At 67.1% G+C, this 56,534-nt stretch carries 53 protein-coding genes and 1 riboswitch (2 of these 54 running past the window's edge); of the genes, 10 read left to right on the top strand and 43 right to left on the bottom strand.

Annotated elements, in window-relative coordinates:
- The 12 genes from WT53_RS17330 to WT53_RS17385 all read right to left on the bottom strand — a co-directional run.
- On the bottom strand, positions 1 to 716 hold the 5' portion of the coding sequence (locus WT53_RS17330) for an ABC transporter permease (protein WP_230624984.1). It extends 106 nt beyond the left edge of the window; only the first 716 of its 822 coding nucleotides appear in the window; its start codon is at positions 714 to 716; its stop codon lies beyond the left edge, outside the window.
- Complete coding sequence (locus WT53_RS17335; RefSeq protein ID WP_034209771.1) at positions 713 to 1,639, bottom strand: ABC transporter ATP-binding protein; 927 nt, start codon at positions 1,637 to 1,639, stop codon at positions 713 to 715. The genes WT53_RS17330 and WT53_RS17335 overlap by 4 nt, the downstream gene beginning before the upstream one ends.
- A 192-nt stretch (positions 1,640 to 1,831) precedes the next feature.
- Positions 1,832 to 2,107 carry a lipid asymmetry maintenance protein MlaB gene (locus tag WT53_RS17340; RefSeq protein ID WP_034209770.1) on the bottom strand — a complete coding sequence of 92 codons (276 nt, stop codon included), beginning with the start codon at positions 2,105 to 2,107 and terminating at the stop codon, positions 1,832 to 1,834.
- Entirely contained in the window at positions 2,104 to 2,733 is a 630-nt protein-coding gene (locus tag WT53_RS17345; protein ID WP_034209874.1) for a phospholipid-binding protein MlaC, read from the bottom strand. Before WT53_RS17345 ends, WT53_RS17340 begins: the two co-directional genes overlap by 4 nt.
- 111 nt (positions 2,734 to 2,844) lie before the next feature.
- Positions 2,845 to 3,807 (bottom strand): VacJ family lipoprotein, encoded by a 963-nt coding sequence (locus tag WT53_RS17350; RefSeq protein ID WP_034209769.1) that lies wholly within the window; start codon positions 3,805 to 3,807, stop codon positions 2,845 to 2,847.
- A 30-nt stretch (positions 3,808 to 3,837) separates the two neighbouring features.
- Complete coding sequence (gene mlaD, locus WT53_RS17355) at positions 3,838 to 4,407, bottom strand: outer membrane lipid asymmetry maintenance protein MlaD (RefSeq protein WP_060260818.1); 570 nt, start codon at positions 4,405 to 4,407, stop codon at positions 3,838 to 3,840.
- Positions 4,408 to 4,431: 24 nt separating this feature from the next.
- A complete protein-coding gene (gene mlaE, locus WT53_RS17360; RefSeq protein WP_034209767.1) occupies positions 4,432 to 5,199 on the bottom strand; it encodes a lipid asymmetry maintenance ABC transporter permease subunit MlaE in 768 nt (255 codons plus the stop codon).
- The gene (locus WT53_RS17365) at positions 5,196 to 6,017 is read right to left on the bottom strand and encodes an ABC transporter ATP-binding protein (RefSeq protein ID WP_006477138.1); all 822 of its coding nucleotides are present in this window, start codon (positions 6,015 to 6,017) and stop codon (positions 5,196 to 5,198) included. The genes mlaE and WT53_RS17365 overlap by 4 nt, the downstream gene beginning before the upstream one ends.
- Before the next feature lie 84 nt (positions 6,018 to 6,101).
- Positions 6,102 to 7,226, bottom strand: coding sequence for a thiamine phosphate synthase (gene thiE / locus WT53_RS32530; protein WP_082727506.1), 1,125 nt, complete (start codon positions 7,224 to 7,226; stop codon positions 6,102 to 6,104).
- Positions 7,223 to 8,038, bottom strand: a complete 816-nt coding sequence (locus tag WT53_RS17375; RefSeq protein WP_060260819.1) for a thiazole synthase — start codon at positions 8,036 to 8,038, stop codon at positions 7,223 to 7,225. The genes thiE and WT53_RS17375 overlap by 4 nt, the downstream gene beginning before the upstream one ends.
- Positions 8,039 to 8,075: 37 nt before the next feature.
- Positions 8,076 to 8,273: a sulfur carrier protein ThiS gene (thiS, locus tag WT53_RS17380; RefSeq protein WP_006488534.1), complete on the bottom strand. Its 198-nt coding sequence runs from the start codon at positions 8,271 to 8,273 to the stop codon at positions 8,076 to 8,078.
- 32 nt (positions 8,274 to 8,305) lie between these two features.
- Positions 8,306 to 9,442 (bottom strand): FAD-dependent oxidoreductase, encoded by a 1,137-nt coding sequence (locus tag WT53_RS17385; RefSeq protein WP_060260904.1) that lies wholly within the window; start codon positions 9,440 to 9,442, stop codon positions 8,306 to 8,308.
- 218 nt (positions 9,443 to 9,660) lie between these two features.
- Positions 9,661 to 9,784, bottom strand: a riboswitch (TPP riboswitch).
- Positions 9,785 to 10,054: 270 nt separating this feature from the next.
- Between WT53_RS17385 and WT53_RS17390 the strand changes: the two genes are divergently transcribed.
- The 4 genes from WT53_RS17390 to WT53_RS17405 all read left to right on the top strand — a co-directional run bounded on the left by WT53_RS17390 (position 10,055) and on the right by WT53_RS17405 (position 15,487).
- On the top strand, positions 10,055 to 11,824 hold the full coding sequence (locus WT53_RS17390) for an ABC transporter ATP-binding protein/permease (RefSeq protein WP_060260823.1): 1,770 nt from the start codon (positions 10,055 to 10,057) through the stop codon (positions 11,822 to 11,824).
- The gene (locus WT53_RS17395; RefSeq protein ID WP_060260826.1) at positions 11,821 to 12,597 is read left to right on the top strand and encodes an SDR family NAD(P)-dependent oxidoreductase; all 777 of its coding nucleotides are present in this window, start codon (positions 11,821 to 11,823) and stop codon (positions 12,595 to 12,597) included. Before WT53_RS17390 ends, WT53_RS17395 begins: the two co-directional genes overlap by 4 nt.
- A 213-nt stretch (positions 12,598 to 12,810) precedes the next feature.
- Positions 12,811 to 14,073 carry an MFS transporter gene (locus WT53_RS17400; RefSeq protein ID WP_060260830.1) on the top strand — a complete coding sequence of 421 codons (1,263 nt, stop codon included), beginning with the start codon at positions 12,811 to 12,813 and terminating at the stop codon, positions 14,071 to 14,073.
- A gap of 25 nt (positions 14,074 to 14,098) precedes the next feature.
- Positions 14,099 to 15,487, top strand: coding sequence for a D-amino acid dehydrogenase (locus tag WT53_RS17405; RefSeq protein ID WP_060260833.1), 1,389 nt, complete (start codon positions 14,099 to 14,101; stop codon positions 15,485 to 15,487).
- 105 nt (positions 15,488 to 15,592) lie between these two features.
- Here the strand turns inward: WT53_RS17405 and thpR are convergent, their stop codons facing one another.
- Together thpR and WT53_RS17415 are read right to left on the bottom strand one after the other, a co-directional pair.
- Positions 15,593 to 16,159, bottom strand: coding sequence for an RNA 2',3'-cyclic phosphodiesterase (gene thpR, locus WT53_RS17410; RefSeq protein ID WP_060260837.1), 567 nt, complete (start codon positions 16,157 to 16,159; stop codon positions 15,593 to 15,595).
- Positions 16,156 to 17,646 (bottom strand): sodium:alanine symporter family protein, encoded by a 1,491-nt coding sequence (locus WT53_RS17415; protein WP_060260840.1) that lies wholly within the window; start codon positions 17,644 to 17,646, stop codon positions 16,156 to 16,158. The genes thpR and WT53_RS17415 overlap by 4 nt, the downstream gene beginning before the upstream one ends.
- Positions 17,647 to 17,993: 347 nt before the next feature.
- On the opposite strand from WT53_RS17415, the gene WT53_RS17420 reads away from it, so the two are divergent.
- On the top strand, positions 17,994 to 18,359 hold the full coding sequence (locus tag WT53_RS17420; protein ID WP_257127844.1) for a hypothetical protein: 366 nt from the start codon (positions 17,994 to 17,996) through the stop codon (positions 18,357 to 18,359).
- 123 nt (positions 18,360 to 18,482) lie between these two features.
- On the opposite strand, the gene WT53_RS17425 is transcribed toward WT53_RS17420, so the two are convergent.
- The 3 genes from WT53_RS17425 to WT53_RS17435 form a co-directional block, all read right to left on the bottom strand.
- Complete coding sequence (locus WT53_RS17425; RefSeq protein ID WP_034209758.1) at positions 18,483 to 19,949, bottom strand: glutamate synthase subunit beta; 1,467 nt, start codon at positions 19,947 to 19,949, stop codon at positions 18,483 to 18,485.
- An 85-nt stretch (positions 19,950 to 20,034) separates the two neighbouring features.
- Positions 20,035 to 24,738: a glutamate synthase-related protein gene (locus tag WT53_RS17430; RefSeq protein ID WP_060260844.1), complete on the bottom strand. Its 4,704-nt coding sequence runs from the start codon at positions 24,736 to 24,738 to the stop codon at positions 20,035 to 20,037.
- Positions 24,739 to 25,026: 288 nt separating this feature from the next.
- Positions 25,027 to 25,740, bottom strand: a complete 714-nt coding sequence (locus WT53_RS17435) for a transposase (protein WP_027783329.1) — start codon at positions 25,738 to 25,740, stop codon at positions 25,027 to 25,029.
- Between the two features lie 193 nt (positions 25,741 to 25,933).
- Between WT53_RS17435 and WT53_RS17440 the strand changes: the two genes are divergently transcribed.
- On the top strand, positions 25,934 to 26,665 hold the full coding sequence (locus WT53_RS17440; RefSeq protein ID WP_034209756.1) for an OmpW family protein: 732 nt from the start codon (positions 25,934 to 25,936) through the stop codon (positions 26,663 to 26,665).
- A 188-nt stretch (positions 26,666 to 26,853) separates the two neighbouring features.
- Here WT53_RS17440 and ugpQ read toward each other — a convergent pair whose 3' ends face one another.
- From ugpQ to WT53_RS17500, 12 genes are all read right to left on the bottom strand, one after another.
- Positions 26,854 to 27,624, bottom strand: coding sequence for a glycerophosphodiester phosphodiesterase (gene ugpQ, locus WT53_RS17445; protein WP_059827568.1), 771 nt, complete (start codon positions 27,622 to 27,624; stop codon positions 26,854 to 26,856).
- A 27-nt stretch (positions 27,625 to 27,651) separates the two neighbouring features.
- Complete coding sequence (locus tag WT53_RS17450) at positions 27,652 to 28,737, bottom strand: sn-glycerol-3-phosphate import ATP-binding protein UgpC (RefSeq protein ID WP_034209754.1); 1,086 nt, start codon at positions 28,735 to 28,737, stop codon at positions 27,652 to 27,654.
- Positions 28,738 to 28,769: 32 nt separating this feature from the next.
- Positions 28,770 to 29,615 (bottom strand): sn-glycerol-3-phosphate ABC transporter permease UgpE, encoded by an 846-nt coding sequence (gene ugpE / locus WT53_RS17455; protein WP_034209753.1) that lies wholly within the window; start codon positions 29,613 to 29,615, stop codon positions 28,770 to 28,772.
- On the bottom strand, positions 29,612 to 30,496 hold the full coding sequence (gene ugpA / locus WT53_RS17460) for a sn-glycerol-3-phosphate ABC transporter permease UgpA (RefSeq protein WP_060260846.1): 885 nt from the start codon (positions 30,494 to 30,496) through the stop codon (positions 29,612 to 29,614). Before ugpA ends, ugpE begins: the two co-directional genes overlap by 4 nt.
- 97 nt (positions 30,497 to 30,593) lie before the next feature.
- Entirely contained in the window at positions 30,594 to 31,928 is a 1,335-nt protein-coding gene (gene ugpB, locus WT53_RS17465) for a sn-glycerol-3-phosphate ABC transporter substrate-binding protein UgpB (RefSeq protein ID WP_034209751.1), read from the bottom strand.
- A gap of 88 nt (positions 31,929 to 32,016) precedes the next feature.
- Positions 32,017 to 33,225, bottom strand: a complete 1,209-nt coding sequence (locus WT53_RS17470; protein ID WP_060260850.1) for a deoxyguanosinetriphosphate triphosphohydrolase — start codon at positions 33,223 to 33,225, stop codon at positions 32,017 to 32,019.
- 40 nt (positions 33,226 to 33,265) lie between these two features.
- Entirely contained in the window at positions 33,266 to 34,345 is a 1,080-nt protein-coding gene (gene aroB / locus WT53_RS17475; RefSeq protein ID WP_034209749.1) for a 3-dehydroquinate synthase, read from the bottom strand.
- The gene (locus WT53_RS17480) at positions 34,342 to 34,896 is read right to left on the bottom strand and encodes a shikimate kinase (protein ID WP_060260854.1); all 555 of its coding nucleotides are present in this window, start codon (positions 34,894 to 34,896) and stop codon (positions 34,342 to 34,344) included. Before WT53_RS17480 ends, aroB begins: the two co-directional genes overlap by 4 nt.
- A 40-nt stretch (positions 34,897 to 34,936) precedes the next feature.
- Positions 34,937 to 36,568, bottom strand: coding sequence for a type IV pilus secretin PilQ (locus WT53_RS17485; RefSeq protein ID WP_060260857.1), 1,632 nt, complete (start codon positions 36,566 to 36,568; stop codon positions 34,937 to 34,939).
- A complete protein-coding gene (locus WT53_RS17490) occupies positions 36,565 to 37,431 on the bottom strand; it encodes a hypothetical protein (protein ID WP_060260861.1) in 867 nt (288 codons plus the stop codon). The genes WT53_RS17485 and WT53_RS17490 overlap by 4 nt, the downstream gene beginning before the upstream one ends.
- Positions 37,428 to 38,084, bottom strand: a complete 657-nt coding sequence (locus tag WT53_RS17495) for a hypothetical protein (RefSeq protein WP_060260865.1) — start codon at positions 38,082 to 38,084, stop codon at positions 37,428 to 37,430. Before WT53_RS17495 ends, WT53_RS17490 begins: the two co-directional genes overlap by 4 nt.
- On the bottom strand, positions 38,081 to 39,004 hold the full coding sequence (locus WT53_RS17500) for a hypothetical protein (RefSeq protein ID WP_060260869.1): 924 nt from the start codon (positions 39,002 to 39,004) through the stop codon (positions 38,081 to 38,083). Before WT53_RS17500 ends, WT53_RS17495 begins: the two co-directional genes overlap by 4 nt.
- Before the next feature lie 220 nt (positions 39,005 to 39,224).
- Here WT53_RS17500 and WT53_RS17505 point away from each other — a divergent pair, with 220 nt between their 5' ends.
- Positions 39,225 to 41,618, top strand: coding sequence for a penicillin-binding protein 1A (locus WT53_RS17505; RefSeq protein ID WP_034209744.1), 2,394 nt, complete (start codon positions 39,225 to 39,227; stop codon positions 41,616 to 41,618).
- Between the two features lie 85 nt (positions 41,619 to 41,703).
- On the opposite strand, the gene cyaY is transcribed toward WT53_RS17505, so the two are convergent.
- The gene (gene cyaY / locus WT53_RS17510; protein ID WP_034209743.1) at positions 41,704 to 42,030 is read right to left on the bottom strand and encodes an iron donor protein CyaY; all 327 of its coding nucleotides are present in this window, start codon (positions 42,028 to 42,030) and stop codon (positions 41,704 to 41,706) included.
- 36 nt (positions 42,031 to 42,066) lie between these two features.
- Between cyaY and WT53_RS17515 the strand changes: the two genes are divergently transcribed.
- Entirely contained in the window at positions 42,067 to 42,345 is a 279-nt protein-coding gene (locus WT53_RS17515) for a lipoprotein (RefSeq protein ID WP_034209742.1), read from the top strand.
- Positions 42,346 to 42,427: 82 nt separating this feature from the next.
- Here WT53_RS17515 and msrQ read toward each other — a convergent pair whose 3' ends face one another.
- From msrQ to WT53_RS17540, 5 genes are all read right to left on the bottom strand, one after another.
- Positions 42,428 to 43,117 carry a protein-methionine-sulfoxide reductase heme-binding subunit MsrQ gene (gene msrQ, locus WT53_RS17520; RefSeq protein WP_034209741.1) on the bottom strand — a complete coding sequence of 230 codons (690 nt, stop codon included), beginning with the start codon at positions 43,115 to 43,117 and terminating at the stop codon, positions 42,428 to 42,430.
- Positions 43,118 to 43,137: 20 nt separating this feature from the next.
- Positions 43,138 to 44,133 carry a protein-methionine-sulfoxide reductase catalytic subunit MsrP gene (gene msrP, locus WT53_RS17525; protein WP_060260913.1) on the bottom strand — a complete coding sequence of 332 codons (996 nt, stop codon included), beginning with the start codon at positions 44,131 to 44,133 and terminating at the stop codon, positions 43,138 to 43,140.
- A 159-nt stretch (positions 44,134 to 44,292) separates the two neighbouring features.
- Entirely contained in the window at positions 44,293 to 45,483 is a 1,191-nt protein-coding gene (gene ccsB, locus WT53_RS17530; RefSeq protein WP_060260874.1) for a c-type cytochrome biogenesis protein CcsB, read from the bottom strand.
- Positions 45,484 to 45,487: 4 nt separating this feature from the next.
- Positions 45,488 to 47,701 carry a cytochrome c biogenesis protein ResB gene (locus WT53_RS17535; RefSeq protein ID WP_060260878.1) on the bottom strand — a complete coding sequence of 738 codons (2,214 nt, stop codon included), beginning with the start codon at positions 47,699 to 47,701 and terminating at the stop codon, positions 45,488 to 45,490.
- A 217-nt stretch (positions 47,702 to 47,918) separates the two neighbouring features.
- The gene (locus WT53_RS17540) at positions 47,919 to 48,572 is read right to left on the bottom strand and encodes a cytochrome c (RefSeq protein WP_011546640.1); all 654 of its coding nucleotides are present in this window, start codon (positions 48,570 to 48,572) and stop codon (positions 47,919 to 47,921) included.
- Positions 48,573 to 48,786: 214 nt separating this feature from the next.
- Between WT53_RS17540 and yihA the strand changes: the two genes are divergently transcribed.
- Positions 48,787 to 49,446 carry a ribosome biogenesis GTP-binding protein YihA/YsxC gene (gene yihA / locus WT53_RS17545; RefSeq protein ID WP_034209737.1) on the top strand — a complete coding sequence of 220 codons (660 nt, stop codon included), beginning with the start codon at positions 48,787 to 48,789 and terminating at the stop codon, positions 49,444 to 49,446.
- 253 nt (positions 49,447 to 49,699) lie between these two features.
- Complete coding sequence (hemB, locus tag WT53_RS17550; protein ID WP_060260882.1) at positions 49,700 to 50,698, top strand: porphobilinogen synthase; 999 nt, start codon at positions 49,700 to 49,702, stop codon at positions 50,696 to 50,698.
- A 131-nt stretch (positions 50,699 to 50,829) separates the two neighbouring features.
- On the opposite strand, the gene dsbD is transcribed toward hemB, so the two are convergent.
- The 8 genes from dsbD to rpmJ all read right to left on the bottom strand — a co-directional run.
- Positions 50,830 to 52,674 (bottom strand): protein-disulfide reductase DsbD, encoded by a 1,845-nt coding sequence (gene dsbD, locus WT53_RS17555; RefSeq protein ID WP_034209735.1) that lies wholly within the window; start codon positions 52,672 to 52,674, stop codon positions 50,830 to 50,832.
- Positions 52,667 to 52,993, bottom strand: a complete 327-nt coding sequence (gene cutA, locus WT53_RS17560) for a divalent-cation tolerance protein CutA (RefSeq protein ID WP_060260885.1) — start codon at positions 52,991 to 52,993, stop codon at positions 52,667 to 52,669. The genes dsbD and cutA overlap by 8 nt, the downstream gene beginning before the upstream one ends.
- A gap of 203 nt (positions 52,994 to 53,196) precedes the next feature.
- Positions 53,197 to 53,592 carry a 50S ribosomal protein L17 gene (gene rplQ, locus WT53_RS17565; protein WP_006477175.1) on the bottom strand — a complete coding sequence of 132 codons (396 nt, stop codon included), beginning with the start codon at positions 53,590 to 53,592 and terminating at the stop codon, positions 53,197 to 53,199.
- 149 nt (positions 53,593 to 53,741) lie between these two features.
- Positions 53,742 to 54,719, bottom strand: a complete 978-nt coding sequence (locus WT53_RS17570; RefSeq protein WP_006477176.1) for a DNA-directed RNA polymerase subunit alpha — start codon at positions 54,717 to 54,719, stop codon at positions 53,742 to 53,744.
- A gap of 124 nt (positions 54,720 to 54,843) precedes the next feature.
- The gene (rpsD, locus tag WT53_RS17575) at positions 54,844 to 55,467 is read right to left on the bottom strand and encodes a 30S ribosomal protein S4 (RefSeq protein ID WP_006477177.1); all 624 of its coding nucleotides are present in this window, start codon (positions 55,465 to 55,467) and stop codon (positions 54,844 to 54,846) included.
- A 154-nt stretch (positions 55,468 to 55,621) separates the two neighbouring features.
- The gene (gene rpsK / locus WT53_RS17580; RefSeq protein WP_004197937.1) at positions 55,622 to 56,023 is read right to left on the bottom strand and encodes a 30S ribosomal protein S11; all 402 of its coding nucleotides are present in this window, start codon (positions 56,021 to 56,023) and stop codon (positions 55,622 to 55,624) included.
- A 28-nt stretch (positions 56,024 to 56,051) separates the two neighbouring features.
- Positions 56,052 to 56,417, bottom strand: coding sequence for a 30S ribosomal protein S13 (gene rpsM, locus WT53_RS17585; protein WP_006400641.1), 366 nt, complete (start codon positions 56,415 to 56,417; stop codon positions 56,052 to 56,054).
- 38 nt (positions 56,418 to 56,455) lie between these two features.
- Positions 56,456 to 56,534: the 3' portion of a 50S ribosomal protein L36 gene (rpmJ, locus tag WT53_RS17590; protein ID WP_004199844.1), read on the bottom strand. The gene runs 38 nt beyond the window's last position; 79 of the gene's 117 nt are visible here — the last part of the coding sequence; the start codon falls outside the window, past its right edge — the gene reads right to left on this strand; the stop codon is at positions 56,456 to 56,458.

The following is a 56,534-nucleotide window of genomic DNA, read 5'->3' on the forward strand; positions in this document are numbered from 1 at the left end:
GACGCGCCGAAGAACCCGAAACGGAAGCCGTCGATCATGTAGAAAAACGGGTTGAGACGCGACACTTCACGCCACACGGGCGGCAGCGAGTGCGTCGAATAGAACACGCCGGACAGAAACGTCAGCGGCATGATCAGGAAGTTCTGGAACGCGGCGAGCTGGTCGAACTTCTCGGCCCAGATCCCGGCGATCAGGCCGAGCGTGCCGAGGATCGCCGAGCCGAGCAGCGCGAACGCAATGATGAACAGCGGCGCCGCGAAGTGCATCGGGATAAACCAGATCGTCACGACGAACACGCCCGCGCCGACCGCGAGCCCGCGCACGACGGACGCGAGCACGTACGCGCCGAAGATGTCGCGATACGACAGCGGCGGCAGCAGCATGAACACGAGGTTGCCGGTGATCTTCGACTGGATCAGCGACGACGAGCTGTTCGCGAACGCGTTCTGCAGCACGCTCATCATCACGAGGCCCGGCACGAGAAAGCTCACGTATTCGACACCGGGATAGACCTCGACGCGGCCCGACAGCGCATGGCCGAAGATCGTCAGATACAGCAGCGCGGTGACGATCGGCGCGAGCACCGTCTGGAACGACACCTTCCAGAAACGCAGCAGTTCCTTGTAGAACAGCGTGCGGAACCCGCTTCCCGGCACGCGCCGGGCCGTCCCCTCGGACGACAGCGAACGCAGTTCGCGTGGGGAGTGTTGATTCATGCCAGACCCTCGATCACCTCGGCCCCGTTCATCACCTGGACGAACACGTCCTCGAGGTCGGCCTTGCGGACCTCGATCTCGTCGAACGTGCAGCCCGCCGCGCGGCATTGCGCGAGGATGCGTTCGACCTCGTCGTAACTCGCGAGGCGCAGCAGATGCTCGCCCGGCGCGCGCGCGGCCGGGTCGGTTTCCAGCCCGCGCAGCTCGGCCGGCAGCGCGCCCGTCGCGAACCGCAGGTACAGCTGCAGGCCCGCGAAGCGGCGCAGCAGCGCGTCGGTGCGGTCGAGCGCGACGACTTCGCCGCGACGCAACATCGCGATGCGGTCGCACAGCGACTCGGCTTCCTCGAGGTAATGGGTGGTCAGCACGATCGTGTGACCCTCGCGATTCAGGCGCGAGATGAATTTCCACAGCGTCTGGCGCAATTCGACGTCGACGCCGGCGGTCGGCTCGTCGAGCACGATCACGGGCGGCCGGTGCACGAGCGCCTGCGCGACGAGCACGCGGCGCTTCATCCCGCCCGACAGCGCGCGCATGTTCGCGTCGGCTTTCTCGGTGAGATCGAGATTGGCCATCACTTCATCGATCCAGTCGTCGTTGCGGCGCAGCCCGAAATAGCCGGACTGGATCCGCAGCGTCTCGCGAACGGTGAAGAACGGGTCGAAAACGAGCTCCTGCGGAACGACGCCGAGTGCGCGGCGCGCGCTGCGGAAGTCCTGGACGACGTCGTGGCCGAGCACCGAGATACTGCCTTCGTCGGCCCGGGCGAGCCCGGCGAGGATGCTGATGAGCGTGGTCTTGCCTGCGCCGTTGGGGCCGAGCAGACCGAAAAACTCGCCTTCCTCGACCGACAGGCTGACGCCCTTGAGCGCCTGAAGCGACTTGTAGCGCTTCTTGACGTGACGGATTTCTATGGCTGACATGACTGTGCGCGACGCCAGGGCCGCGACGCCTATTCTGTGCTTGCTGCGAAAGAAAATGGGGGCCGGACGCCGATTGGCTGCCCCGCAAAACGCTTGATTATAGGGCAAACCGGCTGGGGGAGCCGGCGCCGGCGGCGCGCGGCCTGAAGCGTGCGCGCGCCGGCTGGCGCGGCAGGCTTCGGTCGGACAGGGTCAATGTCGCCCGGTGCCGTCGATGAGCGCGTCGACGCCGTAGGCGCGCGCGAGGCTGGCGAGCTTCGGAGGGAGATTGAGGATGTCGAGGGTTGCGCCACGCGCTTTGGCGGCACGTTGCCATGCGAGCAGCACGGCGAGCGCGGACGAGTCGAACTGCGTCAGCGCCGCGCAATCGACGGCGGTCGCGCCGGCGCCGATGCGCGCTAGACCGTCCGCGAGCGCGGACTTCGCGCTCGCGACGGTCAGCGAGGAACCGGCTGCGAAGCCGCTCACGACGCTTGCTTGCCCGCGGCAAGTTCCTGGTTGCGCTGCGACAGGAACTTGATCAGGCCGTCCACGCCGCTTTGCTGGATCTTCTCGTTGAACTGTTGCTGGTACGTCTGGATCAGCCACGCGCCGAGCACGTTCAGGTCATACACCTTCCAGCCGTTCGCCGTCTTGTACAGGCGATAGTCGATCTGGACCGGCTGGCCGTTGTTCATCGCGACCGTCTTCACCACGACGTCGGTATCGGCCGGATCGGCGCGGAACGGCGGGTACTGGATCTGCTGGTCCGGCTTCAGTTGGGCGAGCGCACCCGAATACGTGCGGATCAGCAGCAGCTTGAACTGCTCCTGAACCTGCTGCTGCTGCTCGGCCGTCGCCGTGCGCCAGTTGCGGCCCATCGCCAGCTGCGTGGTGCGGCGGAAATCGGTGTACGGCAGGATGTCCTTGTTGACGATCGTGATGATGCGGTTGGTGTCGCCCTGCTTGATCGTCTGCTGCTTGACTTCGTCGAGCACCTGCTGCGTCGCCGTCTTGATCAGCGCCTGCGGGTTCGACTGGTCGACTTGCGCGTGAGCTGCGCTACCGAACGAGAACAGCGCCGCGAAAACGGGGATCAGGAACAGTTTTTTCATCATAGTGGCCTGCATGAATGAGTCGATGCGAAGGTTGGAGCAGGTAGCTTACGCGCAAGTTCGCATACGCTACCGACTGAATCGTTTCCGGCTGTAACGAATGTAAATCCGTCAGTGCAGCCGGATGCTCGGGAACCGGAACCCGCCCGGCGACGGCGGCGCCACCTGCATGGCCGGCACGTTCGTTTCGCTCGCCGGGTTGGGTGCTTCGGCCGCACCCGACGCCGGCGCAGCAACCGCCGCGCCCGATGCGCCCGCCGGCGCGGCGCCGCCCACCGCGGCCGCGCCCGCCGTACCGGCCGCGCCGGCTGCCGCCGGCGCCGCACCGTCGTCCGGCAGGTCGTACTTCGGCAGCGCGTCGTTGCTCGACGTCGTGGCGGCTTCGCCGCGCGCGTTGTTGATCAGCATCTGGCGACGCTGCAGGTACGCATTGCGTACGAACGAATACTTGTCGAGCGCCGCGGCATCGAGCACGTCGCCCGCGCCCAGCAGGTTCGCACGCGTGTTGACCAGGTTCACGCCGAACAGGCCCCAGCTCAGGCCGTCCGGTTTCACGTAGGTGAGCGGGTTGCCGACATAGTCGACGCCCAGGCCGGCCGTGTCGCGCAGCGTGCTCGGGCCGAGCAGCGGCAGCACGAGGTACGGCCCCGACGGCATGCCGTAGCGGCCCATCGTGATCCCGAAGTCGGCCGTGTGCTTCGGCAGCTTCGCGATCGTCGCGACGTCGAACAGGCCGCCGACGCCGAACACCGTGTTGATCACGACGCGCATGATGTCGCCGACGCCGTCCGCGATCCGCAGCTGCACGATGTTGTTCGCCGCGATGTAGACGTCGCCGATGTTCGAGAAGAAGTTCGTCACGCTGTCGCGCACCGGCTGCGGCACCACGTACTGGTAGCCCTTCGCGACCGGCTTCAGCGCGTACGTATCGACCGTGTCGTTGAACTTGTACATCGTCCGGTTGAAGCCTTCGAGCGGATCGCCCTTGGTCGGCGTCTGCACGGTCGCGCAGCCGCTCAACGCGGCGACTGCCGCTACCGCCAGCGCGGCGTGCCTGATGCGGATCGTGTGCATGTCATTACCCTCTTGTTTTCTCTCGTGTGGTTATTGGCCGGCCGAACCGGACACCGCCGACGCCGGCACCGCCACCGGCGCCGGCGCGGCGGGAGCGGCCGGCGCAGCCGATGCGCCGGCTGCCGGCTTCGCACCGCCCGCGTCGGCTGCCTTGCTGTACAGGAACTGGCCGATCAGGTTCTCGAGCACGATCGCCGACTGCGTCATCGTGATCGTATCGCCGGCCTTCAGCATCTCGGTGTCGCCGCCCGGATCGAGGCCGATGTACTGCTCGCCGAGCAGGCCCGACGTCAGGATCTTCGCGGACGAATCCTTCGGAAACTGGTACTGGCCGTCGACGTCGATCGTGACGACCGCCTGATAGGTGTTCGTATCGAAGCCGATCGACTTCACGCGGCCGACCACGACACCCGCGCTCTTCACGGCCGCGCGCGGCTTCAACCCGCCGATATTGTCGAATTTCATCCTCACCGAGTAGGTCGGCTGAAACGACAGCGAGCTCATGTTGCCGACCTTCAGCGCCAGGAACAGCACCGCAAGGAAGCCCACCACCACGAACAGGCCGACCCAGAAGTCGAGAGCAGTCTTTTTCATCGTCATCCCAAAATTTGGCTTGGCTGAGGCTTAGCTGAACATCAGCGCGGTCAGCAGGAAATCGAGGCCGAGTACGGCGAGCGACGCGAACACGACCGTCTTGGTGGTCGCGCGCGACACGCCTTCGGGCGTGGGCTTCGCTTCATACCCCTGAAACAGTGCAATGAAGGTCACGGCGAAGCCGAACACGATGCTTTTCAGCACGCCGTTGCCGACGTCGGCCCAGACCTGGACGCCGCCCTGCATCTGCGACCAGAACGCACCCGGATCGACGCCGATCAGCACGACGCCGACGAAGTAGCCGCCGAGCACGCCGACCGCGTTGAAGATCGCGGCGAGCAGCGGCATCGCGATGATGCCCGCCCACATGCGCGGCGCGATCACGTTCTTGATCGGGTCGACGGCCATCATCTCGAGCGCGGTGAGCTGCTCGCCGGCCTTCATCAGGCCGATCTCGGCCGTGAGCGACGTGCCCGCGCGGCCCGCGAACAGCAGCGCGGTGACGACGGGCCCGAGCTCGCGCACGAGCGACAGCGCGACCAGCAGGCCGAGCGCCTGCTCGGAACCATAGCGGTTCAGCGTGTAATACCCCTGCAGGCCGAGCACGAAGCCGACGAACAGCCCCGACACGGCGATGATCACGAACGAATAGTTGCCGAGGAAGTGGATCTGCTTCGTGACCAGCCGCGGCCGACGCAGCAGCGGGAAGAATTCCAGCACGAGGCGCACGAACAGGCGCGTGCCGTAGCCCGCCCGCTCGAGGCCGCCGATGACGTAACGTCCGATCGCGCTGATCATGCGCGCCCTCCGCCGAGCCCGAAATCCGCCGCCAGCGGCGGGCTCGTGTAGTGAAATTTGAACGGGCCGTCCGGCGCGCCGTCGATGAATTGCCGCACGCTCGGATCGGTCGACGCGCGCAGCTCGTCGGGCGTGCCCTGCGCGAGCACGCCGCCATTGGCCAGAAAATACACGTAGTCGGCGATCGCGAACGATTCCGGCACGTCGTGCGTGACGAGGATAGACGTCGCGCCGAGCGCCTGGTTCAGCGTGCGGATCAGGTTGGCGGTGATGCCGAGCGAGATCGGATCGAGGCCCGCGAACGGCTCGTCGTACATGATGAGCTGCGGATCGAGCGCGATCGCGCGCGCCAGCGCGATGCGGCGCGCCATCCCGCCCGACACCTCGGACGGCATCAGGTCGCGCGCGCCGCGCAGCCCGACCGCGTTCAGCTTCATCAGCACCAGATCGCGGATCAGGTCTTCGGGCAGGTCGGTATGCTCGCGCAGCGCGAACGCGACGTTCTCGAACACCGACATGTCGGTGAACAGCGCGCCGAACTGGAACAGCATGCCCATCTTGCGGCGCAGCGCATACAGGCCGTCGCGCGTTTGCGCGCCGACGTCGGCGCCGTCGAACAGCACCTGGCCGCGGCGCGCCCGCACGAGGCCGCCGATCAGGCGCAGCACGGTGGTCTTGCCGCAACCCGAGCCGCCCATGACCGCGACGACCTGCCCACGCCCGAAGCGCAGATTCAGGTTGGACAGGACGAGGCGATCGCCGTAGCCGAAGTCGACGTCGCGAAGTTCCAGCAGGGTCTCGGTAGGAGTGGGGCTCACGGAGCTGACAGTCCTTTTACGCAGAACGCCGAATTATAGGGCCTGCATTGGAATGATGTCGTGACGCCGTTCCGGACCCCGCGGTCAATGATTGTCAAATTGTCCGGCAAAGCACTGCTGCAGTGCAATAAGCGCGGTCCGATAGTCGGCCGCGCCCGTGACCGCGCTGACCACGGCGACGCTGCCGACGCCCGTCGCCAGCACGGCCGGCAGCGTGTCGATCCCGACCCCGCCGATCGCGACGAGCGGCACCCGCGCGCCCGCGAGGCGCGCGTAGCGGGCAATTCGCGCGAGCCCCTGCGGCGGCGCGGCGACCGCCTTGGTCGCGGTCGCGTACACGGGGCCGAGCGCGAGGTAGCTCGGCCGCTCGTGCAGTGCCCGCAATATCTCGTAGTAACCGTGGCTCGAAAGTCCGAGCCGCAGGCCCGCGCGCGCGATCGCGGCCAGATCGGCCGTTTCGAGGTCCTCCTGGCCGAGATGTACGCCGTACGCCCCCTCTTCTACGGCGATCTGCCAGTGATCGTTGATGAACACACGCGCATCGGGATAACGGCGCCCGGCCGCGACCGCGCGCGCGATTTCGCGGCGCAGCGCGTCCGGCGTCGCGTCTTTCACGCGCAATTGCACGGTTCGCGCGCCGCCGTCGAGCACGCGCTCGACCCATTCGGCGCTCGGCACGACCGGATAGAGGCCGAGCTGCGCGGGGCACGCCGCGAACGCGGGCGCCGGCGCCGGCGGCAGCCCGGCGACGCGCGGGAATTGCGCGGCATCGACCGGCCACGCGTCGACGGCGCGCGTCTCGTCGCCGTCGCGCCACGCCAGCGCGAGCACCAGCGCGTCGACCGGCGCGAAGCCGCAATCGAGGAACGCGGCGAGCGCCGCGATCCAGTCGTCCGCGAGCGGATGCGCGGCGTCGAGCGCGTAGCGCACGCCGGCCGCATGCAGCACGGCGCCCTGCTCGTCGAATTCGATCGCCACCGCCGCCGGCGACGCCGGCCGCGATACGGCCGATGCACGCGCCTGCGCGGCGCGATCGCCGGCCGACACGATCAGCACGTCGCCGTCGGCCGGCACGTCGGGCGCCGCCACGCAGAGCCGCCACGGCGCCGTGCCGTCCGGCCAGTCGCCGAGCCGCGCGCGAATCCGCTCGGCCGCTTCGGCCAGTTCGTCGGCCGGCGGCCAGAACGCATCGGCGAAGCGCGCGCTCATGCGCCGCCCCCGTCCTGGTGCCAGAACGGCATCCCGACGACCGGCGTGCTTGCGTGCGCGGTTTCGCGCGCGTCCATCGGACCGGCGAGATACGCGGCGCGGCCGGCCTCGGCGCCCTGCGCAAACGCGCGCGCCATGATCTCCGGGTGCGTGGCCTGTGAGACGGCCGTATTCAGCAGCACGCCGTCGAAGCCCCACTCCATCACCTGGCACGCGTGCGACGGCACGCCGAGCCCCGCGTCGACGATCAGCGGCACGTCCGGCAGCCGCTCGCGCAGCACGCGCAGGCCGTACGGGTTCACGACGCCCTTGCCGGTGCCGATCGGCGCGCCCCACGGCATCAGCGCCTCGCAGCCGACGTCGAGCAGGCGCCTGCCGATCACGAGATCCTCGGTGCAGTACGGCAGCACCTTGAAGCCGTCCTTGATCAGTTGCGCGGCGGCTTCGATCAGTCCGACCGGGTCGGGTTGCAGCGTGTAGTCGTCGCCGATCAGTTCGAGCTTGATCCAGTCGGTGTCGAATACCTCGCGCGCCATGTGCGCGGTCGTCACGGCTTCGGCGACGGTCTGGCAACCGGCCGTGTTCGGCAGCAGCGGCACCGCGTGGCGCTTGAGCAGATCGAAGAAGCCGGCTTCGGCCGTGCCGCCCGTCATCTGGCGGCGCAGCGCGACCGTCACCATCCCGGGGCGCGACGCGGCGATCGAATCGGACAGCGACTGCAGCGACGGATAGCGCGACGTGCCGAGCAGCACGCGGCTGGCGAAAGTGGCGCCGTATAGCGTGAGCGCGTCGGCGGAGGTGTGGGACGTCATGTCGTTTTCCTGGAAGAGCGGGGCGAAACGGCGGCGCTCAGCCGCCTGCGACGGGATGCACGACGTCGAGCCTGTCGCCCGCCGCGAGTGCGCGCGCCGCATGCTGCGTGCGCGCGACGAAGTTGCCGTTCAGCGCCACCGCGTACGGCGGACGCGCGCCGTACGCGGCAAGCGCGTCGGCCACCGTCGCGCCGTCGGGCAACGTCAGGGTCTGTTGATTGATCTGGATATCCATGAGGCTGGGTCGGATTCGGTCGGCGGCGCGCGTCAGGCCGGCTGGCGCGCGTCGTTGCGGTGATGGAGCAGCGTCGGCCAGCGTGCGGCGTCGCGCCATGCGGCGAACGCGTCGGCATCGCCGAGCGAGCCGCCGAGCGCGGCCTGCGCGAATGCGACGGCCGCCTGCGCGACTTCCGGCGCGATCATGAAGCCGTGCCGGTACAGGCCGTTGACGGCGAGCGTCGATGCGCCGTCCCAGATCACCGCCGGGCGATGATCGGGCAGCGTCGGCCGGCACTGCGCGTTGAGTTCGAGAATGCGTGCCTCGCCGAACGCCGGATGCACGGAAAACGCCGCGCTCAGCAGTTCGAGCGCCGAGCGCACGCTGACGGGCGACATGTCTTCGCCCTCCACCTCGGTCGCGCCGATCACGTAGAGATCGTCCTGCTTCGGCGCGATGTACAGCGGGTAACGCGGATGCAGCAACCGCACGGGCCGGGTGAGCCCGATGCCCGGCGCATGCACGCGCGCGACTTCGCCGCGGATGCCGCGCAGCGCGGGCAGCGCGGATTTCGCGCCGAGCCCGCGGCAATCGATCGTGACATGCGCGGCAGGCCGGTTCGCGTCGTCGACCGACGCGTGCCAGTGCAGCGCGACGCCGCGCTCGGCGAGGCCCGCGGCGAGCGCGCGCAGCGCCTGGCGGTTGTCGAGCTGCCCTTCGCGCGGCAGCATCAGCCCGCGCGCGAAGCGGCCCGCGAGCGCGGGTTCGGCCGCGTCGACCTGCGCGCCGGCGAGCGTCATGAAGCCGCCGTCGAACAGCTCGGCCGGCGCGTTCGCGCGGACGCGCCGCTCGAACAGCGGCGCCTCCGCGCGGTCCGCGTGATGCCAGACGACGAGCGTGCCGCGATGCTGGAAAAAGACGGGTTCGGGCAGTTCCGCGAGCCACTGCGGCCAGCGCGCGAGCGATGCGACGCCGAGCTCGGTGATCAGCCGTTCCGCACTCGCCGCTTCCGCGAGCGGCGCGAGCATCGCGGCCGCGATCCACGCGGCCGACTGCTCGCCGTCCGGGCCGCCGCGCTCGTAGAGCGCGACGCGATGCCCGTCGCCCGCGAGCCGCCACGCGATCAGGCGGCCGACGAGGCCGCCGCCGAGCACCGCGAAATCGGGCCGTGCATCGCGGACGTTCATCGCGCGCCCTCCGCGCGGCCACGCGCGACGGACGCCGACGCGCCGCCGCATGCGAACGCACGCGACATCGGGCCGGGAACCATGCAAAAGACTGAGGATTGTGCGGTCATCATTCCTTCCGTAACGCGCAATGCGCGTACCCAAAGGACGAAACCGGCAGCAAAGGCCGGCCGGGCGGGACTCGGGCGCTGACCATGTGGGATGGCGGCCAGCGCGGCCCGGCGGGATCAGAAACTTCCCTCGCCGGTATTACCCGGATCGGGTGCGAAGGGTCTTTCTCAGCCTCGCCGCGCTGCCTGGAACATCTGCCGGCCGCGCCACGAAGCACCCCTGTTTCGTCGTCGGCCATTAGACCATAAAAGCGGAAAGCGCCGCAAACTGTCCCCCTTGCGGCAAATTCGCCGGCGCGCCGCGCCGCTCTGGCACAATGCCCGCAGGCCGGCCGCGCGAGCGGCCGGTTGCCGCGTCACCGCCGGTTTTTAAGTGCCGTTTAAGACGCACGGGCGACCATCCGGACGCCCGCCGTCAGTCGGCGCCGCGCCCCGGCATGCCGTATCGCGGCGCGCGCCCGGTTTCGCCCGGCCCGCGCGCCGGCTCATCATCAGGAAGCACATGACCCAATCGATCGATCCCGTCCGCTCCGCCTCCGACGCGCCGCAGGACGAGCGCCCGGTATCCGCATGGAGCCTCATCAAGCCCTACTGGGTATCGTCCGAATGGAAAATCGCGTGGGGGCTGCTGATCACGATCATCGCGATCAACCTCTGCGTGGTCTGGATCAACGTCCGGCTGAACAAGTGGAACGCGCAGTTCTACAACGCGCTGCAGTCGAAGGACGTCCACGACTTCCCGAATCTGCTGATGCAGTTCTCCGCGCTCGCCTTCGGGTTCATCATCCTCGCCGTGTACGGCCGCTACCTGCGGCAGATGCTCGGCTTTCGCTGGCGCCAGTGGCTCACCGACCGCTTTCTCGGCCAGTGGCTCGGCGATCGCGCGTTCTACCGGATCGAGCGCGACCGCCTCGCGGACAACCCCGACCAGCGGATCACCGACGACCTCCAGTCGTTCGCGACCACGACGCTCGCGCTGTCGCTCGACCTGCTGTCGACGGTCGTCACGCTCGTGTCGTTCATCACGATCCTGTGGTCGCTCGCCGGCGCGCTGACGTTCACGCTCGGCGCGACGCCGATCGCGATTCCCGGCTACATGGTGTGGGCGGCCGCGCTGTACGCGGTGGTCGGCTCGCTGATCATCCAGAAGGTCGGCCATCCGCTCGTGTCGATCAACTACCAGCAGCAGCGCGTCGAGGCCGATTTCCGCTTCGGGCTGATCCGCGTGCGCGAGAACGCCGAGCAGATCGCGTTCTACGACGGCGAAAAGACCGAGACCGGCAACGCGCAGACCCTCTTCATGCGTATCCGCGACAACTGGTGGCGCGTGATGAAGTACACGAAGCGGCTCACGTTCGTGCTGAGCTTCTACGGGCAGATCGCGATCATCTTCCCGCTCGTCGTCGCCGCACCGCGCTACTTTGCAGGCGCGTTCTCGTTCGGCGTGCTGATGCAGATATCGTCCGCGTTCGGCACCGTCAGCGATTCGTTCTCGTGGTTCATCAACAGCTACTCGACCCTCGTCGAATGGCGCGCCACCGTCAACCGTCTGCGTGAATTCAAGCGCGTGATGGGCACGTCGCACCTGAAGGAAAGCCTGTCGCCCGCGACCGAGCGCGGCGGCATCAACCTGCACTACATCGACGCGGCGAAGCTGTCCACGTCGTCGCTCAAGCTCGCGCTGCCGAACGGCAACGCGCTCGCGAACATCGGCGACGTCACGATCGAACCCGGCTCGCGCTGGCTCGTGGTCGGCAAGTCCGGATCCGGCAAGAGCACGTTCATGCGCGCGCTCGCGGGCCTGTGGCCGTTCGGCGACGGCGCGATCGATGCGCCGGTCGGCGCGCGGATGATGTTCGTGCCGCAGACGAGCTATTTGCCGATCGGCACGCTGAAGGCCGCGCTCACCTACCCGGCGACGCCCGACACGTTCAGCGACGAAGCGTGCCGCGATGCGCTGCGCGCGTGCCGCCTCGAGGATTACGTCGAGCGCCTCGACGAAACCGCGCACTGGACCCGCGTGCTGTCGCCCGGCGAGCAACAGCGCCTGGCCGGCGCCCGCGTGCTGCTGCACAAGCCCGACTTCCTGTTCCTCGACGAAGCGACCAGCGCGCTCGACGCCGACAACGAAGCCCGCCTCTATCACCTGTTCGCCGAACGGCTGCCGAAGGCCGCGATCGTCAGCATCGCGCACCGCGAATCGCTGGCCGCGTTCCACGGCGGCACGATCAACGTCGAACGCGCGAACAGCGACGACAAGGTCGCCGCGTGAGCGCACGCGCCGCGCACATCGCGCGGATCGCGCTGATCACCGGCGCAGGTTCGGGGATCGGCGCGGCGCTCGCGCGTCGACTCGCGGCGCCCGGCGTCGCGCTGGCGCTGCATGCGCGCGGCGCGGACCCGGCAGCCCGCGCACGCGTCGCCGACGTCGCCGACCGATGTACGGCAGCGGGCGCGCAATGCGTGACGCTCACCGGCGATCTCGCCGAGGCGGGCGTCGCCACCGCGCTCGTCGACGCCACTGCCGCCCGCTTCGGCGGGCTCGACCAGCTCGTCGCCAACGCCGGCTTCGCCGCGCGGCAATCCTTTTCCGACCTCTGCGCGGACGCGCTCGCATCCGCCTTCGCGACGATGCCCGGCGCGTTCTCCGCGCTCGCGGCCCGCGCTCGGCCGCTGCTCGAAGCGTCGACGGCGCCGCGCATCGTCGCGGTCAGCTCGTTCGTCGCGCACCGCTACCGGGCGGACGCCCCGTTCGCGGCGACCGCGGCCGCGAAAGCCGCGCTCGAATCGCTGGTGCGCTCGGCGGCCGCCGAGTTCGCCGCGTGCGGCATCACCGTCAATGCGGTCGCGCCCGGCTTCACGCGCAAGGACCACGGCCCGAGCGCGGACAATGCGGCCGCTTGGGCCCGCGCCGAACAGGCGACGCCGCTCGGCCGGATCGCCGAACCCGACGACGTCGCCGCGCTGATCGCGTTCCTGCTGTCGGACGCGGCGCGGCAGATCACCGGCCAGGTCATCCATGTGGACGGCGGCCTGACGCTCTGACGCGAGCGCGTGCCGGCCGTGCCGGCGCGCAGGTCGCCGCCGACGCCCGCATGGCGCTCACGCACGATCGAGCGTCGCTCCTGGCCGAACGCCCATCCCCGCGCCGCCGCGCAAGCACCCGCACGCACGTTTTTGGCGCCCTTCATCCCGCCCGTAAAATAGTCGCCGTACGGCAGCGCGATACGAGAGACGATACAAGAGGGGGCGGCACGCATGCAGGCATTCCAGTGGTTCAACGAATTGTCGACGCGCGAGCGCCGGACGCTGTACGCCGGATTCGGCGGCTATGCGGTCGATGCGTTCGACTTCATGATCTATTCGTTCCTGATTCCGACGCTGATCGCCACCTGGGGCATGACGAAGAGCGAGGCCGGGATGATCGCGACGAGTTCGCTGATCTCGTCGGCGATCGGCGGCTGGGTCGCCGGCATCCTCGCCGACCGCTACGGCCGCGTGCGCGTGCTGCAGTGGACGATCGCGACGTTCGCGCTGTTCACGTGCCTGTCCGGTTTCACGCATTCGTTCTGGCAGCTCCTGGCGACGCGCACGCTGCAGGGTTTCGGCTTCGGCGGCGAATGGTCGGTCGTGACGATCATGATGGCCGAGACGATCCGCTCGCCCGAGCATCGCGCGAAGGCCGTCGGCACCGTGCAGAGCAGCTGGTCGTTCGGCTGGGGCGCAGCCGCGGTCCTGTACTGGGCGTTCTTCGCGCTGCTGCCCGAGCAGCTCGCGTGGCGCGCGTGCTTCTGGATCGGCATCGCGCCCGCGCTGTGGATCCTGTACATCCGCCGCAACGTCAGCGATCCCGACATCTACACGGCCACGCGCCGCGCCCGCGACGAAGGCCGCGTGTCGGGCCACTTCCTCGAGATCTTCGCGCCGGCGCACCTGCGCGCGACGCTGTTCGGCAGTGCGCTGTGCACCGGCATGCTCGGCGGCTACTACGCGATCACGACGTGGCTGCCCACCTACCTGAAAACCGTGCGCCACCTGTCGGTGTTCAACACGAGCGGCTATCTCGTCGTGCTGATCGTCGGCTCGTTCGTCGGCTACGTGGTCGGCGCGATCCTGTCCGACCGGCTCGGCCGCCGCGCGTCGTTCATCCTGTTCGCGATCGGCTCGTTCTCGCTCGGCATGGCCTACACGATGCTGCCGATCACCGATACCGCGATGCTGCTGCTCGGCTTCCCGCTCGGCATCGTCGTGCAGGGCATCTTCGCGGGCGTCGGCGCGTATCTGTCGGAGCTGTATCCGGGCGCGATCCGCGGCTCGGGCCAAGGCTTCTGCTACAACCTCGGCCGCGGGCTCGGCTCGTTCTTCCCGATCCTGGTCGGATCGCTGTCGCAGTCGATGTCGCTCGTGAAGGCGATCGGCCTCGTCGCGGGCGGCGGCTACCTGCTGGTGATCGTCGCCGCGCTCGTGCTGCCGGAAACGCGCGGCAAGTCGCTCGCCGACGATCCGGCCATCGCATCGTAAGCACCCTGCCCGTTCGGGAACCCGCATGCACGTGATCGTTCTCGGCGCCGGCGTGATCGGCGTCACCACTGCCTGGCACCTGCGCGAAGCAGGCTGCGACGTCACCGTGATCGAACGCGAGACCGATGTCGCGCAAGCGACGAGCCTCGGCAACGCGGGCGTGATCGCGCCCGGCTACGTGACGCCGTGGGCCGCGCCCGGGATGCCCGGCAAGATCCTCAAATACCTGTTCAAGCCCGCGTCGCCGCTGATCTTCCGGCCGACGCTCGATGCCGCGCAGTGGCGCTGGATCGCGCGCTGGCTACGCGAATGCGAGTTCGAGCGGTTCCGCGTGAACAAGCAGCGGATGCAGCGCATCGCGTATTACAGCCGCGCGTGCCTGCATGCGTTTCGCGAGCGTCATCCGTTCGACTATGGTGCGAGCCGCGGCTACCTGCAGTTGCTGCGCGGCGCATTCGACGTCGAGATGGTGCAGCCGGCGCTGAAGGTGCTGCGCGACGCCGGCATCGCGTTTCGCGAACTCGACGCCGCCGGCTGCACCGCGATCGAGCCCGGCTTGCGCTGGGCGCGACAGGCCCCCGTCGGCGGCATCTACCTGCCCGACGACGAAGCCGGTGACTGCGCGCGCTTCACGCGCGAACTGCGGGCGCTGTGCAAAGCGAACGGCGTGACGTTCCGATTCCGCACCGCGATTCATGCGCTCGACGTCGTGGGCGGCAAGGTGCGCGGCGTGCGGGTACGCGCGGCCGGAACGGATGGCCGCTCGCCGCGCGATGAAAGCGCGGGCATCGACACGGCGGGCGCCGGCTTGCATGGCGGGGGGCGGCCCGACCACCCGGCGTCGGACCGCGCCGCGTCGGCCGGCACCCTGCCGCGCGACATGCTGCTTGCGGCCGACGCGATCGTGGTCGCGCTCGGCGTCGACAGTGCCGCCCTGCTGCGGCCGCATGGCATCGACGTGCCGCTGTATCCGGTGAAAGGCTACTCGGCGACGCTCGCGGTCGTCGACGACGAAAAGGCGCCGCGCGCCGCGCTGATGGACGAATCGCTGAAGACCGCGATCACGCGCTTCGGCCCGACGCTGCGCGTCGCGGGCACCGCGGAACTCGGCAACCGGCACGCGGCGCTGCGGCAGCAGGCGCTCGATACGCTGATGAAGGTGCTCGACGACTGGTTTCCGCACGCGGCCGAGCGCGCATCCGCGCGCTTCTGGGTCGGCCGCCGCCCGATGACGCCCGACGGGCCGCCGCTGCTGGGGGCGAGCCGCATCGACGGACTGTGGCTGAACGTCGGTCACGGGTCGACCGGCTGGGCGATGTCGATGGGATCGGGGAAGGTGCTGGCGGATCTCGTCACGGGGCGGGAACCGGAGATCGATTTGTCGGGGCTGACGCTCGCGCGCTACGAGCGCTAGGCAGGACGCCGGGCGACGTGCGCGGCACGATGCAGAGCGGCACGTCGGCATCCGAAACGATCGGGAGGGCAGCCTTCAACGATTCGCCGGACGCGCCGGGACCGCTCAACGCACCGCCGCGTCGTCCGCCCGCGCAATCGGCACCGACACGATCGGCCGGTGCGACACGCCTTCGTGCGACAACCGGCTTTCGAACAGCGTGAGCGCGTCGAACCGCAGTGCGACGGCACGCCCCACCGCACCGCCGTGCGCCGGCTGGCCGACCGCGTCGTGCGGCAGCCGCGCGAGCGTCACGTGCGGGCGGAACGGCCGCCGATCGGCCGGCACGCCGAGCTCGCGCAGCAGCGCCGCGAGCCCCGCATACAGCGCGACGCAAGCGGCGTCGGCCGCGAGTTCCGCAACGATCAGCCTCGCGCGCGGCGGGCTCGGCCACCACGCGATCCGCTCGACCGGCAACGACGGCAACGCGTGCGCGGCCGCGAGCGCGGGCAGATGCGCGGCCAGCGCGTCGCACCGTTCCCGCTCGATCGCGCCGACGAACGCGAGCGTCACGTGCAGTTGCGCGGGCAGCGTGCGCCGCGCGCCACGGGTGACCGGCAACGCGTGCAGCGCGTCGCGCGACGCCGTATCGGGCATCAGCGCGACGAACGCACGGAGCCGGTCGCCGTTCATGACTCGCTCACGGCGGCGCGCGGCGCGTTCGATGCGTCGGCCGACGCCGGACGCTGCGGCAGCGGGCCGTGCTCGCCCCACACGTCGCCGGGCAGCACGTTCGCGAGTTCGGGAATCGTGTTGCGCGTGAACACCGGGTCGGCGACGCCCGCCGCGCGCTGGCGGCGATAGTCGGCCCACGCGGCGTGCGCGTACTTGCCGAGCGCGAGGATCGCGATCAGGTTGATGATCGCCATCAGCCCCATGCTCGTATCGGCCATCGCCCATACGAGCGGCAGTTGCCCGACGCTGCCGAACATCACCATGCCGAGCACCGCGACGCGGAACAGCGGCAGCACGCCGCGCCGCTTCGTGATGAATTCGACGTTGCCTTCCGCATACGCGTAGTTGCCGATCACCGACGAATACGCGAAGAAGAAAATCGCGAATGCCATGTAGATGCCGCCCCAGTCGCCGACGTGGCTCGCGATCGAGCGCTGCGTGAGCGCCGCGCCTTCCATGCCGGTACCGAGCTCGTACTGGCCCGACAGCAGGATCACGAACGCGGTCGCGCTGCAGATCACGATCGTGTCGACGAACACGCCGAGCATCTGGATCAACCCCTGCACCACCGGATGGCGCGTGCTGGCGGTCGCCGCCGCATTCGGCGCGCTGCCCATGCCGGCTTCGTTCGAGAACAGCCCGCGCTTCACGCCCATCGCGACCGCCTGGCTGACGGCATAGCCCGTCAGCCCGCCCGCCGCCTGCTCGAGGCCGAACGCGCTTTTCACGATCAGCGCGATCACGCCCGGCACCAGCGCGATGTGCGTCGCGACCGCATAGACCGCGAGCGCGAGATAACCGATCGCCATCACGGGCACGATCACCTGCGCGACCGCCGCGATCCGGCGGATGCCGCCGAAGATGATCGGCGCGGTCAGCAGCACGAGCCCGAGACCGACGCTCGCGCGGCTCCAGCCGAACGACGTGTCGAACGCGTCGGCGATCGCATTGGCCTGCACCGCGTTGAACACGAAGCCGAACGCGAGGATCAGCGACAGCGAGAACAGCACGCCGAAGCCGCGCGAGCGCAGGCCCGTCTGGATGTAGTACGCGGGGCCGCCGCGATAACTGCCGTCCGCGTGCGACACCTTGAAGATCTGCGCGAGCGTCGCCTCGACGAACGCGGACGACATACCGACGAGCGCCGTCATCCACATCCAGAAGATCGCGCCCGGCCCGCCGACCGTCAGCGCGACCGCGACGCCCGCGATGTTGCCGGTGCCGACGCGGCTCGCGAGCCCGGTCGCGAACGCCTGGAACGACGAAATGCTGCCCGGTTCGCCCTTGCTGCCGACCAGCTTGATGCTGAGGAACAGCGCCTTCAGCTGGATCATCCGGAATCGCAACGTGAACCACATGCCCACGCCGAGCAGCAGCGCGATCAGCACGTAATTCCACAACACGCCGTTGACGGCGTCGACCAGCCCTTGCACGAGTGCTTCCATCCAGAGTCCTTGTAAATAGCGTCAGTCATGTGCGACGACCGCGAACGCGGCCCCGAGGGGCGACATGATATGACAGTTTTCAAGGAATATTACAAAACGAAAGATTCGAGATAGCAGGAGATCCCGGTGAATGCCGTCAGGTTAGGCGATGCTTGGCGAAAAGCGTGGGGAAAACAGCATGGCCAGGCCACCGGGAGGGACGACGACGCCATGAGCGTCGGATCACCTGCCACGCGCGTCGACGCGTCTCGTCGGCGACACGACCAAGGTGATGTGACCGACGGCAACCGACCACAAGATGCGCGCGTGCCGGCCCGTCCGAGTAATCCGCTAAAACGACGGCACTCTTGCTCACTCGCTACATCGTTCGCATCATGCTTGGTCTTATCGCGACAGCCGTCGCCCTGGTCTTGTTATTTCTTGTCATCGTCGGGATTGCCAGATACGAGAGGGATGAAGGCAGTTGCCCAGATGCTCCGGCCGAAGAGCTCGAGGCCAAAATTCTCGCATTCGCCAAAGAACAAGACGTAGAGATGGATGAAGTCGAATTCGTCGGCAAGCCCCGCTATTATGCGGACAAGCTGGGCTGGTGGGCATTCGACCTAAAGTCGCGCGACGGAAACTACGTGGCATCGATCGATTGCGACCGTCGCATCACGGGTTTCGGGAAAATTCAGAAGCTTCCCTTGGAATCGGCGAAGCCGACACAATGACATCGCTTGACCGCACGCCTTGGGCGTATGCCGTCGACTCAGCCGCCTCACCGCCGACTGTCGCAAAAAAACGGGCGCCCTTTCGGACGCCCGTTTTGCACCGAAACCCGCTCGCGCCGATACTCAGCGCGGCAATTCCGAATGCCCCATCAGGTACGCATCGACCGAGCGCGCGCACTGGCGGCCTTCGCGGATCGCCCACACCACGAGCGACTGGCCGCGTCGCATGTCGCCTGCCGCGAACACCTTGTCGACCGACGTGTAGTACGAACGATCGCCTTCGGTCGCCGCACGCGCGTTGCCGCGCGCATCCTTCGCGACGCCGAATGCGTCGAGCACCGGCGCGGCCGGCTGCGTGAAGCCCATCGCGAGCAGCACGAGATCGGCCTTCATTTCGAATTCGGAACCCGGCACTTCCTGCATCTTGCCGTCCTTCCACTCGACACGCACCGCGATCAGCTTCTCGACCTTGCCGTTCTTGCCTTCGAGACGCTTCGTCGCGACCGCCCAGTCGCGCTCGCAGCCTTCCTCGTGCGACGACGACGTGCGCAGCTTGATCGGCCAGTACGGCCACACGAGCGGCTTGTTCTCCTCTTCCGGCGGCTGCGGCAGCAGTTCGAACTGCGTGACCTGCTTCGCGCCGTGACGGTTCGACGTGCCGACGCAGTCCGAACCCGTATCGCCGCCGCCGATCACGATCACGTGCTTGCCCTTCGCGAGCAGTTGGTCGACCAGCTTGTCGCCCGCATTCACGCGGTTCTGCTGCGGCAGGAAGTCCATCGCGAAATGAACGCCCGCGAGCTCGCGGCCCGGCACCGGCAAATCGCGCGGCGTTTCCGAACCGCCGGCGATCACGACCGCGTCGAATTCTTCCTTCAGCGTGTCCGGCGAAATGGTTTCCTTCGCGAGGCTGCCGATCGACTCGGGCAGCGGATCCTTGCCGATGAACACGCTCGTGCGGAACGTCACGCCTTCCGCTTCCATCTGCCGCATGCGGCGATCGATCAGCCACTTCTCAAGCTTGAAATCAGGGATCCCGTAACGCAGCAGGCCGCCGATGCGGTCGTTCTTCTCGAACACCGTCACGTCGTGGCCCGCTCGCGCGAGCTGCTGCGCGGCCGCGAGCCCCGCGGGGCCCGAACCGACGATCGCGACCTTCTTGCCGGTCTTGTGCTCGGCCGGCAGCGGCTTCACCCAGCCTTCCGCCCAGGCCTTGTCGATGATCGCGTGCTCGATCGACTTGATGCCGACCGGGTCGTCGTTGATCCCCAGCGTGCACGCCGCCTCGCACGGCGCCGGGCAGATGCGGCCCGTGAACTCGGGGAAGTTGTTGGTCGAATGCAGGACTTCGATCGCCTGCTGCCAGTCCTGGCGGTAAACGAGATCGTTGAAGTCGGGAATGATGTTGTTGACCGGGCACCCGTTGTTGCAGAACGGGATGCCGCAATCCATGCAGCGCGCGCCCTGGATCTTCGCGTCCGCGTCGGTCAGCGCCGCGACGAATTCCTTGTAGTGCTTCACGCGCGTGAGCGGTGCTTCGTACGCCTCGTGGCGGCGTTCGAACTCCAGAAAACCGGTTGCCTTGCCCATAAGGTGCTCTTCTGTTCGGTGTATCGGGTGGGGGAGCCGCGCGCGGCAGTCAAGCGCGCGCGGCATTCGCTATGTCGTTCGTCGCTCAGGCGGCCAGCACTTCCTTCGCCGCCTTCTTCGCACCGATCTCGCCCAGCGCGCGCTTGTATTCGTGCGGGAACACCTTCACGAACTGGCGGCGCGCCGCGTCCCAGTTTTCCAGCAGCGACTTCGCGCGCGGCGAACCCGTGAACTGGAAATGACGCTCGACGAGTCCCTTGAGCAGCGCTTCGTCGGTCGTGCCCTCGTGCCAGAGCGCGCGGTCGACCGTGCGCTCCTGCTCGGCCTGCTGCAGCACCGGCTCGAGCGCGACCATCGACTTGTTGCACTTGGCCGCGAACGTGCCTTCCGGATCGTAGATGTACGCGAGACCGCCCGACATGCCGGCCGCGAAGTTGCGCCCGGTCTCGCCGAGCACGACGACCGTGCCGCCCGTCATGTATTCGCAACCGTGATCGCCCGTGCCTTCGACGACCGCCGTCGCACCCGAGTTGCGCACGCAGAAGCGCTCGCCCGCCACGCCGCGGAAGAAGGCTTCGCCTTCGATCGCGCCGTACATCACCGTGTTGCCGCAGATGATGTTTTCCTCGGACTTGCCGCGGAAGTCGTTGGTCGGACGGATGATGATCCGGCCGCCCGACAGCCCCTTGCCGACGTAGTCGTTGCCGTCGCCGACGAGGTCGAGCGTCACGCCCTTCGCGAGGAACGCACCGAAGCTCTGGCCGGCCGTGCCCTTCAGCTGGATGTGCACCGCGTCGTCGGCCAGGCCGTCGTGGCCGTGCTTCTTCGCGATCACGCCCGACAGCATCGCGCCGACCGTCCGGTTCACGTTGCGCACCGGCTGGATGAACGACACATGCTCGCCGTTCTCGATCGCGGCCTTCGCCTTCTCGATCAGCACGTGGTCGAGCGCGCGCTCGAGGCCGTGATCCTGCACGTCGACGTGACGCCGTGCGACGTCCTCGCATTCTTCCGGCTGGTAGAACACGCGCGAGAAGTCGAGGCCCTTCGCCTTCCAGTGCTCGATGCCCTTGCGCGTATCGAGCAGGTCGGCGCGGCCGATCAGGTCGTCGAACTTCGCGATGCCGAGTTGCGCCATGATCTCGCGCACTTCCTCGGCGACGAAGAAGAAGTAGTTCACGACGTGCTCGGGCTGGCCCTTGAACTTCGCACGCAGCACCGGATCCTGCGTCGCGACGCCGACCGGGCACGTGTTCAGGTGGCACTTGCGCATCATGATGCAGCCTTCGACGACGAGCGGCGCCGTCGCGAAGCCGAATTCGTCCGCGCCGAGCAGCGCGCCGATCACGACGTCGCGGCCCGTCTTCATCTGGCCGTCGGCCTGCACGCGGATGCGGCCGCGCAAGCGGTTCAGCACCAGCGTCTGCTGCGTTTCGGCGAGGCCGAGTTCCCACGGCGTGCCCGCGTGCTTCACCGACGACAGCGGCGACGCGCCCGTGCCGCCGTCGTGGCCGGCGATCACGACGTGGTCGGCCTTCGCCTTCGCGACGCCGGCCGCGACCGTGCCCACGCCCACTTCCGACACGAGCTTCACCGAAATGCTCGCCACCGGGTTCACGTTCTTCAGGTCGTGGATCAGTTGCGCCAGATCCTCGATCGAGTAGATGTCGTGGTGCGGCGGCGGCGAGATCAGGCCGACGCCCGGCACCGAGTAACGCAGCTTGCCGATATAGTCGGACACCTTGTGGCCCGGCAGCTGGCCGCCTTCCCCCGGCTTCGCGCCCTGCGCCATCTTGATCTGGATTTGGTCGGCCGAGGCGAGGTACTCGGCGGTGACGCCGAAGCGGCCCGACGCGACCTGCTTGATCTTCGAGCGCAGCGAATCGCCGTCCTTCAGCGGAATGTCGCTGACGATCTCGTCGCCGATCACCGACTTCAGCGTCTCGCCCGACTTGATCGGAATGCCGCGCAGTTCGTTGCGGTAGCGCTTCTGGTCCTCGCCGCCTTCGCCGGTGTTCGACTTGCCGCCGATCCGGTTCATCGCGACCGCGAGCGTCGCGTGCGCTTCGGTGCTGATCGAACCGAGCGACATCGCGCCCGTCGCGAAACGCTTGACGATCTCCTTCGCCGGCTCGACGTCGTCGATCGGGATCGCCTTGGTCGGCTCGACCTTGAACTCGAACAGGCCGCGGAACGTCATGTGACGCTTGGTCTGGTCGTTGATCAGGTGCGCGTATTCCTTGTACGTCTGGTACGAGTTGCTGCGCGTCGCGTGCTGCAGCTTCGCGATCGAATCCGGCGTCCACATGTGGTCTTCGCCGCGCACGCGGTACGCGTACTCGCCGCCCGCGTCGAGCATGTCGCGCAGGACCGGGCTGTCGCCGAACGCGTCGCGGTGCAGGCGGATCGCTTCTTCCGCGACTTCGAACAGGCCGATGCCGCCGACCTTCGACGCCGTGCCCTTGAAGTACTTCTCGACGAGGTCGCTCGACAGACCGAGCGCTTCGAAGATCTGCGCGCCGGTGTACGACATGTACGTCGAGATGCCCATCTTCGACATCACCTTCTGCAGGCCCTTGCCGACCGCCTTCGTGAAGTTGTAGACGGCCTTCTCCGGCGACAGGTCGCCCGGCAGGCCTTCGGCCATCTTCGCGAGCGTTTCCATCGCGAGGTACGGGTGCACGGCTTCCGCACCGTAGCCCGCGAGCAGCGCGAAGTGGTGCGTCTCGCGCGCGGAGCCCGTCTCGACGACGAGGCCCGTGCTGGTGCGCAGCCCTTGCTGGACGAGGTGCGTGTGGATCGCCGACGTGGCGAGCAGCGCCGGAATCGCGACGTGCTCGGCGTCGGTCTTGCGGTCCGACACGATCAGGATGTTGTAGCCCGACTTCACCGCGTCGACGGCTTCGGCGCACAGCGACGCGAGGCGCGCCTCGATGCCTTCCTTGCCCCACGCGACCGGGTAGCAGATGTTCAGTTCGTACGCGCTGAACTTGCCGCCCGTGTACTGGTCGATCGCGCGGATCTTCGCGATGTCCTTGAAGTCAAGCACCGGCTGCGACACTTCGAGCCGCATCGGCGGGTTGATGTTGTTCGTGTCGAGCAGGTTCGGCTTCGGGCCGATGAACGACACGAGCGACATCACCATGTTCTCGCGGATCGGGTCGATCGGCGGGTTCGTGACCTGCGCGAACAGCTGCTTGAAGTAGTGATAGAGCGTCTTGTTCTTGTTCGACATCACCGCGAGCGGCGAGTCGTTGCCCATCGAGCCGACGGCCTCTTCGCCCTGCTGCGCCATCGGCGCCATCAGGAACTTCAGGTCCTCCTGCGTATAGCCGAACGCCTGCTGGCGATCGAGCAGCGCGGCGCCCGGCGTGCGGCCGGCCGCGACTTCCTCGGCCTTCGGCTCGATCTCGTCGAGCTTGATGCGCACCGCGTCGATCCAGCTCTTGTACGGCTTCGCGTTCGCGAGGTTGTCCTTCAGTTCCTTGTCGTCGATGATGCGGCCGTGTTCCATGTCGATCAGGAACATCTTGCCCGGCTGCAGGCGCCACTTCTTGACGATCTTCGATTCGGGGATCGGCAGCGTGCCGGCTTCCGACGCCATGATGACGAGGTCGTCGTCGGTCACGATGTAGCGCGCGGGGCGCAGCCCGTTGCGGTCGAGCGTCGCGCCGATCTGGCGGCCGTCGGTGAACGCGATCGCGGCCGGGCCGTCCCATGGCTCCATCATCGCGGCGTGGTATTCGTAGAACGCGCGGCGGTTCTCGTCCATCAGCGTGTGCTGTTCCCACGCTTCCGGGATCATCATCATCACCGCGTGCACGAGCGGGTAGCCGGCCATCACCAGCAGTTCGAGACAGTTGTCGAACGAGGCGGTATCCGACTGGCCCGGGTAGATCAGCGGCCACAGCTTCGGCAGATCGTCGGCGAGCACGTGCGACGCGATCGCGCCGGTACGCGCGTTCAGCCAGTTCACGTTGCCCTTCACGGTGTTGATCTCGCCGTTGTGCGCGATCATCCGGTACGGGTGAGCCAGCTCCCACGCCGGGAACGTGTTGGTCGAGAAGCGCTGGTGCACGAGCGCGAGCGCCGACACGACGCGCGGGTCCTGCAGGTCGCGGTAGTACACGCCGACCTGGCCCGCCAGCAGCAGCCCCTTGTAGACGACCGTGCGCGCCGACATCGACGGCACGAAGTATTCCTTGCCGTGCTTGAGCTTCAGCGCCTGGATGCGGTGGCTCGCCGTCTTGCGGATCACGTACAGCTTCCGCTCGAGCGCGTCCGTCACCATGATGTCCTTGCCGCGGCCGATGAAGATCTGGCGGATCAGTGGCTCGCTCGCCTTCACCGTCGGCGAGATCGGCATCGCATGGTCGACCGGCACGTCGCGCCAGCCGAGCACGACCTGGCCTTCGGCCTTCACCGTACGCTCGAGTTCCTGCTCGCACGCGAGACGCGATGCGTTCTCCTTCGGCAGGAAGATCATTCCGACCCCATATTCGCCGGCCGGCGGCAGGTTCACGCCCTGCTTCGCCATTTCCTCGCGATAGAACGCGTCCGGAATCTGGATCAGGATGCCCGCACCGTCGCCCATCAGCGGATCGGCGCCGACCGCGCCGCGGTGATCGAGGTTCTCGAGGATCTTCAGACCCTGCTGAATGATCTCGTGGCTCTTCTTGCCCTTGATGTGAGCGACGAAGCCGACGCCGCAGGCGTCGTGTTCGTTTTGCGGGTCGTACAGACCTTGTGCGGCGGGCACCGCGGCGAGCGGCTGCTGGTGGTCGTTCATGGGGACACCGTCGTAAAGGGGGCCTGGAGGCCGTTGAACCGTATTCTTGTTGCCATCGATCCCGCTCCCGACGGGAGACGGCGCGGCCGACAGTGGTTGGGCAAGCTTCGCCCGGGCCACCGGAATTCGGAATATACGCGACGAATCAAGGGAATAGCAACAAAAACCGCTTGATCGAACCCCAATTAAACGAATGCCTTGATATGGTGCCGTTTTATTGGGGACGTATCGCTTTGGTGCAAAAAGAAGCGGCGCCCGCAGCGCCGCTTCCGGCCCGCCTTTCCGGCCTTATTGCTGGATCGGCGGCGTGTTCTCGCGCACCTTTCTGGGGCGTCCGCGCGGCAACGGCGAAACGCGCCGGTTCGCGGTGCGCGCCGCCCACTCGCGGTAATTCTCGCCGCCGAGCACCCAGCCTTTCAGCGTCGCCTGCTGCAGCTGGTCGGCCTGCCGCTCGTCGAGCGGTTGCTCGCACAGCTCCTTGTACGCGCGCTGGCGGTCGAACGGCGTATTGCCGAGCGCCCAGTAAAGCGGATGGTCGGTGATCAGGCTGTCGACGGTGAGCCCGACGTGATGCCGGTAGCTCGACCACCGATACGCCTCGGGCGTCGCGACGAGCTGCGAGCGCACCGGGCTCATCTCGACCACGCGGCTCGCGAGCAGGAAATAGCGCTCGCCTTCGATCACCGTCGCGCGATAGCGGCCTTCCCACAGGGTGCCGCGCCGCGAATAGCGCCGGTTGAAATGCGCGACGTAGCGGCGGCCGACGGCTTGCATCGCCTTCGGCAGACTCGCCTCGTCGCTCGGCGTCACGAGAAGTTGCACCTGGCGCGGCAGCAGCACGTAGGCATGCACCGACAGGTGATGATCGCGTGCGGCGGCCTTCAGGCAATCGATGAAGAGTTCGTAGTCCTGGTCGTCGACGAACGCGGGTTGCTGATCCAGGCCGCGCAATATTACGTGCTGCGGCTGGTCGGGAACGTAGAGTCGTGCTAACCGTGCCATGCTGAATGTCCGTTTGAACGCGTTAGGAAATACCCGGAGGTCCGAAATTGCGCACCTGCGTAGAATGCCCGTCCCTGCGGCGCGCGTAAGCGTACGGTCGTGCGAATCCTAGGGAGAAAACTCTAACTTACGAGCTTGTTTGGTTTTAAACGCAGTCGTCATAATGAGCACGCCTTTGATCGGAGGAGACACAATGAAACGAAAACTGGCCATTACGGGGGCCGCAGCGCTCGCATTCGCGTTCGCGGGCGGCACGGCACACGCACAATCCGCGGGTGATTTCTACGTCAGCACCGGCTGGTTCCACCTTTCGCCGCAGGACAGCAGCGACCCGCTGTTCGTCTACGGCGTAGGCGGTACGCCCATCAACCAGTCGATTCCCAACACCGGCGCCGGTATCAGCGACGCCGACACGCTTGGGCTCGCAACCGGCTACTTCATCACCGACCATATCTCCACCGAGCTCGTTATGGGGATACCGCCGAAGTTCGACATTACCGGCAAGGGTCAGTTCGAAAGATTCGGCGTACTCGGCCGCGCGTACCAGTGGAGCCCCGCCGTACTGCTCCGCTACCACTTCAACGACGCCAACGCGAAGTTCCGTCCGTATGTCGGCATCGGCGCGACGTATGTCTGGTTCACCGGCGCGAAAATCACGAACGGCAGCTTCGAGAACGGCGTGCTCGGCGGCCCCACCAGCGCGACGACGAGCAACCAGTGGGCCCCCGTCTTCAACGCTGGGTTCACGTACAACTTCACGAAACACTGGTTCGCGGGCCTGTCGCTCTCGTACATCCCCGTCAGCGTGACCGCGACCTTCACGACGGCCCGCCGGACGCCGGTCGGGACGCTGACGGAAACGTCGAAGGCCCACATCTCGCTGAACCCGATCGTCACGTACCTGAACGTCGGCTACCGTTTCTAAGCGTAGTCGAATATTTGGGGAATGGTTAATCCTGCTGCAATTTGTAGCGGATTTTTCGTGGCGTAACGTCTCCACGATGCAAAACGCCCCGGCGGGCCTCCCGTCGGGGCGTCGTTTTTTCGCGTCGGGCACGTTCCGGGCAAGGGTTTTACCGGACGCCGCCGCGGTCGGGGCCGCGGTCGTGGCCGTCAGACGACGTCGATGTCGTCCAGCGCATCGGGCGCGATCAGGTCGATGCGGTCGGTGCAGACCGCGTCGACGCCCCAGCGCGCGAGTTCGCGCGCCCGTTCGAGGTCGTTCACCGTGTAAACCAGGATGCGCAGCCCGGCGGCCTTGATCGCGCGCACGAGCGGTTCGTCGAGGCGGGTGTGGTCTGCATGCAACGACACGCAGCCGAGCGCGTCGACGACCTGCGCATGCCAGTCGTCCGGCACGACTTCGTAGAGCATTCCGCGCGGCAGCGCCGGCGCGGACGCGCGCGCCTGTTGCAGTGCGTCGAACGAGAACGACGACAGCAGCGGCGCCACCGCGGCATCGCGCCAGTACGCGGCCGCGTCGGCCGCCACGCGCCGCCCCGTTTCGCGCTCGCGCCCCGGGCACGGCTTGATCTCGACGTTCGCGGCCAGCCCGTGCGCGATGCAGCGCGCCGCCGCGGCCTCGAGCGTCGGCATCCGTTCGCCCGCGAAGCGCGCATCGCGCCACGCGCCCGCGTCGAGCGCGGCCAGCGCCGCATAACGCATGCCCGCCGCCGCGCCGTGGCCGTTCGACGTCCGGTCGACGGTATCGTCGTGCAGCAGGAACGTCACGTCGTCAGCCGACAGCTTCGCGTCGAACTCGACCATCCGGTGACCGCGCCGCGCGCCTTCGTCGAGCGCGGCAAGCGTGTTCTCCGGCGCGAGCGTGCCACCGCCGCGATGGGCGACGACGCGCGGATAGGGCCAGTCGGTGCGGATCGTCATCGTCGGTCTCCCGGCAGTCGGACGGTTTCAGCCGGCGCGCTTGCCGGTTTCGGGATCGAAGAAATGCAGCCGGTGCGCGGGCAACGCCGCCGCCAGCGCGGTGCCACGCGCGGGACGGTCCGCGTGCGGCAGGCGCACCGCGACGTCGTGATCGCCCCAGCGGCCGTGCGCGAGATTGTCCGCGCCGAGCAGCTCGCACGAATCGACCGGCAGCGTCGCCTGCGCGACGCCCGGCTGCGGCGTCATGTGTTCGGGACGCACGCCGAGCACCCAGTCGCGCCCGGCGGCGATTTCGCGGCCGATGCCCGGCGCGCCGGCGACCGGCAGCGCGGGGCCGCCGCCCGCGACCGTGAAGGTCGCGCCGTCTTCCGACAGCCGGCCGTGCAGCAGGTTCATCGCCGGCGAGCCGATGAAGCCCGCGACGAACACCGTCGCCGGCTTTTCGTACACGTCGACCGGCGCGCCGATCTGTTCCGCGTAACCGCGGTTCATCACGATCACGCGCTGCGCGAGCGTCATCGCCTCGATCTGGTCGTGCGTCACGTACACGCTCGTCGTCGCGAGCCGCGCGTGCAGCCGCTGGATCTCGAGCCGCATCTGCACGCGCAGCTTCGCGTCGAGGTTCGACAACGGCTCGTCGAACAGGAACACCGACGGCTCGCGCACGATCGCGCGCCCCATCGCGACGCGCTGCCGCTGGCCGCCCGACAACTCGCGCGGCCGCCGCGCGAGCAGCGGCTCGAGCTCGAGGATCTTCGCGGCCGCGGCCACCCGCGCATCGATCGTCGCGCGCTCGATGCCGCGGATCTTCAGCCCGTAGCCCATGTTCTGCGCGACCGTCATGTGCGGATACAGCGCGTAGTTCTGGAACACCATCGCGATGTCGCGATCCTTCGGCTCCAGCGTGTTGACGACCCGGTCGCCGATCGCGATCTCGCCGTCCGTCACCGACTCGAGCCCCGCGATCATCCGCAGCAACGTCGACTTGCCGCAGCCCGACGGGCCGACCAGCACGATGAATTCGCCGTCGGCGATCTCCACGTCAATGCCGTGCAGCACGTGCTGCTTGCCGTCGTAGGATTTCCTGACGCCCTTCAAGCTCAGTGCAGCCATACCTGGTCCTTCTCCCGGTTACCGTCGGTCGTTCATTTCTCGGAATCGACGAGGCCGCGCACGAACCAGCGCTGCATCGCCAGCACGACGACGAGCGGCGGGATCATCGCCAGCAGCGTCGCCGCCATCACGTATTGCCACTCGGTCGCGGCGTCGCCGCTCGCGATCATCGTCTTGATGCCGACCACCGCCGTCGACAGCGACGCTTCCGTCGTGATCAGGATCGGCCACAGATACTGGTTCCAGCCGTAGATGAACGTGATCACGAACAGCGCGGCGATGCTCGTCTTCGACAGCGGCAGCACGACGTCCCAGAAGAAGCGCAGCGGGCCCGCGCCGTCGATGCGCGCCGCATCCATCAGTTCGTCGGGCAGCGTCATGAAGAACTGACGGAACAGGAACGTCGCGGTCGCCGACGCGATCAGCGGCATCGCGAGCCCCGCATAGGTGTTCGTCAGATGCAGCGTCGACACGACCTGCACGGTCGGGAAGATCCGCACTTCCACCGGCAGCATCAGCGTGACGAAGATCAGCCAGAACGCCGTGTTGCGAAACGGGAAGCGGAAATAGACGATCGCGTACGCGGACAGGATCGACACCGCGATCTTGCCGACCGCGATCCCGAGCGCCATCGCGAAGCTGTTCACGAGCAGGCGGCCGAACGGCGCCGTCGTGCCGCCGCTGCCGTGCCCCCAGATGTACGCGACGTTCTCGAACAGGTGCGTGCTCGGCACGAGCGATAGCGGCACCGTGAACACTTCCTGCGCGTTCATCGTCGCCGCGCAGAACGCGACGTAGACGGGGAACACGATCAGGACGACGCCGGCGATCAGCACCGCGTGGCAGAACAGGTCGAAGCCCTTGCGATTCTCGATCATGCGTATTGCACCCTGCGTTCGACGAAGCGGAACTGGATCACCGTGAGCCCCACGACGATGATCATCAGCACGACCGACTGCGCACCCGAGCTGCCGATGTCGAGCCCCTGGAAGCCTTCCGCGAAGATCTTGTAGATCAGCGTCCTGGTGCTCTGCGCCGGGCCGCCGCCGGTGGCCGCGTCGATCACCGGGAAGGTGTCGAAGAACGCGTAGACGAGGTTCACGACCAGCAGGAAGAAACTCGTCGGCGACAGCAGCGGCAGCACGATGTTGAAGAAGCGCCGCACCGGCCCCGCGCCGTCGATCGCCGCCGCCTCGATCAGCGAGCGCGGAATCGCCTGCAGCCCCGCGTAGAAGAACAGGAAGTTGTAGCTCACCTGCTTCCATACCGACGCCAGCACGACGAGAAACATCGCCTGACCGCCGTTCAGCGCGTGGTTCCATACGATGCCGCCCTTCGCGAGCGCATACGTGATCAGGCCGATGCTCGGGTTGAACAGGAACGCCCACAGCACGGCCGCGATCGTCGGCGCGACCGCGTACGGCCAGATCAGCAGCGCGCGGTACGCGCGCGCGCCGCGGATCACGCGGTCGGCGCATGCGGCGAGCAGCAGCGACACGACGAGCCCGCTCACCGTGACGAGCGAGCTGAACACGAGTGTCGTGCGAAACGAATCGAGATACAGCGGATCGGCGAACAGGTGCGCGAAGTTCGCGAAGCCGACGAACTCGCTCGACGTGCCGAACGCGTCCTGCGTCTGCGTCGACTGCCACAGCGCGACGCCGGCCGGCCACAGGAAGAACACGGCGGTGATCGCGAGCTGCGGCGCGATCAGCAGGTACGGCACCGGGCTCGTACCGAAACGGGAACGGGATTGCATCGCGGGTGTCCGGTCAGGCGAAACGGAAGGGAAACCGCGCCGCCGGACGGCACGCGCTGACGCGCGGCGCCGCCGGCGGCACGAACCCGATGCGCGCTCAGCCGCCCGACTTCTCGAAGCGGCGCAGCAGTTCGTCGCCGCGCGAGGCGGCCGAATCGAGCGCGTCCTTCGGCGACTTCTTCTGCGCCCAGACCTGTTCGAACTCCTCGTCGACGATCGTGCGGATCTGCGGCATGTTGCCCAGCCGCAGCCCCTTCGTGTACGGCAGCGGCGGCTTGTTCAACATCTGCTTGATCGCGGTTTCGGCGCTCGGGTTCTTCGCGTAGAAGCCCTGCTGGCGCGTCAGGTCGTACGCGGCGGTCGTCACCGGCAGGTAGCCCGTATCCTGGTGCCACTTCGCGGCGACGGCAGGCGTTGCCAGGTATGCGAGGAATTTCGCGACGCCCTTGTAGGTCGCCGGATCCTTGCCGGCCAGCACCCACAGGCTCGCGCCGCCGATGATCGCGTTCTGCGGCGCACCCTTCACGTCCGCGTCGTACGGCAGCATCCCCGTGCCGTAGCTGAACTTCGCGAATTTCTGCACGTTCGCGAGCGCCCCCGACGACGTCGTCAGGATCCCGCAGTCGCCGCTGTAGAACTTCGCCGACGCTTCATCCTTGCGGCCCGCGTACGTGAACGTGCCGTCCTTCGCCATCTGCTGCAGGAACGCGATATGGGCGATCTGCTGCGGCTTGTTGAACTCGAGCACGGCGTCCGTACCGTCGAAGCCGTTGTTGCGGCTCGCGAACGGCAGCCCGTGCCACGCGCTGTAGTTTTCGAGCTGGATCCAGCCCTGCCAGCCGGTCGTGAAGCCGCAGGCCATCCCCGACTTGCGCAGCTTCTCGGCATCCGCCTTCACGTCGGCCCACGTCTTCGGCGGCTGGTTCGGATCGAGGCCCGCCTTCTTGAACGCGTCCTTGTTGTAGTACAGCACCGGCGTCGAGCTGTTGAACGGCATCGAGACCAGGTGGCCCGTCTTCGCGTCGCTGTAGTAGCTCGCGATGGTCGGCACGAACGCCTTTTCGTCGAGCGTCACGCCGGCCTGCTTGAACACGTCGTAGACGGGCACGACCGCCTTCTTCGCCTGCATCATCGTCGCCGTGCCGACTTCGTACACCTGCAGGATCGCCGGCGCGTTGCCGCTGCGATAGGCCGCGATGCCGGCCGCGAGCGCCTGGTCGTAGGTGCCCTTGAAGACCGGCACGATCTTGTAGTCGCTTTGCGACGCGTTGAACTGGTCGGCGATCGCATTGACCCGCTCGCCGAGCGCGGCCTCCATCGCATGCCAGAACTGGATTTCCGTCGCGGCGAGCGCGACGTGCTGCGCCCCGAACATCAACGCGCCGCCGAGCGCGATCGACCGAACCAGTGTCCCCGCAGGCTTCTTCTTCATCGACCTCTCCTATGAAAACGTTACCAACAGCGTGTGCAACATTCCCGTCGCCATTGAACCGGCGAAGTCTAGTGATCGTTTGTGACAGTCAGTTGTCGTTGATGACGAACAGGCGCTGGTATTCCTTCAGCGCGAAGCGGTCGGTCATGCCGGCGATGTAGTGCGCGACGAGACGCGGCTGCTGCGCCGCGTCGTCGGACTGGTACGGCGGCGGCAGCAGGCGCGGATCGTCGATGAACGCGTCGAACAAGCCCGTGACCACGCGCTGCGCCTTGCTCGCCATGCGCATCACCTTGTAGTGGCGATACAGGTTCTTGAAGAGGAAGCGCTTGAGGGCCGCTGCCTGCGCGGCGACCTCGGGGCTGTGCGACACGAGCGGCGGTGCGTCGCGCACGTCGTCGAGCGACGCGGGCGCGACGCGCACGAGATTGCGCGTCGTCTCGTCGATCAGGTCGACGATCAGCGTGTTGATGATGCGGCGCACCGTCTCGTGCACGAGACGGCGGCCTTCGAGATGCGGGAATTCGGCGAGCGCGGCGTCGTAGTGACGCTGCCACAGCTCGACTTCCGCGAGTTGCTCGATCGTGATCAGGCCGGAGCGCAGGCCGTCGTCGACGTCGTGGTTGTTGTACGCGATTTCATCGGCGATGTTCGCGAGCTGCGCTTCGAGCGACGGCTGGCGGCCCTGCAGGAAGCGCTCGCCGAGCGCGCCGAGCTTGCGCGCGTTCTCGCGCGAGCAGTGCTTCAGGATGCCTTCGCGCGTCTCGAAGCACAGGTTCAATCCGTTGAACGCGCCGTAGTGCTCCTCGAGCTCGTCGACCACGGCGAGGCTTTGCAGGTTGTGCTCGAAGCCGCCGTGCTCGCGCATGCACGCATTCAGCGCGTCCTGCCCGGCATGGCCGAACGGCGTATGGCCGAGATCGTGCGCGAGCGAGATCGCTTCGACGAGATCCTCGTTCAGGCGCAGGTTGCGTGCGACCGAGCGCGCGATCTGCGCCACTTCGAGGCTGTGCGTGAGGCGTGTGCGGAACAGGTCACCTTCGTGATTGACGAAGACCTGCGTCTTGTATTCGAGCCGGCGAAACGCGGTCGAATGGACGATGCGGTCGCGATCGCGCTGGAATTCGGTGCGCGCCGCCGGCGGGGTTTCCGGATGGCGGCGGCCGCGCGACTGCGACGCGTGCGCGGCATACGGAGCGAGATGGGCTTCCAGCGCCGCCAGCGTCGGCGGCTCGGCCACCGGCGCGGCGGATGCGCGGCCGGCTTCGGGCAGTGTGCGGCTGGATGTCTCGCTCACGTCTCCTCCATGTCAGGGCGCCGGCACATCCGCGCCGCCGTTAGTGGGTCGTCTGCGCCAGTGTAGCGAATACCGCTTCGTCCGGCGCCTGCGTGATCAGCGTATCGCCGAATCGCTTCAGCAGGATGAACTTGATCGCGCCGGCCTCGGCCTTCTTGTCGACGCGCATCAGATCCATGTAGCGCGCGTCGCCGAGCGCGGGCCCGCGGGTCGGCAGATGCGCGGCCGCGATCACCGCATCGAGGCGCTGCCGCGACGCTTCGTCGAAGAGACCGAGCCGCACCGACAGGTCGCCCGCCATCACCATCCCGCAGCCGACCGCCTCGCCGTGCAGCCATTCGCCGTAGCCGAGCCCGGCTTCGATCGCATGGCCGAACGTGTGGCCGAAATTCAGGATCGCGCGCAGGCCGCCTTCGCGCTCGTCGGCCGCGACGACGCTCGCCTTGATCTCGCACGAACGCTTCACCGCATGCGCGAGTGCAGCCGGCTCGCGACGGTTCAGCGCACCGACGTTCGCCTCGATCCAGTCGAAGAACTCGGCATCGGCGATCGCGCCCGTCTTGATGACTTCGGCGACGCCCGCCGCCAGTTCGCGATCGGGCAGCGTCGTCAGCGCGCCGATGTCCGCGATCACGGCCTGCGGCTGGTAGAACGCGCCGATCATGTTCTTGCCGAGCGGGTGATTGATGCCCGTCTTGCCGCCGACCGACGAATCGACCTGCGACAGCAGCGTCGTCGGCACCTGGATGAACGGCACGCCGCGCATGTAGCACGCGGCGGCAAAGCCCGTCATGTCGCCGACCACGCCGCCGCCGAGCGCGACGAGCGTCGTCTTGCGATCCGCGTGATCGGTGAGCAGGCCGTCGAAGATCAGGTTCAGCGTTTCCCAGTTCTTGTACGCCTCGCCGTCCGGCAGCACGACCGTCGACACGCGCTTGCCGAGCGGCGCGAGCGCCGCGCGCAGCGCGTCGCCATAGAGCGGATCGACCGTCGTGTTCGTGACGATCGTGACGGACGAACCGTTGATGTGGGGAGCGAACAGCTCGGTGCGGCCGATCAGGCCAGCGCCAATATGAATCGGATAGGCGCGGTCGCCCAGATCGACGTTGACAGTAATCATGCTTGTAGCGGCTTGGCGATCACGCCGGCCAGTTCGAGTTGCATCAGCACCATGTTGACGAGACCGTTGACCGACGGACGGCCGGTCTCGATGACAAAATCCGCGCATTCGCGGTACAGCGGGTCGCGCACTTCGTACAACGCTTCGAGACGCCCCTTCGGATCTTCCGTCTGCAATAGCGGGCGGTTCTTGTCCTTGCGCGTGCGCAGCCACAGATCGTGCGGATTGGCGCGCAGATAGACGACGATGCCGTGGGTTTTCAGGCTGACGCGATTTTCCGGGCGCAGCACCGCGCCGCCGCCCGTCGCGAGCACGATGTTCTCGCGCTGCGCGAGATCGGCGATGACCTGCGTTTCGCGATCGCGAAACCCGGCCTCGCCCTCCAGCTCGAAGATCACCGGAATGCGCGCGCCCGTACGGGCCTCGATTTCGTGGTCGGAGTCGAAGAACGTCCTGTCGAGACGACGCGCGACCGCACGGCCCACGGTGGTCTTACCCGCTCCCATAAGGCCGACGAAAAATACGTTTGCATGTGGGTCCCGCGCTTGCAACGGCTTCCTCTGCTTCAATCTTGCTGGTGTGTGGCGCAGCTTACTGGCAAAGCGGCTGCCTTGTCGAGCCTGCGCCGGCGGCTTCCGGCCCCGTTTTCTCGGCGTCCACGTCGCCCGTGTCGGATGCGCCGCAACGCGCGTCGACGACGGTCGGCGTGATGAAGACGACCAGTTCGTTACGCTGGTCACGCTGCGCGCGGTGCCGGAAAAGCGCGCCCAGAAACGGTATTTTGCCCAAGAGCGGCACGCGCGTCACATCGTTCCGGTTCAGTTGTTCATAGATGCCGCCGATCGCGACCGTCCCGCCATTCTCGACCTCGACGCGCGTCTGCACGTGCTTCGTATGGATGGCGGGGCCGGCCGCGGTCGGCTCGCCGACGCTGTCCTTGGTGACGTCGAGATCGAGCACCACGCGCCCGTCCGGCGTGATCTGCGGCTCGACCTCCAGCTTGAGCGTCGCGCGACGGAACTGCACGCCGCTCATGCCATTGCCGACCTTCGCCTGGTACGGCAGCTCGGAGCCCTGTTCGACGATGGCCTTGACGCGGTCCGCCGTCACCACCCGCGGACGCGAAACGATCTGGCCCCGACCCTGTGCCTCTAGCGCACTCAGTTCGATGTCGAGTACGCGGCTGAGCGGCGCGGCGAACAGCGTGAAGCCGGCGGTCGCCGCGTCGAAACCGCCGAGCGGCCGCGCGGCGAGATCCAGCGCGTTGCGCGCGTCCGCCGTGAACGACGCACCCTCGGCCGACGACGGCCGTCCCTGCGCACGCAGCGCGACGCGCGCGCCAAGGTTGCGCGAGAAACCCTGCTCGCCCTCGACGATGCGGGCCTCGATGCGGACCTGCCGCGACGGCCGGTCGATCGCGTCGATCAGGCCCGCGATCTGAGCGAGGCGCGGCGCGAGATCGGTCACGAACAGCAGGTTCGTGCGCGGATCGGCCGCCGCGGCGCCGCGCTTCGACAGCAGGCGCTGGCCGGTCGCGCCGGCCAGCAGCCGTTGCAAGTCCTGCGCGCGCGGATAGTGCAGCGCGAACGTACGGCTCGCGAGCGGCTCCAGATCGGCGGCCCGCGCATGCATTTCGAAGCGCTCGCGTTCGCGCGCAGCCAGTTCGGTTGCCGGCGTGACCCAGATCACGTTGCCCCGCCGGGACATCGCGAGCCCGTGCGTGTCGAGCAGCGTGTCGAACGCTTCGCGCCAGCGGACGTTGTTCAGACGTAACGTCACCGTGCCGCGCACCTGCTCGCCGACGACGATATTGAGCCCCGTGAACCGCGCGATCGCGTCGAACGCAGCCGCGAGGCCGGCGCCCTGCAGATTCAGCGAGATCCGCCGCGCGTCGTCTGCATCGCCGGATTGCTGCGCCGCGGGGTCGCTCATTCGGGCCGGTGGCGCCAGCGGGATCGGCGGCCCCTCCAGCGTGGGGAGCGGTGCGGCGGTTTCCGTCTGCCGCGCCGCACGCGCCGCCTGATCGAACGGCGACGGGCCGGCGTCGTCCGCTACCGCGCCGTCCACGCCGTCAGCCACGCGCAACGGCTGCGACAGGCCCGGCACCGACACCTCCGTCGACCCGGCCGGCCAGACCGCCGGCAGCGGCGGCAACGACGCGGTTGCGTCAGCCGCCGTCATGCCGGCCCAGACGACAAACACCCACCAGCCGTGTTTCGTCATGGCCGGCCTCCGTCGTCCAGGACGAGCCGCTGCGATCCGTCCGCCGTCGCAAGCGTCACGGCAGCGCGATCGACGCGCACTACGCGCGCGGCCCCCAGCACCTCGCCGGGCGCGACGGTCGTGAACGCGCCGCCGCCGTCGTCGAACAACGCGAGACCGGTACGCGCATCGCGAATCGTGCCGGCAAGACGAGCTGCGCGCCCCGCCGCTTCGGTCGGGCCAGCCTCACCGAACGGATCGGCGTCGGACGCAGCGGCACGAACCGGCGTGTCGGCCGCCGCGGCGGTGGCTGCCGGCAGCGCCGGAAACACGTCGACGGACATATCCACCCGCACCGCCGACATGCCACGCTCGATACGCAGCGCCGACGGTACGGCCAACACCGGCAAGCGCGCCAGCCCGCCGACCATATGCACGAGCGCGCCAAAGCCGCCATCCGCGACGATGCGCACGGTGCGCCGGCCGTCCGGTGCCGCGCCATCGGCGCGCTGCGGTTCGATCGACACACCCTGCAGCCCGCTCGATGCAGCGACATCGGCCAGCTCCAGCATCAACTCGGCCCATTCCGGCGCATCCGGCAACCGATCGTCGCGTGTCGACGCACGATGCCCGTCACGCCGTTGTCCGGCGGAAGCAAGCACGCGTTGCGCGTCGGCCTCACGCGCCTGCGCTGCGGCGAGCAACGCGCGACCGTGTGCCAGCCCGCTCCAGTCGGCCGTATTCGCCAGATGAATGCCGCCGGCCGACACGGCAACGAATGCCAGCACGCAACCCGCGACGTGCACGGCCGCCGGCGACACGCGCGGCATGCGGCCCACCCCGGCGCCTGCGTGCAGCGCCGGCCGATGCACGAGCGCTGTCATGCGCCACCTCCCGACACCGTCCGCGACGACATCGCGTCGTGCCAGCGCAACTGCACCGAGAAAAGGAACGGCATCCCGGCCGCGGAAGCCGGCGCATCCGACGCAGGCTTCAACGTCTCGATATCGATCCGCCAGTCGCGCTGCTCGCGCGCCATCGCGGCGAGCCACCGCGCAGCCGCCCGGTAACTCGCGGCGCGCGCGTCGAGCACGGCGCCGGTCGTCGTCATGCGCAGTGCGTCGAGCCGGACATGATCGGCGCGCACTTGCTTCAGGGTCGCCAGCAACCCTGCCACGCGCCGGTAAGGCGCAGCCAGCGCAGCCGCCTGCGCTTCGCGCTGCGCGATGGCGGCGGCGGCACGGGCGGCGCGCGTCGCAACGGCCACTTGCGGCTGCAACTGCCGCAGCCGCGCCTCCACGCCGGCGCGCTCGGCGTCCACTCGCCACCGCGACAACACGGCGGCACCCGTCCACAGGCCGGCGCCGAGCATGCCGAGCAGGATCGCCACACCGCACTGCGCGGCCCGACGGCGCCGTAAGGCCTGCGCCAATCGTTCGCGGTACGGCAGCAGGTTGAAGTCGCCGAATATCGCCCGTCCCGCCTGCCCGGCCGCCACCGCCCCGCCTCCGTTCGCCGCCACGTGATCGGCCGTCATTCCCACACCCCGCGCAACGCCAACCCGACTGCGACGGCAAACGCCGGGCCGCCCGGCATGCCGGCGCGCGCGCGCGGCTGGCCATCCCAGCCCGCACAGTCGAACGGGACCGCCGCCGTGCCGAGTACGTCGCCAATCTCGGCGACGGACGTATCGAAGCGGGCGATAGATCGCTCGTCCCCGGCAACGAGTACGCAACGCACGGCCCCGAACACACGTCGGCGCAACGCATCGGGAAGTGCCTCCGGCAACGTGCCGGACAGCGCGAGCGCCGGGGTGGTCGACGGGCCCTCGATTCGCCAGCCGCGCACGCCCGTGTCGCCGAACCAGAGCGCCGCGTAGGCGCCCTGCGCGTCGAGTTCGAACTGCGCGGCATAGCGCAGCGCGCGCAGCACGGCGGCCGACTCGCCGTCGATCACCGTCAGGTCTATACCGGCCTGGGCGGCCACGTCGATCCGCCGCTCGAGCAGTGCCAGCGGCGCCACCGCCACCGCGATCTCGCCGGACCGCGCGCCGCCGTAGTGCCGCCAGTCGAACGCGAGACTGTCCGGCGCCAGCCCCGAGATGCGCTCGGCCGCCTGCCGCGCGGCATCCGGGATGTCGCCGCGCCCGGCCAGATCGAGCGTCGCGGTGCGCATCTCGTCGTCGTGCAGCGCCATCACGCCGTGCGCGTCGCACCGCACATCGGACGCCGACAGCCGCGCCACGGCTGCCGCCAGCGACCGCGCGACCGCCGCCCAGCGCGCGTCTTCCGGCCCGTCCGCCAACCCGACCGGTTCACGCTCGAGCCCCTCGACGCGCACGTCCGCGTCCCGGCCGCGCCGGCTCAGCACGGCCACCCTCACTTCGTGCGCACCGACGTCGATTCCCGTCGACCGATGCCTGCCCGGTGCAAACCGCGCCACCCATCGTCCTGCCATCCCAGCCTCCCGAGATCGTCGCGGCCCACGCCGCGTTTCCGAGACCTGATTCTGCAAAGCGACGCGTGCGGCCGACAGTCGGCCAGACGGCCAGTATCCGCTCGTGGCGGCCGCGCCCGGACTATGCTGACGGCACGCCGACCCGCGGCTTTCCGACGGGCGGCCCCCGCGTCAGGACCGGTCTTACCGGGCAGCTATAATCGCGGGACTGTTTTCCGGTATGCCTATGCAATCCACGACTCCTACGTCCCCGCCTCCCGCCCCGGAGCCGAAGAAGCGACCCTGGTGGCAAAAAGTCCTGCTCGGCTTCGCCGCGATGTGCGTGGCCCTCGTCGTGGCCGGCGGCCTCGTGCTCGGCTACGCGCTCGTCGTCGCGTGGCCGAACATGCCGTCGCTCGACGCGCTGACCGACTATCGGCCGAAGGTGCCGCTGCGCATCTATACGTCGGATCACGTGCTGATCGGCGAATTCGGCGAGGAGCGCCGCGACGTCGTCCATTTCAAGGACGTGCCCGACTCGCTGAAGAAGGCGATCCTCGCGATCGAGGACGCGCGCTTCTACGATCACGGCGGCGTCGATCTCACCGGCATCATCCGCGCCGGCTTCGTCGCGCTGACGAACGGCCACGCGTCGCAGGGCGCGAGCACGATCACGATGCAGGTCGCGCGCAACTTCTTCCTGTCGAGCGAGAAAACCTACACGCGCAAGATCTACGAGATGCTGCTCGCGTACCGGATCGAGCGCGCGCTGACGAAGGATCAGATTCTCGAGGTCTACATGAATCAGATCTATCTCGGCCAGCGCGCGTACGGCTTCGCGAGCGCCGCGCGGGTCTATTTCGGCAAGGACCTGAAGGACATCACGCTCGCGGAAGCCGCGATGCTCGCGGGGCTGCCGAAGGCGCCGTCCGCGTACAACCCCGTCGTGAACCCGAAGCGCGCGAAGGTGCGTCAGGAATACATCCTGCAGCGGATGCTCGAGCTGAACTTCATCACGCGCGAACAGTACGACGAAGCCGCCGCGCAGCCGCTCGTCGTCAAGGGGCCGGGCCGCGATTTCAGCGTGCATGCCGAGTACGTCGCCGAAATGGTCAGACAGATGATGTACGCGCAGTATCGCGAGGAAACCTACACGCGCGGCTTCAACGTCGTCACGACGATCGATTCCGCGGACCAGCAGGTCGCGTACACCGCGCTGCGCAAGGGCATCATGGATTACGAGCGCCGCCACGGCTATCGCGGGCCGGAGGGCTTCATCGAGCTGCCGGCCGGTGCCGACGATCGCGAACAGGCGATCGACGACGCGCTGCTCGAGCACCCCGACAACGGCGAGCTGATCGCCGCGGTCGTGACGGCCGCGAGCCCGCGCCAGATCACGATTGCGTTCATCGACGGCAGCACGGCGACGATCGAGGGCGACAACCTGCGCTTCGCGTCGGGCGCGCTGTCCGCCAACGCGCAGCCGAACCGCCGCATCCGCCCCGGCGCGATCGTCCGCGTCGTGAAGAACGACGCCGGCAAATGGTCGATCACGCAGTTGCCGCAGGTCGAAGGCGCGTTCCTGTCGATCGTCCCGCAGGACGGCGCGATCCGCTCGCTCGTCGGCGGCTTCGACTACAACAAGAACAAGTTCAACCACGTCACGCAGGCGTGGCGGCAGCCGGGTTCGTCGTTCAAGCCGTTCATCTACTCGGCATCGCTCGACAAGGGCCTCGGGCCGGCCACCGTGATCAACGACGGCCCGCTGTATTTCAGCGCCGCGGAAACCGGCGGCCAGCCGTGGGAGCCGAAGAACTACGGCGGCGGCTTCGAGGGCCCGATGTCGATGCGCACCGCGCTGCAGCGCTCGCGCAACCTCGTTTCGATCCGAATCCTGAACCACATCGGCACGAAATACGCGCAGCAATACATCACGCGCTTCGGCTTCGACGCCGAGCGCCATCCCGCCTACCTGCCGATGGCACTCGGCGCCGGCCAGGTCACGCCGCTGCAGATGGCGGGCGCGTATTCGGTCTTCGCGAACGGCGGCTACCGCATCAATCCGTACCTGATCGCCGAAGTCACCGATCCGAACGGCGCGATCGTCGCGCGCGCGCAGCCGCTCGTCGCCGAGCAGAACGCGCCGCGCGCGATCGACGCGCGCAACGCCTACGTGATGAACAGCCTGCTGCAGAGCGTCGCGCAGCGCGGCACGGGCGCGCGGACCAACGTGCTGAAGCGCACCGACCTCGCGGGCAAGACCGGCACGACGAACGACTCGCACGACGCGTGGTTCGCCGGCTACCAGCACACGCTCGCCGCGATCGCGTGGATCGGCTACGACAATCCGCGCAGCCTCGGCGATCGCGAAACCGGCGGCGGCCTGTCGCTGCCGGTCTGGATCGACTACATGGGTGCGGCGCTCAAGGGCGTGCCCGAGTTCAAGCCGACGGCGCCCGACGGCGTCGAATCGCTCGGCGGCGAGCTGTACTTCACCGAGTTCACGCCGGGTCACGGCTTCGTGTCGACGGTCGGCGTGCCGCAGGCGCCGGCCGCCCAGAACGTCGACGAGGCCGTACCGCACGTCGACGAACAGGAAAAGCAGGACATCATGAACCTGTTCCGCGGCCACTGACCCGCGGCCCCGGCCATGAAAAAAGCGCCCCACGGGGCGCTTTTTCGTTGGGCACGACGTTGGGGGGGGGGCAGTGCCCCGGCCGTCACGCGCTGAACGTGATCGGCAGGCCTGCCTGCTGGGTCGCGTACTCGGTGAGCGCCGCGAAGAACTCGGTGCCCGTGCGCGTATCGCGCCATGCGCCGTCGGTGAAACGGTAGTGGAATCCGCCCGCCTTCGCGGCAATCCACACTTCCTTCATCGGCGGCTGCAGGTTGACGATGATCTTCGAGCCGTTCTCGAACGTCAGCGTCAGCACGCTGCCGTTGCGCTCCAGGTCGATGTCGTGATCGCCGTCGTTCGCGGCGTCCACGGTACGCTCGACGGCCGCCAGCACGGCCTCTGCACGGGCCAGGTATTCGGTATCGGACATGCTAAACTCTATCGGTTAAATTGTTCAGGGACGATCATGCGAGTCGTTTTCCGGATGAGCGCGATTGTAGCGGCTTTGGCGATTCTTGCCGGCTGCGGTCAAAGCGGCGCGCTCTATCTGCCCACTGTGCCGCCGATGCCCAAGCCGATCCAGCAACAGGACACGCCGCCGTCGGACGTGAAACCGACCGACGAAAACGCGTCGTCCGACGAGACGCCCGACACGTCCGGCTCGCCGCTCGCGCTGTCGCCCGAGTTGTCGAGCAGTGCATCGACGCTGCCCGCCCCGGCATCGGGCCCGGCCGCCACGAAGTAACGCCGCGCTGCCGCCCGCGCGGCGCTCGAAACGAGGCGATGACCATTCGGTCATCGCCTTTTGCTTTTTCCGGGCCGCCCCGTCATGCGCGCACGCGCCGCCATCCCCACGCAACCAGTCGCCAGCCGAGCAGCGCGGCGACGATCGCCGCGTAGAGCTTCGGCTGCGCGAGATCGTGCTTGCCGGCCCGCATCCACCAGAAGTGCAGCACGCCGAACAGCGCGATCGCATAGATTGCGCTGTGCAGCGTCGCCCAGTGGCGACCGAGCCGGCGCACCATCGCGCGCGGCGACGTCGCGGCGAGCGGAATCAGCAGCACGAACGCCGCGAATCCGACCGTGATGAACGGGCGCTTGCCGACGTCCTTCAGGATCGCGACGACGTCGAACCACTTGTCGAACCACAGGTAGGTCGTGAAATGCAGCGTCGCGTAAAAGAACGCGAACAGCCCGATCATCCGGCGAAAGCGCAGCAGCGGCGCGAAACCCGTCATGCGCCTCACCGGCGTGACGGCAAGCGTGATGCACAACAGGACGAGCGTCCACAAGCCCGTCGAGCGCGTGACGAATTCGATCGGGTTCGCGCCGAGCCGATCGGTCAGCCCGAACAGCACGATGCGCGCGAGCGGATAGAGGCCGGCCGCGAACACCAGCACCTTGGCCGGTGCGACCCAGCGCGGCGCAACGGGGCGGCTCGCACCGGCCCGCGCCGTGCGCGCGGCCGGCCCGTCGCCCGCGGCGCGGGCGGAGGACGTGAGCGTCGAAGGAGGCATGTCGTTTCTCACGGTCGCGCTCAGAAATTCTTCTTCAGGTCCATGCCCTGATACATCGACGCGACCAGATCGCCGTAGCCGTTGAACATCAGCGTCTTGCGCTTCGGCGTGAAGAAGCCGTCCTCGCCGATACGCCGCTCGGTCGCCTGGCTCCAGCGCGGATGATCGACGTTCGGGTTCACGTTCGAATAAAAGCCGTATTCGTTCGCCGCGTACGTGTTCCAGCTCGTCTTCGGCTGCTTGTCGACGAAGCGGATCTTCACGAGCGACTTCGCGCTCTTGAAGCCGTACTTCCACGGCACGACGATCCGCACCGGTGCGCCGTTCTGGTTCGGCAGCACCTGCCCGTAGACGCCCATCGTCAGCAGCGTCAACGGATGCATCGCCTCGTCCATGCGCAGCCCTTCCGAATACGGCCAGTCGAGCACGGGCGTCGACAGGCCCGGCATCTGCGACGGATCGGCCAGCGTGACGAACTGCACGTATTTCGCGTTGCCGGTCGGCTGCACGCGCTTGATCAGCTCGGACAGCGGCACGCCGATCCACGGAATCACCATCGACCAGCCCTCGACGCAGCGCAGCCGGTACACGCGCTCCTCGAGCGGCGCGAGCTTCAGCAACTCGTCGAGATCGAACACCTTCGGGTGCTGCACCTCGCCTTCGACGCTCACGCGCCACGGACGCGGCCGCAGCGTGCCGGCGTTCTGCGCCGGATCGCTCTTGTCGGTGCCGAATTCGTAGAAGTTGTTGTAGGACGTGATGTCCTTGAACGGCGTCACCTTGTCGATGGCGACGAATGTCGGGTTCGTTTTTGCCGCGAGCTTCGCCGCCCGCGGGTCGGGCGACGCATACGCGGCGAGCGCCGCGCCGCTGGCGCCGAACAGGCCGCCCGCGGCCGCGAGGCCGGCCGCCTGCAACACGCGCCGCCGGTTCTCGAACACCGCGCGCGGGGTGATCTCGCTCGGCGCGATATCCGCGCCGGTCAGTACGTTACGCAAAGGGCGTTTGATCCACATCGTGCAGTTCCTCCCGCATGCGCGGCGCGCATGCTTCATGAGCGTTCGACCCGGCCCGTCACGCGCCGTTCGACGCCCGGTTCGCCCGCCCGTTACAAAAGAAAACCGCCGGGCACACAGTGCACCGGCGGTCGTAGGGTCGGACGAGCGGCGGAAATCTTACAGCTTGCCGTAGCTGTGCAGCCCGGACAGGAACATGTTGACGCCGAGGAACGCGAACGTCGTGACCAGCAGGCCGGTGAGCGCCCACCACGCGGCCACCGCGCCGCGCAGGCCCTTCATCAACCGCATGTGCAGCCACGCCGCGTAGTTCAGCCATACGATCAGCGCCCAGGTTTCCTTCGGGTCCCAGCTCCAGTAGCCGCCCCACGCTTCGGCCGCCCACAGCGCGCCAAGGATCGTCGCGATCGTGAAGAACGCGAAACCGACCGCGATCGACTTGTACATCACGTCGTCGAGCACTTCCAGCGTCGGCAGGCGATCGGAGAGGATCCCGCGCTCCTTCATCAGGTACGCGACCGACACCATCGCCGACAGCGCGAAGCTGCCGTAGCCGATGAAGTTCGCCGGCACGTGTATCTTCATCCACCAGCTTTGCAGCGCCGGCACGAGCGGCTGGATCTGCTGCGCATCGCGCGCGACCGAGTACCACATCAGGAAGCCGACCGCCGCACTGATGACCAGCAGCACGAACGCGCCGAGCGAGCGCGTGCCGTAGTGGCCTTCGTAATACAGATAAAGCAGCGCGGTGATCAGGCTGAACAGCACGAACACTTCATAGAGGTTCGACACGGGAATGTGCCCGACATCCGTACCGATCAGGTAGGACTCGTACCAGCGCACCATCAACCCCGTGAAGCCCATCAGCACGGCGACCCACGTGAGCTTCTGGCCGATCGCGGCACCCGTTTCGGAGCGGGCGAGCAGGCCGATCCAGTAGAAGATCGTCGCGAGCACGAACAGCGCGCTCATCCACAGGATCGCCGACTGGCTCGACAGGAAATACTTGAGGAAGAACGCCGAATCGGCGCGGGCGAGATCGCCCTGGTAGATCTGGATCGACAGCAGCGACAGCACGGCAATCGACGCCATCATCAGCCGCGCGGGCTTCCAGCGCCAGCCGAGCGCGACGAGCGCCGGCACGGTGCCGACCATCACCGCCTTGTCGTAGTAATCCATGTGCGCGTTGTAGTGCACGAGCGCATAGCCCGCGCCCGCCACCAGCGCCAGGGCGAACAGCCAGTCGAACAGCGACAGGCGCGCGAGGAACGGACGGTCGTCGAACAGCGGCGACGATGCCGGCGCCGCAGCCGGCGCCGTACGGGAAGAGGAAACTTGCGTGAGATCCATGATGTTACCGGGTGGAATTCTCGGAATCGGAACCGCCGCCGGCAGGCGGACGGGCCGTCGACGCCGCACCGGCGGGCGCGGCGTCGCGAGGTGCAGCGCGCAAGGCGGCGCCGGCCGCGTCGCGTGTCTGCACGAATTCTTTCTCGAAATCGAAGGTCTTGCGGGCCGTGGACATTGCCATCACCACATCGACGCCCGAACCGGCGTCCTTCAGCCAGAACCAGAGTCGCCGCTCGCGCACGTAGAACATCGAGAAGATGCCGGCGACCAGCAACAGGCTGCCAAGATACACCAGATTCTTGCCGGGTGCGCGCGTCAGCTGAAATACCGAAGCTTGCACCTGCTTGAACGAGTCAAGCTGCAAATAGACCGGCGATCCATACAAGAAGCTGTCGGATAGCGCATTGATCGCGTTCTGCACGAAGCGGATCGTGTCGGTGCCCTGCTGCGCCGCCGGCTCGCCGGCACGCTCGCGGGCGATCTGCCAGACCTCCCACATCGAGCCCTCGAGCATCCGCAGCAGCAGGCTCGCGGCCTTCTCCTGCTCGCCCTTCGGCACCGAGCGGTCGATGAAGGTCGCCACTGCCTGGAAGCCACCGACCGGCTGGCCGTCCGCGCCGCGGCCGACGCTGTCGTCGCTCGCCGCAAAAAGGGTCAGCACCTTCGATGCACTGTTCTGCAGACGTCCGCGCAGCGATGCATCGCCCGGCAGCGAGCGCTGCGCGAAGCGTGCGGCGGCTTCCGTGCGCACGGCCGGATCCTCGAGCGCGGCGCGCAGGCGCATCCATTCGCCGATCGAATCCTGGCTGTCGGCCGGAATCCGCATGTAGCGGAACGGGTCGTTCGGGCTCGCGCGCACGCCAGCGAGGAACACGCGCTCGCCGTTCATGTCGACGGGCAGCATGTAGTTGTTGAATTCGCGCGCCTGGCCGTCCTTGCCGCGGATCTTGTACTGCACCGACGGGCCGATGTTGTGGAGCTGCGTCGGCTTCGACGTCTTCGCGCCCGAGCCGAGCCGCTCGTCGAACACTTCCTTCAGCGAACTCGTCGTCGCGACGCCGCGCACATCGGGCTTGCCGCTCGCGTCGGCCATGTTCTCGACGTTGATCGCGCGGAAATCGGAGAACTCGATCGTATCGCCGTCGGCGCCCGGGACCTGCAGCGGCGCCGAGCTGCCGATCGTGCCCTTCACGGGGAAGGTCGCCGCGTGGCTGCCCGTCATCGGATAGGCCGTCATCTGCATTTGCGAGCCGCCGTCCTGGAAGCTCGACTGGTAGATCGACACGCCCTTGTACGTGAACGGCTTGTTGACCTCGACTCGCGCCGGGATCTTCCGGCCGGTCTCGCGATCGATCACGACGATGTCGCTTGCGAACAGCTTCGGCATGCCCGTCGTGTAGTAATCGACGATGAACTTGTCGAGCTGGATCGAGAACGGCAGATCCTGAATCAGCGAGCCGCTCGGCTGGTTCAGGATCGCGGTCGACACGAACTGACCCTCCGGCACCCACGCATAGCCGCGGAACGTCGGGTTCGACGCGGACAGGCGATGGTCGGGCGAGATCTCGCTGATCGTCGCGCTCGTGTTGACCGGACTCTTGCCGAACATCCACATCTGGAATTTGATCGGCAGGTTGCTGTCGAGCAGGCCGCCGATACAGATCACGACGATCGCGAGGTGCGCGGAGATATAGCCCCACTTGGTCATCGCGCCGCGCTTCGCGGAGATCAGCGTCGCGCCGTCGGTTTCACGCACGACGTGCTTGTAGCCGGCCTTCGCGACGAACGTGCCGAGCGTGGCCGCGACGCTCGCGCGCGTGCCGGACGCCGTGTACTCGGCCTTGTGGTGGAATGCGCGCAGGCTGCCTTCGCGGACCTTGTCCTTCCAGCTCTTCGCATCGGCGAGCATCTTCGGCGCGTTGCGGATCACGCACAGCGAGATCGACGCGACGAGGAAGATCAGGATCAGCATGAACCACCACGCGCTGTACACGTTGTACAGGCCGAGCGAGCGGAAGATGTCCGCCCAGAACGGCCCGAACTGGTTCACGTAGTTCGGATACGGATCGTCCTGGGTCAGGACCGTGCCGATGATGCTCGCAATCGACAGCACCACCAGCAGCGCGATCGCGAAGCGCATCGAGCTCAGCAGCTCGACCGCGCGTTTCGACGCACCCTGACTCGACTTCGACTGCAACCCCGACGTGGTAACGCTCATTCAAACTCCGACTAAGGGGAAACACCCCCCACGCTCACTATGTTCGCTTCGGGGGCGCAGCCCCCATCGCCCGCAAGCCGCTCCATCCGGCTCGGCCCGGCGAGTGCCGACAAAAAAGAAGGGCGAGGCAACCGCGACGGCGCGGCGCCCCACCCTTTTCTTGTTCTGACTCCGGCCGCCCTTCGGGCGCCCGGTCATTCCATTCGCAGCCGACCGCTCAACGCAGGCCCGCGATGTAATCCGCGACGGCCTTGATCTCGGTATCCGACAGCCGCGACGCGATCTGATGCATCGCCTCGTTGTTGTTGCGCGCGCCGGCACCCTGCTGGAACGCGGTCAACTGCGCGACCGTGTAATCGGCCCATTGCCCCGACAGACGCGGGTACTGAACCGGGATCCCCTGCCCCGTCGGGCCGTGGCAGCTCGCACAGGCGGGTACGCCCTTTTCCGCGATGCCGCCGCGATAGATCTTCTGGCCGACCGGCACGGTCGCCGCATCGCGTGCGGTACCGAGCTTCGTCGTCTGCGACCCGTAGTACGCGGCGACGTTGCGCATGTCGTCCGCGCTCAACGCGCTCGCGAATCCGACCATCACCGCGTTGTTCCGCACCGGCCCCTTCGCGCCCGGCTGCGTCTTGAAGTCGTTCAACTGCTTGACCAGATATTCGGGATGCTGGCCGGCAAGCTTCGGGAAACTGCCCGACGCACTATTGCCGTCGGCGCCGTGACACGACGCGCAGACTTGCCCGGCAATCGCCTTGCCGCGGTCGAGATCCGGCTTGGCCGCATCTGCCGCATTTGCCTCCGCTACGAAACCTACGAACCCTGCTGCAACCTGAAGCACCATCAGAGACTTGCACAGTCGATTCATTCGCACACCCTGTTTCGTCTTGTGGGAATTTGAGGTTCTGCAAAAAACGACGGCGTCCAGTCTACCGCAGAAGCCACATAAAAGCGCGAGGCAGGCGCCCGGTGGGCTTCGGTAAAACCGCCGTATTGTACAATATCGTGCTGAAAGCTCCCGCGCCTATCGGGGCTACCCCGCCTCCACCAAGCGGCTCGCGCCGCCCGTCCTTCCGGTTCCCATGGCCTTTCTGCTCCATCAAGCCCGCTTCTACACGACCGTCAACCATCTGCGCGACCTGCCGCCGACGGTTCAGCCGGAAATCGCGTTCGCGGGCCGCTCGAATGCCGGCAAGTCGACGGCGATCAACGTGCTCTGCAACCAGAAGCGGCTGGCCTTCGCGTCGAAGACGCCCGGCCGCACGCAGCATATCAACTACTTCTCCGTCGGCCCGGCCGCCGAGCCCGTCGCGAACCTCGTCGACCTGCCCGGCTACGGCTATGCGGAAGTGCCCGGCGCCGCGAAGGCGCATTGGGAAATGCTGCTGTCGTCCTATCTCGCGACGCGCTCGCAGCTTTGCGGCCTGATCCTGATGATGGATTCGCGCCGTCCGCTGACCGATCTCGATCGACGCATGATCGAGTGGTTCGCGCCGACCGGCAAGCCGATCCACACGCTGCTGACCAAGTGCGACAAATTGACGCGCCAGGAAAGCATCAACGCGTTGCGCAATACGCAGAAGGGGCTCGACGCGTATCGCGACCAGGGCGTGCAGGGCAAGCTGACGGTCCAGCTGTTCTCGGCGCTGAAGCGCACGGGGCTCGACGAGGCCCATGAACTGATCGAGAGCTGGCTGCGGCCGTCCGTCGCCGACGAAAAAAGCGAGCCTGTAGCACAATGAGCGGGCAACGCGCGGCTGGGATCGGTCGTGCGCACCTGACGGCACCTGCGAATTCGGCCGGCTCATAAAAAAACCCGCCGTTGAACGGCGGGTCAAACAGCCTAATCGAAAAACGACAGGCACCCGCTCAGGGAGGAGAAGCGGGGAGCTGCACGCAACGCGTACCGCTCGATCGCTATCATATACCAACGATCTCGAAAATGACCTAAGGGTTCCGTAAGGTCCTTCTTGCCCTGATTTCTGCCAAATCGCCATGAGCTTCCATCCGCTTCATCGTCCGCGCCGGATGCGCCGCGACGACTTCTCTCGCCGCCTGATGCGCGAAAACCGCCTGACCACCGACGATCTGATCTACCCGGTGTTCGTCGTCGAAGGCACCAACGAACGTCAGCCGGTCCCGTCGATGCCCGGCGTCGAACGCGTGTCGGTCGATCTGCTGATGCACGTCGCCGAGCAGTGCGTCGAACTCGGCGTGCCCGTGCTGTCGCTGTTCCCGGCCATCGAGCCGTCGTTGAAAACGCCCGACGGCCGCGAAGCGGCCAATCCGGAAGGCCTGATCCCGCGCGCCGTGCGCGAGCTGAAGAAGCGCTTCCCCGAACTGGGCGTGCTGACCGACGTCGCGCTCGATCCGTACACGAGCCACGGCCAGGACGGCGTGCTCGACGAAAACGGCTACGTGATCAACGACGACACGATCGAGATCCTGGTCGACCAGGCGCGTGCGCAGGCGGAAGCCGGCGTCGACATCATCGCGCCGTCGGACATGATGGACGGCCGCATCGGCGCGGTCCGCGAGATGCTGGAAAGCGACGGCCACATCCACACGCGGATCATGGCCTATTCGGCGAAGTTCGCATCGGCGTTCTACGGCCCGTTCCGCGATGCGGTCGGTTCGGCATCCAATCTGGGCAAGGGCAACAAGATGACCTACCAGATGGATCCGGCGAACAGCGACGAAGCGCTGCGCGAAGTGCGCCTCGACATCGACGAAGGCGCCGACATGGTGATGGTCAAGCCCGGCATGCCGTATCTCGACATCGTGCGCCGCGTGAAGGACGAGTTCCGCTTCCCGACCTACGTGTACCAGGTGAGCGGCGAATACGCGATGCTGAAGGCGGCCGCGATGAACGGCTGGCTCGACCACGACAAGGTCGTGCTCGAATCGCTGCTCGCGTTCAAGCGTGCAGGCGCCGACGGCGTGCTCACGTACTTCGCGCTCGATGCCGCGCGTCTGCTGAAAGCGCAGCGCTGATCGCGCGCGCCGGCGGCACCAGTAAAAACGGCGGGACACCTCGGTGTTCCGCCGTTTTTCGTTGACCGTCGATCGAAGCCGTCAGCCGGCCCCGAAGCCTCCGTTCGCCGGCTCGCTCCGGCCGGCCACCGTCATGCCGTCGGAACGACCGCCCGATCGAGACTGCGCAGGAACGTGTCGGCCGCCTGATAGCCGACCACGCGGCCGATCTCGTTGCCATGGCGATCGAAGAAGATGATGCCCGGCGGCCCGAACAGGTTGAAGCGCTTGAGCAGCGCCTGATCGTCCGGATTGTTCGCGGTGACGTCCGCACGCACGAGGTGAAGCTGCGCGAGCCGCGCCTGCACGCGCGCGTCGGTGAACGTCAGATGCTCCATCTCCTTGCAGCTCACGCACCAGTCGGCGTAGAAGTCGAGCATCACGGGCCGGCCCGACGTCTTCAGCAGCGTGTCGAGTTCGCCGCTGGAGCGCACCGGAGCGAACGCCGGGCCGTCCTGCGCGGCAGCTGCGCCGGCAGCCGCCGCACCGCCGGAGGCTGCCGTACGCGCCGCCAGCACGGCCAGCGGCTTGACGGGATCGGTCGAGCCCGCGGCCAGGCCGACGAGCAACGTCGCGGCCCAGATCGCGAGCGCGGCGCCCACGCCGCGGCCCAGGCGGCGCCAGACCGACGCAGCACCGGCATTCGGCGTGAACAGGCCGAGCGCCGCGGCCGCGATCAGCAGCCACAACGCCGCGAGCACCATCTTCAGCCCGGCCGCCAGCACCGGCCACACGATCCACAGCGCGGCTGCGAGCAGCACGATGCCGAAGAATACCTTGACGCCGTCCATCCACGCGCCTGCGCGCGGCAGCACCGTCCCGGCCCCGACGCCGACGACCAGCAGCGGCACGCCGAGCCCGAGCCCCATCGCGAACAGCGCCGCGCCGCCGAGCAGCGCATTGCCGGTGTGCGCGATGAAAGCGAGCACGGCGAACAGCGGCGCCGTCATGCACGCCCCGACGACCAGCGCCGACAACGCGCCCATTGCCGCAACCGCGACGAAGTGGCCGCCCTGGCGCGCGCTCGATGCCTCGGCCGCGCCGTTCTGCCAGCGCGCCGGCAACGCGATGTCCTTGCCCGAGATCAGCGACACCGCGAACGCGGTCAGCAGCACGCCGAACGCGCCGAGTACCCACGGGTTCTGCAGCCATGCGCCGAGGCTCTGGCCGACCAGCGCGGCCGCGATGCCGAGTACCGTGTAGACCAGCGCCATGCCGACCACGTAGGTCAGCGACAGCGCGAAGCCGCGTGCATGCGTCGCACGCGTGCCCTGGCCGATGATGATCGCGGACACGATCGGAATCATCGGGTACGAACACGGCAAGAGGCTCAGCACGACACCCGCGACGAAATAGAGCGCTACGATGGTGAAGAAGCCCTGGCCTTCGAGCAGCGACTGCGCGAAATCCGCGCTCGTGACCTTGTCGAACCAATTGCCGGCGGCAGCCGTATCGCCGGACGACGATGCGGCGCCGAGCGCGGCGCCATCGACCTTCATGACGTGCTCGGCCGGCGGATAACAGATCCCTTCGTCCGCACACCCTTGCGACGTCACCGCGAGCTCGAACGGCCCGGCTGCCTGCTTCACCGGCACGTGAACGACGACTTCATCGCGATAGGTCTCGACGTTCTTCTGGAACGTCTGGTCGAATTTCACGTGGCCGGCCGGGAATTGCGGTTCGCCGAGCGTCGCCTGACCGCTCTTCACCGCGAACGCGAACCGCTCGCGGTACATGTAATAGCCGTTGGCGATCTTGAAACGAACGTCCACCTGCCCCGGCGATTCGCTCGCGCTGAACTTGAACGCAACCGCCGGATCGAGGAAATCGTCGGCCGCGCGCGCGACGGACAGGCCGCCCAGCATCACGAACGACAACAGGACCGCAACAAACCGCAGCGCACGCACGCGCATCGAAAGCGCCATACCGTTAAACATGAAATAGACGTTGAGTTTCGCCGGTCACCCATTGGCCATACGCGGCCGATGCCGTCGTCTGCCACGAGACGATTTCGGGTGTCTCGTAAGGATGATGCGCGAGGATAAATCGCTCCAGTTCGAGCGCCCGGACAGGGCTCGTCTTGAACAGCATCTGGATCTCGTCGGCCGTTTCGACCTTGCCCTGCCAGTGATAGCGCGACTTGATCGTACCGAGCTCCGACACGCACGCGGCAAGGCGCGCGTCGAGCGCGCCGTCGGCGAGCACCGCGGCCGTCGCCGCATCGGGTACCGTCGTCAGCATCAGCACCACTATCATCCGCGCCCTCCTCACTGGTCAGCCGGCTCCTGTCGGCGCCGGTTACCCGCTCGGCGACCGCACCGGTTGCCCCGTATCGTAGCGCAGCCCGCGCAACGCTGCCGGCACCGGCCTGCGACAATCGATCGCAGCCGGCATCTCAAAAACAAAAAGGGCCAAGCAAAACGCTCGGCCCCTTTCTGATCCTGCTGCGTACCGGAAGCTTACTCGGCTTCTTGCACGTTTTCCGTTTCGTCGACTTCCGGACGGTCGAGCAGTTCGACCAGTGCCATCGGTGCGTTGTCGCCCACGCGGAAGCCGAACTTCAGCACGCGCAGGTAGCCGCCCGGACGGTTCGCGAAACGCGGACCGAGCACGTCGAACAGCTTCGCGACCGAGTCACGATCGCGCAGGCGGTTGAACGCCAGGCGACGGTTTGCCAGCGACGGCTTCTTGCCGAGCGTGATCAGCGGCTCGACGACTTTACGGAGTTCCTTCGCCTTCGGCAGCGTCGTCTTGATGACTTCGTGCTCGATCAGCGAGTTGGACATGTTACGGAGCATAGCCAGACGGTGGCTGCTCGTGCGGTTCAGTTTCCGCAGACCATGACGATGGCGCATTTCAGTTTCCTTGATTCAAAGTTTTGGTCCAGCTCTTCTATCGCACCTCGGAAGGCGCACGGGCCGGTAACGAAAAAAAGCAAGATGCGGATTTTAAAGGAAAATCCGCATCTTTGCCAACTACGGCTATAGCCAGGCTACGACCGGGCTTACTTGTCGAGACCAGCCGGCGGCCAGTTCTCGAGCTTCATGCCCAGCGTGAGACCGCGCGAAGCGAGCACTTCCTTGATCTCGTTGAGCGACTTGCGACCGAGGTTCGGCGTCTTCAGCAGCTCGTTTTCCGTGCGCTGGATCAGGTCGCCGATGTAGTAGATGTTCTCGGCCTTCAGGCAGTTCGCCGAACGAACCGTCAGCTCGAGATCGTCCACCGGACGCAGCAGGATCGGATCGATCTGCGGTGCACGCGACGGCGCTTCGGCTGCCGTTTCCGTGCCTTCCAGCGCCGCGAACACGGACAACTGGTCGACCAGGATGCGGGCCGACTGGCGGATCGCTTCTTCCGGCGTGATCACGCCGCTCGTCTCGATGTTCATCACGAGCTTGTCGAGGTCGGTACGCTGCTCGACACGCGCGCTTTCGACGGCGTAGCTCACGCGGCGAACCGGCGAGAACGATGCGTCGAGGACGATGCGGCCGATGATCTTGGCCGTGTCTTCGCCGTAGCGACGGACGTTGCCGGGCACGTAGCCGCGACCCTTTTCGATCTTGATCTGAACGTCGAGCTTGCCGCCCTTCGACAGGTGCGCAATCACGTGATTCGGGTTGATGACTTCGCAATCGTGAGCCAGCTCGATATCGCCGGCCGTCACGACGCCTTCACCTTCCTTGCGCAGCGTAACCGTCACTTCGTCGCGGTTATGCAGCTTGAACACCACGCCCTTCAGGTTCAGCAGCAGGTTGACGACGTCTTCCTGCACGCCATCCAGCGTCGAGTACTCGTGCACCACGCCTGCGATCGTGACTTCGGTCGGCGCGTAGCCCACCATCGACGACAGCAGCACGCGGCGAAGCGCATTGCCCAAGGTGTGGCCGTAACCGCGTTCGAACGGTTCCATGACCACCCTCGCGTGGTTCTCGCCCAGCGATTCCACGGCGATGATCTTGGGTTTCAGCAAACTGGTTTGCATGGGCTTTCCTTTTCAATACCCTCGGCTCGTTACACCGATAAGGCTGACCGGTAACAACCAGAAAATAAACAGCCGAGGCCCGTCCTTGCGCAACGCAATCGGGGTACCTCGGCCGTCAATCGGATTAACGCGAATACAATTCGACGATCAGGCTTTCGTTGATGTCGCCTGCGATTTCAGCGCGTTCCGGCATTTGCTTGAACGTGCCTTCGAACTTCTTCGCATCGACTGCAACCCAGCTCGGCATGCCGCCTTGCTCGGCCAGCGACAGCGCTTCGACGATACGCGCCTGCTTCTTCGCCTTTTCGCGGATCGCGACGACGTCACCCGCCTTCACTTGCTGCGACGGCACGTTTGCGACGACGCCGTTCACGGTGATCGACTTGTGGCTCACCAGCTGACGCGCTTCGGCGCGGGTCGAGCCGAAGCCCATGCGATACACGACGTTGTCGAGGCGCGACTCGAGCAGTTGCAGCAGGTTTTCACCCGTGTTGCCCTTGCGGCGATCGGCTTCAGCGAAGTAGCGACGGAACTGACGTTCCAGCACGCCGTAGATACGCTTGACCTTCTGCTTCTCGCGCAGCTGCGTACCGTAGTCGGACGTACGTGCGCCCGAGGTACGGCCATGCTGACCCGGCTTGCTGTCGAGCTTGCACTTGTCGGCGAGCGAACGGCGTGCGCTCTTCAGGAACAGGTCGGTGCCTTCACGGCGGGAAAGCTTGGCTTTGGGGCCGATATAACGTGCCACTTTGCATTCCTTTATCAATCAGTCACGCGGATCGAAATCCGCGCTAGTCCGCTCCCTTTGGGGCGAACGGTGGGCTTAGTCAATCAAAAAAGCAACGCCCGTCGACGCTGAGCGGCGACAGGCAATGCGCTAGCACGAACGTGCCAGCACATCCTTAGATACGACGACGCTTCGGCGGACGGCAGCCGTTGTGCGGAATCGGGGTGACGTCCGAAATCGCGGTGATCTTGATGCCGAGGCCGTGCAGTGCGCGCACTGCCGACTCGCGACCCGGGCCCGGGCCCTTGATCCGCACTTCCAGATTCTTCACGCCGTATTCCATCGCGACGCGGCCAGCCGACTCGGCTGCGACCTGAGCAGCGAACGGCGTCGATTTGCGCGAGCCCTTGAAGCCCTGACCGCCCGACGTCGCCCATGCCAGAGCGTTGCCTTGGCGATCGGTGATCGTGATGATCGTGTTGTTGAACGACGCGTGAACGTGTACCACGCCTTCAGCGACGTTCTTCTTAACCTTCTTGCGAACGCGTTGCGCCGCGGTGTTCGAAGCCTTAGCCATTACGTTTTCCTGTAACTGTCAGTTCCGCTTACTTCTTCAGCGCTTGCGCTGCACGACGCGGACCCTTGCGGGTACGTGCGTTCGTACGCGTACGCTGACCGCGCATCGGCAGGCCCTTGCGATGACGGACGCCACGGTAGCAACCGAGGTCCATCAGGCGCTTGATGTTCATCGTCACTTCACGGCGCAGATCGCCTTCGACGACAAACTTGCCTACTTCTTCACGCAGCTTTTCCAGGTCTGCGTCGGTCAGATCCTTGACCTTCTTCGAAAAATCGACGCCAGCTGCCACGCAGATGCTGCGCGAACGGGTGCGGCCGATACCGAAGATAGCCGTCAGGCCGATCTCGGTATGCTGGTGATTCGGGATGTTAACCCCTGCGATACGAGCCATTGTTTTTCCTCAAACAAAAAGCGCAAACAAACGCGCGGTCAGCCTTGGCGCTGCTTGTGGCGCGGATCCGAGCTGCAGATCACGCGAACGACGCCTTTGCGCTTGATGATCTTGCAA

Source organism: Burkholderia sp. MSMB2157WGS, from assembly GCF_001532755.1.
Taxonomy (GTDB): Bacteria; Pseudomonadota; Gammaproteobacteria; order Burkholderiales; family Burkholderiaceae; genus Burkholderia.

Excerpts from the sequence above, each read along its gene's own strand:
- WT53_RS17335 (WP_034209771.1), bottom strand. The coding sequence starts at position 1,639 with ATGTCAGCCATAGAAATCCGTCACGTCAAGAAGCGCTACAAGTCGCTT.
- WT53_RS17345 (WP_034209874.1), bottom strand. The coding sequence starts at position 2,733 with ATGAAAAAACTGTTCCTGATCCCCGTTTTCGCGGCGCTGTTCTCGTTC.
- WT53_RS17350 (WP_034209769.1), bottom strand. The coding sequence starts at position 3,807 with ATGCACACGATCCGCATCAGGCACGCCGCGCTGGCGGTAGCGGCAGTC.
- mlaD (WP_060260818.1), bottom strand. The coding sequence starts at position 4,407 with ATGACGATGAAAAAGACTGCTCTCGACTTCTGGGTCGGCCTGTTCGTG.
- mlaE (WP_034209767.1), bottom strand. The coding sequence starts at position 5,199 with ATGATCAGCGCGATCGGACGTTACGTCATCGGCGGCCTCGAGCGGGCG.
- thiE (WP_082727506.1), bottom strand. The coding sequence starts at position 7,226 with ATGAGCGCGCGCTTCGCCGATGCGTTCTGGCCGCCGGCCGACGAACTG.
- WT53_RS17375 (WP_060260819.1), bottom strand. The coding sequence starts at position 8,038 with ATGACGTCCCACACCTCCGCCGACGCGCTCACGCTATACGGCGCCACT.
- thiS (WP_006488534.1), bottom strand. The coding sequence starts at position 8,273 with ATGGATATCCAGATCAATCAACAGACCCTGACGTTGCCCGACGGCGCG.
- WT53_RS17385 (WP_060260904.1), bottom strand. The coding sequence starts at position 9,442 with ATGAACGTCCGCGATGCACGGCCCGATTTCGCGGTGCTCGGCGGCGGC.
- WT53_RS17390 (WP_060260823.1), top strand. The coding sequence starts at position 10,055 with ATGACCCAATCGATCGATCCCGTCCGCTCCGCCTCCGACGCGCCGCAG.
- WT53_RS17400 (WP_060260830.1), top strand. The coding sequence starts at position 12,811 with ATGCAGGCATTCCAGTGGTTCAACGAATTGTCGACGCGCGAGCGCCGG.
- WT53_RS17405 (WP_060260833.1), top strand. The coding sequence starts at position 14,099 with ATGCACGTGATCGTTCTCGGCGCCGGCGTGATCGGCGTCACCACTGCC.
- thpR (WP_060260837.1), bottom strand. The coding sequence starts at position 16,159 with ATGAACGGCGACCGGCTCCGTGCGTTCGTCGCGCTGATGCCCGATACG.
- WT53_RS17415 (WP_060260840.1), bottom strand. The coding sequence starts at position 17,646 with ATGGAAGCACTCGTGCAAGGGCTGGTCGACGCCGTCAACGGCGTGTTG.
- WT53_RS17425 (WP_034209758.1), bottom strand. The coding sequence starts at position 19,949 with ATGGGCAAGGCAACCGGTTTTCTGGAGTTCGAACGCCGCCACGAGGCG.
- WT53_RS17430 (WP_060260844.1), bottom strand. The coding sequence starts at position 24,738 with ATGAACGACCACCAGCAGCCGCTCGCCGCGGTGCCCGCCGCACAAGGT.
- WT53_RS17435 (WP_027783329.1), bottom strand. The coding sequence starts at position 25,740 with ATGGCACGGTTAGCACGACTCTACGTTCCCGACCAGCCGCAGCACGTA.
- WT53_RS17440 (WP_034209756.1), top strand. The coding sequence starts at position 25,934 with ATGAAACGAAAACTGGCCATTACGGGGGCCGCAGCGCTCGCATTCGCG.
- ugpQ (WP_059827568.1), bottom strand. The coding sequence starts at position 27,624 with ATGACGATCCGCACCGACTGGCCCTATCCGCGCGTCGTCGCCCATCGC.
- WT53_RS17450 (WP_034209754.1), bottom strand. The coding sequence starts at position 28,737 with ATGGCTGCACTGAGCTTGAAGGGCGTCAGGAAATCCTACGACGGCAAG.
- ugpE (WP_034209753.1), bottom strand. The coding sequence starts at position 29,615 with ATGATCGAGAATCGCAAGGGCTTCGACCTGTTCTGCCACGCGGTGCTG.
- ugpA (WP_060260846.1), bottom strand. The coding sequence starts at position 30,496 with ATGCAATCCCGTTCCCGTTTCGGTACGAGCCCGGTGCCGTACCTGCTG.
- ugpB (WP_034209751.1), bottom strand. The coding sequence starts at position 31,928 with ATGAAGAAGAAGCCTGCGGGGACACTGGTTCGGTCGATCGCGCTCGGC.
- aroB (WP_034209749.1), bottom strand. The coding sequence starts at position 34,345 with ATGATTACTGTCAACGTCGATCTGGGCGACCGCGCCTATCCGATTCAT.
- WT53_RS17485 (WP_060260857.1), bottom strand. The coding sequence starts at position 36,568 with ATGACGAAACACGGCTGGTGGGTGTTTGTCGTCTGGGCCGGCATGACG.
- WT53_RS17490 (WP_060260861.1), bottom strand. The coding sequence starts at position 37,431 with ATGACAGCGCTCGTGCATCGGCCGGCGCTGCACGCAGGCGCCGGGGTG.
- WT53_RS17495 (WP_060260865.1), bottom strand. The coding sequence starts at position 38,084 with ATGACGGCCGATCACGTGGCGGCGAACGGAGGCGGGGCGGTGGCGGCC.
- WT53_RS17500 (WP_060260869.1), bottom strand. The coding sequence starts at position 39,004 with ATGGCAGGACGATGGGTGGCGCGGTTTGCACCGGGCAGGCATCGGTCG.
- WT53_RS17505 (WP_034209744.1), top strand. The coding sequence starts at position 39,225 with ATGCCTATGCAATCCACGACTCCTACGTCCCCGCCTCCCGCCCCGGAG.
- cyaY (WP_034209743.1), bottom strand. The coding sequence starts at position 42,030 with ATGTCCGATACCGAATACCTGGCCCGTGCAGAGGCCGTGCTGGCGGCC.
- WT53_RS17515 (WP_034209742.1), top strand. The coding sequence starts at position 42,067 with ATGCGAGTCGTTTTCCGGATGAGCGCGATTGTAGCGGCTTTGGCGATT.
- msrQ (WP_034209741.1), bottom strand. The coding sequence starts at position 43,117 with ATGCCTCCTTCGACGCTCACGTCCTCCGCCCGCGCCGCGGGCGACGGG.
- msrP (WP_060260913.1), bottom strand. The coding sequence starts at position 44,133 with ATGTGGATCAAACGCCCTTTGCGTAACGTACTGACCGGCGCGGATATC.
- ccsB (WP_060260874.1), bottom strand. The coding sequence starts at position 45,483 with ATGGATCTCACGCAAGTTTCCTCTTCCCGTACGGCGCCGGCTGCGGCG.
- WT53_RS17535 (WP_060260878.1), bottom strand. The coding sequence starts at position 47,701 with ATGAGCGTTACCACGTCGGGGTTGCAGTCGAAGTCGAGTCAGGGTGCG.
- WT53_RS17540 (WP_011546640.1), bottom strand. The coding sequence starts at position 48,572 with ATGAATCGACTGTGCAAGTCTCTGATGGTGCTTCAGGTTGCAGCAGGG.
- yihA (WP_034209737.1), top strand. The coding sequence starts at position 48,787 with ATGGCCTTTCTGCTCCATCAAGCCCGCTTCTACACGACCGTCAACCAT.
- hemB (WP_060260882.1), top strand. The coding sequence starts at position 49,700 with ATGAGCTTCCATCCGCTTCATCGTCCGCGCCGGATGCGCCGCGACGAC.
- dsbD (WP_034209735.1), bottom strand. The coding sequence starts at position 52,674 with ATGTTTAACGGTATGGCGCTTTCGATGCGCGTGCGTGCGCTGCGGTTT.
- cutA (WP_060260885.1), bottom strand. The coding sequence starts at position 52,993 with ATGATAGTGGTGCTGATGCTGACGACGGTACCCGATGCGGCGACGGCC.
- rplQ (WP_006477175.1), bottom strand. The coding sequence starts at position 53,592 with ATGCGCCATCGTCATGGTCTGCGGAAACTGAACCGCACGAGCAGCCAC.
- WT53_RS17570 (WP_006477176.1), bottom strand. The coding sequence starts at position 54,719 with ATGCAAACCAGTTTGCTGAAACCCAAGATCATCGCCGTGGAATCGCTG.
- rpsK (WP_004197937.1), bottom strand. The coding sequence starts at position 56,023 with ATGGCTAAGGCTTCGAACACCGCGGCGCAACGCGTTCGCAAGAAGGTT.
- rpsM (WP_006400641.1), bottom strand. The coding sequence starts at position 56,417 with ATGGCTCGTATCGCAGGGGTTAACATCCCGAATCACCAGCATACCGAG.